50 protein-coding genes and 1 tRNA gene (1 of these 51 only partly in view) are annotated in these 57,671 nt (G+C 37.4%); 21 read left to right on the top strand and 30 right to left on the bottom strand.

The window, feature by feature from the left end; translation table 11 throughout:
• The 3 genes from oppA to DD649_RS08695 form a co-directional block, all read right to left on the bottom strand.
• On the bottom strand, positions 1 to 1,127 hold the 5' portion of the coding sequence (gene oppA, locus DD649_RS08705; protein WP_294106047.1) for an oligopeptide ABC transporter substrate-binding protein OppA. Its footprint begins 514 nt before the window's first position; the window shows 1,127 of its 1,641 coding nt (coding positions 1-1,127); the start codon lies at positions 1,125 to 1,127; its stop codon lies beyond the left edge, outside the window.
• 92 nt (positions 1,128 to 1,219) lie between these two features.
• Positions 1,220 to 2,797: an ABC transporter substrate-binding protein gene (locus DD649_RS08700; RefSeq protein WP_336430120.1), complete on the bottom strand. Its 1,578-nt coding sequence runs from the start codon at positions 2,795 to 2,797 to the stop codon at positions 1,220 to 1,222.
• 590 nt (positions 2,798 to 3,387) lie between these two features.
• Entirely contained in the window at positions 3,388 to 4,032 is a 645-nt protein-coding gene (locus tag DD649_RS08695; RefSeq protein ID WP_294106043.1) for a YchE family NAAT transporter, read from the bottom strand.
• A gap of 530 nt (positions 4,033 to 4,562) precedes the next feature.
• Between DD649_RS08695 and adhE the strand changes: the two genes are divergently transcribed.
• A complete protein-coding gene (adhE, locus tag DD649_RS08690) occupies positions 4,563 to 7,226 on the top strand; it encodes a bifunctional acetaldehyde-CoA/alcohol dehydrogenase (RefSeq protein WP_294106040.1) in 2,664 nt (887 codons plus the stop codon).
• A 206-nt stretch (positions 7,227 to 7,432) separates the two neighbouring features.
• Here adhE and DD649_RS08685 read toward each other — a convergent pair whose 3' ends face one another.
• Entirely contained in the window at positions 7,433 to 8,062 is a 630-nt protein-coding gene (locus tag DD649_RS08685; protein ID WP_294106037.1) for a thymidine kinase, read from the bottom strand.
• Positions 8,063 to 8,595: 533 nt separating this feature from the next.
• Between DD649_RS08685 and hns the strand changes: the two genes are divergently transcribed.
• Complete coding sequence (gene hns, locus DD649_RS08680) at positions 8,596 to 9,006, top strand: histone-like nucleoid-structuring protein H-NS (RefSeq protein WP_294106034.1); 411 nt, start codon at positions 8,596 to 8,598, stop codon at positions 9,004 to 9,006.
• Positions 9,007 to 9,428: 422 nt separating this feature from the next.
• Here the strand turns inward: hns and galU are convergent, their stop codons facing one another.
• Together galU and rssB are read right to left on the bottom strand one after the other, a co-directional pair.
• Positions 9,429 to 10,358: a UTP--glucose-1-phosphate uridylyltransferase GalU gene (gene galU / locus DD649_RS08675; RefSeq protein WP_294106029.1), complete on the bottom strand. Its 930-nt coding sequence runs from the start codon at positions 10,356 to 10,358 to the stop codon at positions 9,429 to 9,431.
• Positions 10,359 to 10,525: 167 nt separating this feature from the next.
• Complete coding sequence (gene rssB / locus DD649_RS08670) at positions 10,526 to 11,536, bottom strand: two-component system response regulator RssB (protein ID WP_294106193.1); 1,011 nt, start codon at positions 11,534 to 11,536, stop codon at positions 10,526 to 10,528.
• 131 nt (positions 11,537 to 11,667) lie between these two features.
• Here rssB and DD649_RS08665 point away from each other — a divergent pair, with 131 nt between their 5' ends.
• The 3 genes from DD649_RS08665 (at position 11,668) to DD649_RS08655 (ending at position 13,491) form a co-directional block, all read left to right on the top strand.
• The gene (locus DD649_RS08665) at positions 11,668 to 12,144 is read left to right on the top strand and encodes a YchJ family protein (protein ID WP_294106026.1); all 477 of its coding nucleotides are present in this window, start codon (positions 11,668 to 11,670) and stop codon (positions 12,142 to 12,144) included.
• Positions 12,145 to 12,252: 108 nt separating this feature from the next.
• Positions 12,253 to 13,101 (top strand): formyltetrahydrofolate deformylase, encoded by an 849-nt coding sequence (purU, locus tag DD649_RS08660; RefSeq protein ID WP_294106024.1) that lies wholly within the window; start codon positions 12,253 to 12,255, stop codon positions 13,099 to 13,101.
• 305 nt (positions 13,102 to 13,406) lie between these two features.
• Positions 13,407 to 13,491: transfer RNA gene (locus DD649_RS08655), tRNA-Tyr, on the top strand.
• 1 nt (position 13,492) lies between these two features.
• On the opposite strand, the gene DD649_RS08650 is transcribed toward DD649_RS08655, so the two are convergent.
• Positions 13,493 to 14,368 carry a LysR family transcriptional regulator gene (locus tag DD649_RS08650; protein ID WP_294106192.1) on the bottom strand — a complete coding sequence of 292 codons (876 nt, stop codon included), beginning with the start codon at positions 14,366 to 14,368 and terminating at the stop codon, positions 13,493 to 13,495.
• A 453-nt stretch (positions 14,369 to 14,821) separates the two neighbouring features.
• Here DD649_RS08650 and xthA point away from each other — a divergent pair, with 453 nt between their 5' ends.
• The gene (xthA, locus tag DD649_RS08645) at positions 14,822 to 15,634 is read left to right on the top strand and encodes an exodeoxyribonuclease III (protein ID WP_294106021.1); all 813 of its coding nucleotides are present in this window, start codon (positions 14,822 to 14,824) and stop codon (positions 15,632 to 15,634) included.
• A 64-nt stretch (positions 15,635 to 15,698) separates the two neighbouring features.
• Here xthA and DD649_RS08640 read toward each other — a convergent pair whose 3' ends face one another.
• Genes DD649_RS08640 through DD649_RS08630 form a run of 3 tightly spaced genes read right to left on the bottom strand, consistent with a single transcriptional unit; the run spans position 15,699 to position 19,242 of the window.
• Positions 15,699 to 17,633, bottom strand: coding sequence for a DNA topoisomerase III (locus DD649_RS08640; RefSeq protein WP_294106019.1), 1,935 nt, complete (start codon positions 17,631 to 17,633; stop codon positions 15,699 to 15,701).
• Between the two features lie 3 nt (positions 17,634 to 17,636).
• Positions 17,637 to 18,680 carry a selenide, water dikinase SelD gene (gene selD, locus DD649_RS08635; RefSeq protein ID WP_294106016.1) on the bottom strand — a complete coding sequence of 348 codons (1,044 nt, stop codon included), beginning with the start codon at positions 18,678 to 18,680 and terminating at the stop codon, positions 17,637 to 17,639.
• Positions 18,681 to 18,690: 10 nt separating this feature from the next.
• A complete protein-coding gene (locus DD649_RS08630) occupies positions 18,691 to 19,242 on the bottom strand; it encodes an NAD(P)H nitroreductase (RefSeq protein WP_294106014.1) in 552 nt (183 codons plus the stop codon).
• A 319-nt stretch (positions 19,243 to 19,561) separates the two neighbouring features.
• Here DD649_RS08630 and sppA point away from each other — a divergent pair, with 319 nt between their 5' ends.
• The 3 genes from sppA to pncA all read left to right on the top strand — a co-directional run bounded on the left by sppA (position 19,562) and on the right by pncA (position 23,284).
• On the top strand, positions 19,562 to 21,418 hold the full coding sequence (sppA, locus tag DD649_RS08625) for a signal peptide peptidase SppA (protein ID WP_294106011.1): 1,857 nt from the start codon (positions 19,562 to 19,564) through the stop codon (positions 21,416 to 21,418).
• Positions 21,419 to 21,605: 187 nt separating this feature from the next.
• On the top strand, positions 21,606 to 22,625 hold the full coding sequence (ansA, locus tag DD649_RS08620; protein ID WP_294106009.1) for an asparaginase: 1,020 nt from the start codon (positions 21,606 to 21,608) through the stop codon (positions 22,623 to 22,625).
• A gap of 32 nt (positions 22,626 to 22,657) precedes the next feature.
• Positions 22,658 to 23,284: a bifunctional nicotinamidase/pyrazinamidase gene (pncA, locus tag DD649_RS08615; RefSeq protein ID WP_294106006.1), complete on the top strand. Its 627-nt coding sequence runs from the start codon at positions 22,658 to 22,660 to the stop codon at positions 23,282 to 23,284.
• Between the two features lie 167 nt (positions 23,285 to 23,451).
• Here pncA and DD649_RS08610 read toward each other — a convergent pair whose 3' ends face one another.
• Together DD649_RS08610 and msrB are read right to left on the bottom strand one after the other, a co-directional pair.
• Positions 23,452 to 23,754: a DUF1315 family protein gene (locus tag DD649_RS08610; RefSeq protein WP_336429967.1), complete on the bottom strand. Its 303-nt coding sequence runs from the start codon at positions 23,752 to 23,754 to the stop codon at positions 23,452 to 23,454.
• A gap of 128 nt (positions 23,755 to 23,882) precedes the next feature.
• A complete protein-coding gene (gene msrB / locus DD649_RS08605; RefSeq protein WP_294106001.1) occupies positions 23,883 to 24,296 on the bottom strand; it encodes a peptide-methionine (R)-S-oxide reductase MsrB in 414 nt (137 codons plus the stop codon).
• Between the two features lie 356 nt (positions 24,297 to 24,652).
• Here msrB and gapA point away from each other — a divergent pair, with 356 nt between their 5' ends.
• Together gapA and DD649_RS08595 are read left to right on the top strand one after the other, a co-directional pair.
• A complete protein-coding gene (gapA, locus tag DD649_RS08600) occupies positions 24,653 to 25,648 on the top strand; it encodes a glyceraldehyde-3-phosphate dehydrogenase (RefSeq protein ID WP_294105998.1) in 996 nt (331 codons plus the stop codon).
• 187 nt (positions 25,649 to 25,835) lie between these two features.
• Positions 25,836 to 26,717 carry a D-hexose-6-phosphate mutarotase gene (locus DD649_RS08595; RefSeq protein WP_294105996.1) on the top strand — a complete coding sequence of 294 codons (882 nt, stop codon included), beginning with the start codon at positions 25,836 to 25,838 and terminating at the stop codon, positions 26,715 to 26,717.
• A gap of 118 nt (positions 26,718 to 26,835) precedes the next feature.
• On the opposite strand, the gene DD649_RS08590 is transcribed toward DD649_RS08595, so the two are convergent.
• The 4 genes from DD649_RS08590 to fadR all read right to left on the bottom strand — a co-directional run bounded on the left by DD649_RS08590 (position 26,836) and on the right by fadR (position 31,400).
• Positions 26,836 to 27,588, bottom strand: a complete 753-nt coding sequence (locus DD649_RS08590) for a MipA/OmpV family protein (protein ID WP_294105992.1) — start codon at positions 27,586 to 27,588, stop codon at positions 26,836 to 26,838.
• Between the two features lie 148 nt (positions 27,589 to 27,736).
• Positions 27,737 to 28,801: an alanine racemase gene (gene alr / locus DD649_RS08585; protein ID WP_294105989.1), complete on the bottom strand. Its 1,065-nt coding sequence runs from the start codon at positions 28,799 to 28,801 to the stop codon at positions 27,737 to 27,739.
• A 54-nt stretch (positions 28,802 to 28,855) separates the two neighbouring features.
• Entirely contained in the window at positions 28,856 to 30,157 is a 1,302-nt protein-coding gene (locus DD649_RS08580) for a D-amino acid dehydrogenase (RefSeq protein WP_294105986.1), read from the bottom strand.
• A 526-nt stretch (positions 30,158 to 30,683) separates the two neighbouring features.
• Positions 30,684 to 31,400 (bottom strand): fatty acid metabolism transcriptional regulator FadR, encoded by a 717-nt coding sequence (gene fadR, locus DD649_RS08575; RefSeq protein ID WP_294105983.1) that lies wholly within the window; start codon positions 31,398 to 31,400, stop codon positions 30,684 to 30,686.
• Between the two features lie 222 nt (positions 31,401 to 31,622).
• Between fadR and nhaB the strand changes: the two genes are divergently transcribed.
• Together nhaB and dsbB are read left to right on the top strand one after the other, a co-directional pair.
• The gene (gene nhaB / locus DD649_RS08570) at positions 31,623 to 33,170 is read left to right on the top strand and encodes a sodium/proton antiporter NhaB (RefSeq protein ID WP_294105980.1); all 1,548 of its coding nucleotides are present in this window, start codon (positions 31,623 to 31,625) and stop codon (positions 33,168 to 33,170) included.
• A 180-nt stretch (positions 33,171 to 33,350) separates the two neighbouring features.
• Positions 33,351 to 33,866 carry a disulfide bond formation protein DsbB gene (gene dsbB / locus DD649_RS08565; protein WP_294105977.1) on the top strand — a complete coding sequence of 172 codons (516 nt, stop codon included), beginning with the start codon at positions 33,351 to 33,353 and terminating at the stop codon, positions 33,864 to 33,866.
• Positions 33,867 to 33,960: 94 nt separating this feature from the next.
• Here the strand turns inward: dsbB and DD649_RS08560 are convergent, their stop codons facing one another.
• The 3 genes from DD649_RS08560 to DD649_RS08550 form a co-directional block, all read right to left on the bottom strand.
• Complete coding sequence (locus DD649_RS08560; RefSeq protein WP_294105974.1) at positions 33,961 to 36,240, bottom strand: FdhF/YdeP family oxidoreductase; 2,280 nt, start codon at positions 36,238 to 36,240, stop codon at positions 33,961 to 33,963.
• A gap of 486 nt (positions 36,241 to 36,726) precedes the next feature.
• The gene (locus DD649_RS08555) at positions 36,727 to 37,032 is read right to left on the bottom strand and encodes a DUF333 domain-containing protein (protein WP_294105971.1); all 306 of its coding nucleotides are present in this window, start codon (positions 37,030 to 37,032) and stop codon (positions 36,727 to 36,729) included.
• 272 nt (positions 37,033 to 37,304) lie between these two features.
• Complete coding sequence (locus DD649_RS08550) at positions 37,305 to 38,504, bottom strand: sugar transporter (RefSeq protein ID WP_294105968.1); 1,200 nt, start codon at positions 38,502 to 38,504, stop codon at positions 37,305 to 37,307.
• A gap of 481 nt (positions 38,505 to 38,985) precedes the next feature.
• Here DD649_RS08550 and DD649_RS08545 point away from each other — a divergent pair, with 481 nt between their 5' ends.
• The gene (locus DD649_RS08545; protein ID WP_294105965.1) at positions 38,986 to 39,207 is read left to right on the top strand and encodes a DUF2594 family protein; all 222 of its coding nucleotides are present in this window, start codon (positions 38,986 to 38,988) and stop codon (positions 39,205 to 39,207) included.
• Between the two features lie 453 nt (positions 39,208 to 39,660).
• Here the strand turns inward: DD649_RS08545 and htpX are convergent, their stop codons facing one another.
• The 5 genes from htpX to DD649_RS08520 all read right to left on the bottom strand — a co-directional run bounded on the left by htpX (position 39,661) and on the right by DD649_RS08520 (position 45,191).
• Entirely contained in the window at positions 39,661 to 40,542 is an 882-nt protein-coding gene (gene htpX, locus DD649_RS08540) for a protease HtpX (RefSeq protein ID WP_294105962.1), read from the bottom strand.
• A gap of 464 nt (positions 40,543 to 41,006) precedes the next feature.
• Positions 41,007 to 41,660, bottom strand: a complete 654-nt coding sequence (locus DD649_RS08535) for a cell envelope biogenesis protein TolA (protein ID WP_294105959.1) — start codon at positions 41,658 to 41,660, stop codon at positions 41,007 to 41,009.
• 186 nt (positions 41,661 to 41,846) lie between these two features.
• Positions 41,847 to 43,889 carry a carboxy terminal-processing peptidase gene (gene prc, locus DD649_RS08530; protein WP_294105956.1) on the bottom strand — a complete coding sequence of 681 codons (2,043 nt, stop codon included), beginning with the start codon at positions 43,887 to 43,889 and terminating at the stop codon, positions 41,847 to 41,849.
• Between the two features lie 19 nt (positions 43,890 to 43,908).
• Positions 43,909 to 44,598: an RNA chaperone ProQ gene (gene proQ / locus DD649_RS08525; RefSeq protein ID WP_336429955.1), complete on the bottom strand. Its 690-nt coding sequence runs from the start codon at positions 44,596 to 44,598 to the stop codon at positions 43,909 to 43,911.
• 110 nt (positions 44,599 to 44,708) lie between these two features.
• A complete protein-coding gene (locus DD649_RS08520; RefSeq protein WP_294105951.1) occupies positions 44,709 to 45,191 on the bottom strand; it encodes a GAF domain-containing protein in 483 nt (160 codons plus the stop codon).
• A 133-nt stretch (positions 45,192 to 45,324) separates the two neighbouring features.
• Here DD649_RS08520 and yebS point away from each other — a divergent pair, with 133 nt between their 5' ends.
• From yebS to DD649_RS08505, 3 genes are all read left to right on the top strand, one after another.
• Positions 45,325 to 46,551, top strand: coding sequence for a PqiA/YebS family transporter subunit (gene yebS, locus DD649_RS08515; protein WP_336429951.1), 1,227 nt, complete (start codon positions 45,325 to 45,327; stop codon positions 46,549 to 46,551).
• A complete protein-coding gene (locus DD649_RS08510) occupies positions 46,526 to 48,865 on the top strand; it encodes an MlaD family protein (RefSeq protein WP_294105948.1) in 2,340 nt (779 codons plus the stop codon). Before yebS ends, DD649_RS08510 begins: the two co-directional genes overlap by 26 nt.
• 147 nt (positions 48,866 to 49,012) lie before the next feature.
• Entirely contained in the window at positions 49,013 to 49,246 is a 234-nt protein-coding gene (locus tag DD649_RS08505; protein WP_294105946.1) for a DUF1480 family protein, read from the top strand.
• A 388-nt stretch (positions 49,247 to 49,634) separates the two neighbouring features.
• Here DD649_RS08505 and DD649_RS08500 read toward each other — a convergent pair whose 3' ends face one another.
• The 4 genes from DD649_RS08500 to ftnA form a co-directional block, all read right to left on the bottom strand.
• On the bottom strand, positions 49,635 to 49,985 hold the full coding sequence (locus DD649_RS08500; RefSeq protein ID WP_294105944.1) for a YebY family protein: 351 nt from the start codon (positions 49,983 to 49,985) through the stop codon (positions 49,635 to 49,637).
• Between the two features lie 67 nt (positions 49,986 to 50,052).
• Entirely contained in the window at positions 50,053 to 50,949 is an 897-nt protein-coding gene (copD, locus tag DD649_RS08495; protein WP_294105941.1) for a copper homeostasis membrane protein CopD, read from the bottom strand.
• Position 50,950: 1 nt separating this feature from the next.
• Complete coding sequence (gene copC, locus DD649_RS08490; RefSeq protein ID WP_294105939.1) at positions 50,951 to 51,337, bottom strand: copper homeostasis periplasmic binding protein CopC; 387 nt, start codon at positions 51,335 to 51,337, stop codon at positions 50,951 to 50,953.
• Between the two features lie 289 nt (positions 51,338 to 51,626).
• A complete protein-coding gene (gene ftnA, locus DD649_RS08485) occupies positions 51,627 to 52,130 on the bottom strand; it encodes a non-heme ferritin (protein WP_294105937.1) in 504 nt (167 codons plus the stop codon).
• Between the two features lie 295 nt (positions 52,131 to 52,425).
• On the opposite strand from ftnA, the gene DD649_RS08480 reads away from it, so the two are divergent.
• The gene (locus DD649_RS08480; RefSeq protein WP_294105935.1) at positions 52,426 to 52,656 is read left to right on the top strand and encodes a DNA polymerase III subunit theta; all 231 of its coding nucleotides are present in this window, start codon (positions 52,426 to 52,428) and stop codon (positions 52,654 to 52,656) included.
• 92 nt (positions 52,657 to 52,748) lie between these two features.
• On the opposite strand, the gene yebF is transcribed toward DD649_RS08480, so the two are convergent.
• Positions 52,749 to 53,114, bottom strand: a complete 366-nt coding sequence (gene yebF / locus DD649_RS08475; RefSeq protein ID WP_294105933.1) for a protein YebF — start codon at positions 53,112 to 53,114, stop codon at positions 52,749 to 52,751.
• A gap of 201 nt (positions 53,115 to 53,315) precedes the next feature.
• On the bottom strand, positions 53,316 to 53,579 hold the full coding sequence (locus DD649_RS08470) for a YoaH family protein (protein WP_294105931.1): 264 nt from the start codon (positions 53,577 to 53,579) through the stop codon (positions 53,316 to 53,318).
• A 154-nt stretch (positions 53,580 to 53,733) separates the two neighbouring features.
• Here DD649_RS08470 and pabB point away from each other — a divergent pair, with 154 nt between their 5' ends.
• The 3 genes from pabB to DD649_RS08455 all read left to right on the top strand — a co-directional run bounded on the left by pabB (position 53,734) and on the right by DD649_RS08455 (position 57,315).
• Complete coding sequence (gene pabB / locus DD649_RS08465; RefSeq protein ID WP_336429944.1) at positions 53,734 to 55,104, top strand: aminodeoxychorismate synthase component 1; 1,371 nt, start codon at positions 53,734 to 53,736, stop codon at positions 55,102 to 55,104.
• Positions 55,097 to 55,657: a CoA pyrophosphatase gene (locus DD649_RS08460; protein WP_294105925.1), complete on the top strand. Its 561-nt coding sequence runs from the start codon at positions 55,097 to 55,099 to the stop codon at positions 55,655 to 55,657. Before pabB ends, DD649_RS08460 begins: the two co-directional genes overlap by 8 nt.
• A 293-nt stretch (positions 55,658 to 55,950) precedes the next feature.
• Positions 55,951 to 57,315: an L-serine ammonia-lyase gene (locus DD649_RS08455; protein ID WP_294105922.1), complete on the top strand. Its 1,365-nt coding sequence runs from the start codon at positions 55,951 to 55,953 to the stop codon at positions 57,313 to 57,315.
• Positions 57,316 to 57,671 lie beyond the last annotated feature (356 nt).

Raw genomic sequence — 57,671 nt, 5'->3', positions numbered from 1 at the left:
AATTGCTTCGCTTTTTCATTACGTTGTTCCTGAGTCATATTAGTATACCACTCCGGTTTTTCTGCATTCATCCCATAAATAAAGGGAGGAGTAAATCCATATGCAGGAATATCACCTTGCGCCTTCACTTTATAAGTGATCACATCTCTATCCATTGAAAGCTTCAGCGCCTCTCTCACTTTCGGATTATTAAACGGCGGTTTTTCATTATTAATTTCATAGTAATAAGTACACAAATATGGACTTACACGTAATTCATTCGGCATATTTTCTTTTAAGCTTTTGAATTGTTCTATTGGCAAATTGCTATAAGTCATATCAATTTCACCACTACGATAGCGGTTAACATCTGTAACTTCAGAAGAGATCGGCAGGAAAGTAACCTGATCTATCACCGTATTCGCATTATCCCAATAAGTTGGGCTACGCTCTAAAACAATACGTTCATTAACGGTCCAATCTTTTAATTTATACGCACCATTTCCGACAAAATTTTGTGGTTGGGTCCATTTGGCACCGTATTTTTCAATCGTTTTTTTATTAACGGGTGACATGGATGAGTGAATTAACAATTTAGGAATATAAGGCACTGCCTCACTTAACGTAATAACCAAAGTATGGTCATCAAGCGCTTTAACGCCTAATTCTGATGGTTTTTTCTTACCGGTAATAACATCATCGACATTGAGAAAATGGGCGTACTGTAAATAGCTTGCATATGGTGATGCGGTATCTGGATCAGCTAAACGTTGCCAACTGTATACAAAATCCTGCGCAGTAACAGGGTCACCGTTTGACCATTTTGCATCTTCACGAATTTTAAATGTCCACTCAGTAAAATCTTTATTTTCCCAACTCGTTGCTGAGCCAGGTAAGATTTCACCATTTGGGCCAACAATTGTAATACCTTCTAGCAGATCTCTTGCTAATGCCGATTCAGGAACACCTTCAATTTTATGAGGATCAAGTGATTGAGGTTCTGAGCCATTATTGCGTACTAAAAGTTGTTTTTCTGCCAATTCGACACCAGCAGGGATTGTTGCTGCAAAACTACTTGCAACACTACCCGCCATGAGTCCAGCAGTAACACTTAATGCAACAAGAGTTTTATTGATTAATTTACTCATCGTATCAGCTACTCCCTTACTATTATTATGATTGTGTTGTTGATGTATTTACTTACTTAAGTTTGTAAGCACTTTTTGTAATTATTTAAATGTTATTTATCATCTTCTCTTATATATAACCGCTTAATATCCATATAATCAAGAGGGTCTTCACCTTTAAATCCACCAACTGTCGGATTTATCATTCGAGCACTAACGCGGTAATAAACAGGGACAATCGCAGAATCGGCATCTAATAGCGCTTCAGCTTGTTGATAAATTTGATTACGTTCGAGTGGGGTTGGCACTATTAAGGCTTTTTCGAGTAGTGCATCAAAGCCTTTATTCTTATAAAACGCCGTATTATTACTATTTTGCGATAACATCATATTCAAAAAAGAGGTAGGTTCATTATAATCCGCACACCAAGTTGCTCGAGCAACATCATAATTTCCTTCATGCCGACTTTGTAATGATGTTTTCCACTCCTGGTTTTGTAATATAACTTGTGCTCCAATATTTTTTTTCCACATAGAAGCTGCAACAATAGCTTGCTGTTTATTTTGATCGGACGTGTTATATAAAAGAGAGAACTTAAGCGGATTTTTTTCATTATATCCGGCTTCGGCTAGCAATAGCTTGGCTTTTTGATATCGTTGTTCTGGGCTTAATTTAACCCAACTAGGTAATGCGAAATCACCATTATTAATAAAAGTAGGTGTAAAACCGTAAGCAACAGTTTGTCCTTGCGCAATAATTTTATTTGTAATGGTTTCTCTGTCTAAGCCTAATTTAATTGCTTCCCTCACCCTTGAGTCATTAAATGGTGCTTTTTGATTGTTAATCTCATAATAGAAAGTACACAAGTATGGGCGTACATATAATTCATTTGGTCTTTCTACCTGCATTTTTTGAAATAGTGCGGGAGGAATGGCCGAGTTTGTAATATCAATTTCACCACTACGGTAACGATTAATATCACTAACTTCAGAGGAGATTGATAAAAAGGTAGCTTGGTTAATTCGACTATTTTTATTATTCCAATATTGCGGATTGCGTTTAACAACAATACGTTCATTAACAATCCATTGATCTAATAAATAAGCGCCATTTCCGACAAAATTTTGAGGTTGGGTCCACTTGTCACCATACTGTTCAATGATTTTCATGTTAACGGGTTTCATCGCAGTATGTCCTAACATGTCCACAAAATATGGAACAGGACGACTTAATGTAACTTCTAAATGATGATTATCTAACGCTTTAACACCGAGAGATTCAACTGGCATATCTCCTTTTAATATTTCAGCAGCATTTTCAATATAGGCATTTTGTAAATAACTTGAATAAGGAGAACCTGTCTTTGGATCAGCTAAACGTCGCCAACTGTAAACAAAATCTTCAGCGATAACCTGAGTCCCATCACTCCAGCGTGCATCTTCTCTTAATGTAAAAATCCAACGCGTATATTTATCATTCTCCCAATTTTTAGCGACTCCAGGTGTTAACTTTCCGTCGATATCCGTATAAACCAATCCTTCTAATAAGTTCAAAATGATATTACTTTCAGGAACACCTTCAACCTTATGCGGGTCAAGGGATACGACTTCAGAGCCATTATTAATAGTAATTATTTGCGGTGATACATTTTTAGTAAGTTCATTTGCCTTAGCCTCTAACGCTAAAAACAAAAAAGGAAGTATGCTCAAATATGTTATCGATTTTGTCACTACATCCCCCTGAAGTTGTTAATAGTATCTTATCTATTAGATAGATAACTGATAAAACGAGTCTTTAAACTAAAAATATCGCTAGTAATATCTACCTTTCAACAATTAATTTATTAACATTAACTTAACATTTAATGAAATCTTAAGTTATTCTTAAATTTCCCTCAACCATTAATTTTATAAATATAATTAAATTACAATAGGTTAGATAGACTCTTTATATAATTTCTTAATAATCATTAAAGTGAATATAAACATATCATTAACAAACACCAATTAGAATAGTGAATAATTTTACTTAGCTCACAATTCCACATTTTTTATGCCTGATTTGGCAAAAAATGCGGCATATAATGACAAAAAATATTTATTACCGAAATCACCTTTAAGTGCCTATTAAATAAGCAGTTAAAATATCCTCTTACAATATCAATAATAATAAGAGTGGCTCACTTTAATGGTAATACTTTGATTTTTTAAAAGTAAATGAGATTAGAGGTTGGATAGCCGCCTAGGTTTAGCCGGCTATTTTGAATAGAAGAATATAAAAATTAGAGTAAACCAGGAAATATCGCTTTCACACCAGTGACAATGAATTCAATACCTAATGACATAAGCAGTAAACCCATAATACGAGTCACAACGTTAATACCTGTTTGCCCAAGATAACGAACAAGTAAAGATGCTGAACGAAACAATAACCAACAACAAAAAGCAAAAAATATACTCGTAATCGCTAAACCGATAAAATTCTGCCATCCATTCCATCGAGAAGACCAGACAATACAAGAACTGATTGCACCAGGTCCTGCCATAAGTGGTAATGCCAAAGGTACCACTCCGATACTGTCGCGAACGGCGGTTTCTGTTTTTTCTTGTTTATTTTGTTTATCTTCACCTATTTTTCCGCTGATCATCGACATCGCGATCGTTACAATGAGTATTCCACCCGCAATACGAAACGAATCTATCGAAATACCAAAGAGTGCAAGTATTGAGTCACCCACTAATAAAGAAATACAAAGAATAATCGCTACTGAAGAATTAGCGACCGTATTTGTTTTATTCCTTCCCGCAATACCTTGATAGTTAGTCATACTAATAAACACCGGTAGAATTCCTACTGGGTTTACTAACGCAAATAGACCAATAAAAAACTTAATATAGCCCGATAAATCCAGTAATGTTGCGCTCACCCATTCATATCCTTACAAGATTCTCATTCGAGAGATTTCACCTATTGCTAATCTTATCATTGATACAATTAAATTCCTTGAACAAACCATGATTTCCTTTAATTTGATTATGTTACTTTTTATCTTCCTTTTAATGGTGACTTATTTTTGTAACTTAAAAATTGTAAAAAGTTTTGAAATTCACCTTCTATCCGACCATAAAGGTAAATTTATTAATAAATATTCATCATCAATTTAACTTAAGCCGAAATATTCATGCTGAAAGGTGTCAGCTTGCATTTTTTGTGATTAAGATCACTTTATTTAATTACTAATTTGCTAACCTGTTACCAACTGATAGAGACACTACCTTGCAGATAACAGATCATTTCATTCAATTTTAAACAGATTTTTAAGCCAATTAGCAGTAACGAGCTGAAATATTAATAAAACTATCTATACTTTTCTTTCCGGCTAGTCTTATTACTACAGTATTTATAGATGCATTGCTCATTGGCTTAAAAATTTAACATTTATCAGGAGTAATCTATATGTCCGTAACTAACGTTACCGAACTCAATGAACTCGTTGCTCGTGTCAAAAAAGCTCAACGTGAATTCGCAGGCTTTTCTCAAGAAAAAGTGGATAGAATTTTTCGCGCTGCTGCACTTGCTGCCGCAGATGCGCGTATCCCATTAGCGAAGCTCGCAGTCGAAGAATCAGGAATGGGTATTGTTGAAGATAAAGTGATTAAAAACCACTTCGCTTCAGAGTATATCTATAACGCATACAAAGATGAGAAAACCTGTGGCGTGCTCTCTGAAGATCCAACATTTGGCACTATTACTATTGCTGAACCTATTGGAATCATCTGTGGTATTGTCCCAACAACAAACCCAACCTCTACTGCTATCTTTAAATCACTGATTAGCTTAAAAACGCGTAATGCCATTATTTTCTCACCACATCCACGTGCTAAAAATGCAACTAATCGTGCAGCTGAAATCGTCTTAAAAGCAGCAATTGAAGCTGGGGCACCAAAAGATATTATTGGTTGGATAGATGCACCGACGGTTGAACTTTCAAATGCATTAATGCACCACACTGACATTAACCTGATCTTAGCGACAGGTGGTCCTGGAATGGTTAAAGCGGCTTACAGCTCAGGAAAACCTGCAATTGGTGTTGGTGCAGGTAATACACCAGTCGTTATCGATGAAACAGCCGATATTAAGCGCGCAGTTGCCTCTATTTTAATGTCTAAAACATTTGATAATGGCGTTATTTGTGCCTCAGAGCAATCTGTCGTTGTTGTTGATGAAATTTATAACCAAGTCCGTGAACGTTTTTCTAAACATGGCGGCTACCTACTCCAAGGTAAAGAACTTAAGGCCATTCAAGATATCATCTTAAAAAATGGCAACTTAAATGCAGCTATCGTTGGTCAGCCTGCCTATAAAATTGCAGAAATGGCTGGTATCACCGTTCCAGTGACCACTAAAATCCTAATTGGTGAAGTTAAAGTCATTGATGATTCAGAACCTTTCGCTCACGAAAAATTATCGCCTCTTTTAGCTATGTATCGCGGTAAGAATTTTGAAGATGCTGTTGAAAAAGCTGAACAATTGGTAGAAATGGGCGGTATAGGCCACACTTCATGCCTTTATACAGATCAAGACAATCAACATGCTCGCGTTAATTATTTTGGCGACAAAATGAAAACCGCTCGTATCTTAATCAATACCCCTGCATCCCAAGGTGGTATTGGTGATCTGTACAACTTTAAATTAGCACCATCTCTAACGCTAGGTTGCGGTTCTTGGGGGGGTAACTCCATCTCAGAAAACGTTGGACCAAAACACCTAATTAACACAAAAACTGTGGCGAAAAGAGCTGAAAACATGTTATGGCATAAACTTCCTAACTCAATTTACTTCCGCCGTGGTTGTTTACCTATTGCTCTTGAAGAAATTGCGACTGACGGTGCAAAACGCGTACTCATCGTAACGGATAGCTACTTGTTTAATAATGGCTATGTGGATGAAGTCGTTAACGTTCTGAAAAAACATCATATCGAAACAGATGTGTTTTTCGAAGTTGAAGCTGACCCTACTTTGTCTGTTGTCCGTAAAGGTGCAGCGCAGATGAATGCATTCCAACCCGATGTGATTATTGCATTAGGTGGTGGTTCACCAATGGATGCAGCGAAAATTATGTGGGTAATGTACGAGCATCCAGAAACTCATTTTGAAGAATTGGCATTACGCTTTATGGATATCCGTAAACGTATTCACCGTTTCCCTAAAATGGGTGTAAAAGCAAAACTAGTTGCAATCACAACGACATCAGGTACAGGTTCTGAAGTGACACCATTTGCCGTAGTGACAGATGACAAAACAGGCCAAAAATATCCACTTGCTGATTACGCATTAACACCAAACATGGCCATTGTGGATGCTAATTTAGTCATGGATATGCCTAAGTCATTGACCGCTTTCGGTGGTCTTGATGCCGTCACTCACGCACTAGAAGCTTATGTTTCTGTTTTAGCAAGTGAATTTACTGATGGGCAAGCGCTTCAAGCTTTAAGTTTATTAAAAGAATACTTGCCAGCAAGTTATCATGAAGGTGCTAAGAACCCTGTAGCAAGAGAGCGCGTACATAATGCAGCAACCCTTGCTGGTATTGCATTTGCTAACGCATTCTTAGGCGTATGCCACTCAATGGCTCATAAACTTGGTTCTGAATTCCATATTCCACATGGTTTGGCAAACGCATTGTTGATTTGTAATGTAATTCGTTTCAATGCAAATGAAAACCCAACAAAACAAACTGCATTTAGCCAATACGACCGTCCTCACGCTCATCGTCAATATGCTGAAATTGCCGATCATCTGGGATTAAGTAAATCAGGTGACCGTACTGCGGCTAAAATACAAAGACTATTAGCATGGTTAGACGAAATTAAAGCAGATTTAGGTATTCCTAAATCTATACGTGAAGCTGGTGTTACTGAAGCTGATTTCTTAGCGAAAATAGACAAGCTATCGGAAGATGCATTCGATGACCAATGTACAGGTGCAAACCCACGCTACCCGTTAATCTCGGAAATTAAACAGATCTTATTAGACTCATTCTATGGCCGTGAATTTTCAGAAGAAATTGTAGCCCCTGCTGAAGCACCAAAAGCAGAAAAGAAAAGCACTAAAAAATAGTTAATAGTTAATAAAAAAAGGCACTGCATATTATTTGCAGTGCCTTTTCTTTTGAGTAGTTTTAAACATTTATCATATTTAGATATACAACAAATAGTCTATTCTGTTTAGCTTCTATATTAATGCAGTGTTTATCACTTAAATACACTTAAAGAGAGAAGTAAGCATCAATTCATCTATTAAGCTAGTTTAGGCTTGCCCTGCTCTTAACTAAAATGAATTGGCTTTTTAGGTATTACTCCACTATTCATTAATTTGGCCTGCTCAATGGCTTCTGAGTAGTGTTTGCGACATACCGATATATACTTTTCATTTCCGCCTATATCGACCTGTGCGCCTTCATACATAGCAATACCATCACTACCAATTCTTAATACTTTATTTGCTTTACGCCCACAATAACAAACCGTTTTAAGCTCAACTAATTTATCGGCCCAAGCTAACAAATATTGACTACCCTCAAATAATAATCCTGAAAAATCTGTCCGTAATCCATAACATAAAACAGGAATATCCGTATTATCGACTATATGACATAATTCTTCTACTTGTTTTTTTGTGAGAAATTGACATTCATCAATAAGCACACAATGTACTTTTTGAATACTATTTTCATTATTGATAACATCAGCCATATTGGTTATCGGTGTATATAACAATGCTTCAGCTGATAGTCCTATACGTGATGATACTTTCCCTTTATCAAATCGATTGTCTATCTCAGCAGTAAAAATAACCGTACGCATCCCGCGTTCGTTATAGTTATACGATGATTGTAGTAATGAAGTCGATTTTCCAGCGTTCATCGCTGAATAATAAAAATATAGCTGAGCCATCAAGCTGTTTCCTTAAGAATAATATGCCTAATAATTTTATCATAAAAAGCACTATTAAATTAACAACAAGGATAACAGAGTGCCCTACTTATTGAAAATTTAACTATTTTTATGTAAACATAACATCTCTTTTTTAAAAATGTGTATCTTATAGGCAATAAAATCAATTTGATATTAACTATAAGCGGTTTAAATTAAGGCACATATAGCTAAGTAAGCTCATCATAAAAAGAAAATTTAAGTTAATTCTTCTTACTTTATTCACTAAATTCATAATGTATCGTTATGATTTTTACAGAACTAAGAGAAATATGTTCTTAGATACTTTCGTCTAATTACCTTTTTTTCAATAGTTCTGTTATTGATAATAGTTGTATATATAAACCAACGGAAACTTTATATTTCTTTTGTAAAAAAATTGCATTCTTTAAAGATAACTTTTAAACTACTAAAGTAAATTAGCTATTGCAGAATTTAAAATAGCATTCTATTATTAGCATACACATACCAACAAATAATTTGAGACCAGGAAAATGAGCGAATCTTTAAAAGCGTTAAATAACATCCGTACTCTTCGTGCTCAAGCTCGCGAAGTAACTTTAGAATCTTTAGAAGAAATGCTAGAGAAATTAACTGTCGTTGTTGAAGAACGTCGTGATGAAGAAAGCCAAGTTCGCGCTGAATTAGAAGAGCGTAACCGTAAATTAGAAAAAGTACGTGAAATGATCCTAGAGCAAGGCGTAGATTTAAATGACCTTCTGCAAACTATGGATTCAACTAAAACTACAAGTACCAGAGCTAAACGTGCTGCACGTCCAGCTAAATACAAATATATCGATGAAAATGGCGAAAGCAAAACTTGGACAGGCCAAGGCCGTACTCCAGCTGTAATCAAAGTTGCCATTGAAGAACAAGGTAAATCTTTAGATGATTTCTTAATCTAATTAGCCTAAAAATCTATTCTAAACACCCTTTTTATAAAGGGTGTTTTTGTTTAAATCCTAATATAACAATTTATATTAGCCCTTCTTAAAATTACTCATTCATACTTATAAATCTAGAATAACTCTATATTAATCATCATATTTAGGTTTTCACTGACTCCATTGAGTTACTCTAAAAAACAGGCTTATAAAATAAGTCACTCGATTAAAGTAAAGATATGTAATTTCAATCACACTTAAAAATATATTTTTAGATAACGAGTTTATGAATTTAGTCCGATTTTTCAAAAAAAAATAACCCACCTATGCTAAATAAACAATGTTAATTGCCTCATAAAAATGAGTTCATTTACTTATTCTAGATGTACAAAAAAAGGCCTTCACTTTCGTGTTGGCCTTTAATAATATAAAGAGTAGATATATTATTTCAATGTAGCGGATGTATTCAATTTATCTGCTAATTCTTTCACCCACTGAGTAAAATCTTTTCCTAGCGTATCATGTTGTATGCCATATTCGACAAATGCTTTCATGTAACCTAATTTATTACCACAGTCATGACTCTTACCACATAAGTGGTATGCTTCAACAGGCTCATTGTTTGCCATCATTAATGTAATAGCATCCGTTAATTGTATTTCATCACCAGCGCCAGGTGTTGTTTTAGATAAAGCGTCCCAAATCTTTTCAGATAAAACATAACGGCCAACAATAGATAAATTAGAGGGTGCTTCATCTTTACGAGGTTTTTCCACCATACGGACGATTGGCTTACTATCTCCAGGCTGCAATATTTCACCATTACAGTCAACAATACCATAATTAGAAACCTCGTCCTCAGGTACAGGCTCAACGAGTATTTGGCTAGCACCAGACTCTTCATAATGATCTAACATTTCTCTAAGATTGAATTTAGTTAGGTCAGTACTATAACGGTCTAAAATAACATCAGGTAAAATAACAACGAATGGCTCATCACCCACTAATGGCTTAGCACATAAAATAGCGTGACCTAATCCTTTAGCAATACCTTGGCGAGTTTGCATAATTGTCACATGCCTTGGGCAAATAGATTGCACTTCATCAAGTAGTTGACGTTTAACACGAGCCTCTAAAATCGCTTCAAGTTCAAAACTAGTATCAAAATGATTTTCAATCGAGTTTTTTGATGAATGTGTCACTAATACTATTTCATTGATGCCTGCTGCAATACACTCATTAACAACATATTGAATAAGTGGTTTGTCAACAATTGGCAACATTTCCTTTGGAATAGCCTTAGTTGCAGGAAGCATGCGAGTACCTAATCCAGCAACAGGGATTACCGCCTTACGCACTTTACGTTTTATCATTTATCGAAGCTCCAGAAATTTCCTAAGCACCTGCGCCTAATATTTCAGAAATATATAGCTGTGCATTTTCAGTGCGCGGAAGTATATCAGGAATCAACTTTGAATAAATAGCGATGAGTCTGATTAGCTGTTTTTAATGATATTTGAATAATAATGTTAAGCTTGGTTTAAGTTTGTGGGCTAAACATCAGTTTAATTTTTTGACTATTATTACGAATTAAACATTGCCACTCAGACCCCTTAATGTCGAGCTGATTTGATTGATAAAAAGTCAAAGTTCCTAAAGGAATACTTCGTGCTAAGTTAAAATTCCCTTTTTCTGTTGTCACTTCAGCTTCAAGGCCTGCACTAGCCAATATGATAGACTTGTTCTTCGTATTAAAGTAACCCAATAAAAGTGGAAATTGCCCATTAAATCCAGAGTCTTCAAGTAAATAATTTATTTGATTAATTATCTTATCAATTTTTGGCAATTTTTTATCTGGATGGCTCACAGCACTCTTTAATAAGTCATTAAACACCACGCGGATCAAAAACGCAGCCATAACCCCCTCATGAGGGGATCGTTCCGTATCTATACAATAAAAGCCGATTTGACTATCTGACAACGCAGCTAAATCGAGTAATAAACCAAATCGATTCGCTTCATTCAATTGTCGATAATTAATCCTATAATTATTTATAATCTGGCTCACTGGTGGCTGTAACTGCCTTAATACTGGCATTATATCGTACTCATCATTTTCTAATAAGCTCGATATATTTTGCAATTCCCCCTCAGCCAAAAACGCGGTATTGTATTGTTCAGGATACAATGCGCGATGGATAGTTTTCTTAACCTCATCTAGATTTTTTATTGGTTTAAGCAATGCATCTTTCGCTCCCAGACGAAACATTCTATCCAGTTGAGTGAAATCCGTGGTTGCAGAAATAACAATAACCGGGATATTTATTTCCCTATTCACGAGCTCTATCATGAACGCCTCGCCATTCATGATAGGCATATTTAAGTCACATAAAATAATATCAGGGGCGATATTATGGGCAGTCAGTAGCTCTATGGCCATTTCACCATTGTCGGCAGTATAAACCTGCGTGCCTATATTTTTAAGGTAATCCCCTAAAATGCTTCGAAAAACTTTTTCATCTTCAATTATGAGTATTTTTTTATTTATCATCATTCACCCACCTACAACTACTCAAACCTGGTTTAATTAACAATGCTATTATTCATCCAACAAAATCATTATCTACCCATTTTTAAAGTATAGTGATTTTTGCACCGTATACTTATTTTTATCGAGAAAAAATGAATCTATTACTTAAAAATATTTGCCCTTGTGGGAATCAACAAGAGTTTAGCCACTGTTGTGAACCTTTCTTGCTCGGTAATGCGATACCTGAGACACCTGAGCAATTAATGCGCTCAAGATATAGCGCTTATGTTTGCAAAAATGCAGACTACCTCATTAACACTTGGCATCCTGATTCTAAGGCTCAAAATTTTCGCAAAGAGATAATTAAGAGCTTTGAATCGACCCAATGGTTAGGCCTTCATGTTATTAGTTCTTCTTATGCTAAAAATTCAGATGAGGCATATGTCGAATTTTCGGCTTGCTTTATTGATGAAAAAGCTGATGATAAACAACTTATTCATGAACGTTCCCGTTTTCTTCGCACTAATACGCGTTGGTATTACATAGATGGCACTACACCGAAAGTAAGCCGCAATGATCCGTGTCCTTGCGGTTCAGGTAAAAAATTTAAAAAGTGCTGCGATAGTTAGTGATATGTTTTATCAAAATTCGTTAAGTGCACAGTTTGCCATTGGTCTACTATTTTTGTTTACCCATTAAATAGTTAGACTTTTGCTAGTTAAGGATTAGACAGCTTCATGCAACACAAAAATGTACAAAAAAAAATTCTCAGGACGATTTGCCCTGACGCGAAAGGACTTATCGCCAAAATTACCAATATTTGCTATAAGCACCAACTTAATATCGTTCAGAATAATGAATTTGTCGATCATCTGACCGGCCGCTTTTTCATGAGAACTGAACTTGAGGGGATCTTTAATGATGAAACCCTTCTAGCAGATCTTGACGATGCTCTACCTAAGGGTTCAATACGTGAATTGAATTCATCTGGGCGTCGCCGCATTGTCGTTATGGTGACGAAAGAAGCGCACTGTCTTGGCGATTTACTGATGAAAAGTGCTTACGATGGCTTAGACGTAGAAATTGCAGCGGTTATCGGCAACCATGAAACGTTAAAAAATTTAGTCGAGCAATTTGGTATTCCTTTCCATCATATTAGCCATGAAGGCTTAACGCGTGAACAGCACGACGAAAAAATGACGGCTCAAATTGATCAATATCAGCCTGATTATGTTGTATTAGCAAAATATATGCGCGTATTAACTCCTGAGTTTGTACAACATTATCCAAATCAAATTATCAATATTCACCATTCATTCTTACCTGCCTTTATTGGTGCTCGCCCATACCATCAAGCCTATGAGCGCGGTGTGAAAATTATTGGTGCAACGGCACATTTTGTAAATGATAGCCTTGACGAAGGCCCAATCATCACTCAAAACGTGATTAACATTGATCATACGTTTTCTGCCGATGATATGATGCGTGCAGGGCGTGATGTTGAGAAAAACGTACTCAGCCATGCCCTATCTTGGGTATTGTCTCAGCGTGTATTTGTTTATGGCAACCGGACCATTATTTTATAAATTTGTTCTTTTATAAGTTCGTTGTTTTTAAAGCCATGCTTTTATAAAGTCACATGACAATTAATAGCATGGCTTTTATCTGTCATGAGGATCTCAACAAGTCACTTTATAGAAAGTGATATTTAAATATAATCGTTTTTCATAAAACACTCATCTATAACCGTAACTGTGTTAATTTGTTGTTTTTACAAACATAAAGAATAAAAAAACAGCATTTAGATCTTTTTTTATAATTAATACTTTACAGGGGCGCGTCATTTGATATGATGCCGCCCGCTGAGAACGATTACAGCAATTCAAAATCTGGTGGGATACCCAAGCGGCCAAAGGGAGCAGACTGTAAATCTGCCGTCATCGACTTCGAAGGTTCGAATCCTTCTCCCACCACCATCTAAGATTGTTTTTTACCTAAACTGTCAACAACTCCCATAAAACGATTTAAAACACTTGAATGTGCCTTAGATTTATAGATATAGCAGTTACTTAGCTCTAACATGCGATTCAATGATAAGTAAATTAAAGATTTATCATTTAGCTCATCTTCAGGGTAATGATCAATAATCCCAATAAAATCACCATCCTGTATAAAACTCTGACAACACCCAATATTATCCATTTGCCTAATACTTGATTTACTATCTGTCGTTTCGACTTTTGCAAGTAAATCTGCCATCAAGGCGCTTTTATAAAAAGCAGGGTCACATAACCATGTACTTTTTTGTAGTAATTCAGTCACGTTAGAATTAAATTTTTCATACAGTTCTTTTCTACAATATATTCCTAGTGGTGAGTTTTCTATTTTCCGCTGTAAAGAAAAACGTTCGCTAATAACGAGCTCTGAGCTTAAAATTAGGGTGTTACCATCATAATCAATAATTTCATCCACCTCATCATAATTAAACCTTAGAATGTTAACTTGAACATTATTTTGATGAGCTGCCTGATAAAGATTAATTAAATGATTTTCCTTACCCCAGTCATAATAAATATTAGCTTCATTGACAACATATCCAGAAAAATGTTTTTTTGTTATTTCTTTTTCTTGTAAGTATAAATCCCTAAGATCGTTATAAAGCTCCTGGCCATCCTTAGTTAATGTCATTCCAAATTTTTCTCGTTTAAAAAGTCGCTTACCTAGGCTAGTTTCAAAATCTTTTATTGATTTAGCGATAGGTGGCGTCGTGCGGTTCATCACCCTTGCCGCCTTGCTTAGCGAGCCATTTTCGACAACTGCCATAAACGCCTCTAATTTTCTTGAAAAGAACATATCTATGACCCCACTATTTATTAAAATATTAACTAACATGATTATTTTTAAAACAATCATTTGTAAGTCAGTCCATAATCTTAAACATCTAATTAAAAATTAAATTTAAATTTTCATTAAATGAATAACAATATTTCTTAAAAGTATTTTTATATTTTCCAACATAGCAAAGCAATATATAATATTGTTTCATTTGATTATTTTTTATGACTCCACTATTAAATCACATTAAAATACAAATAACCAATTGACTTTAAATGAAAAAAATAATTATTAATCATAATATTAATAATTATTTTTTAATTAAGAATAAACATTTTATATTTAATCAAATTTAAATTTGTCTAATAAATTATAAATTACTCTATAAAAATATATTTGATAGTTACACTATTCTTATCCTCTGGTAGAATCAGCTAAAGTGATAACTAAAAAATAATAGGTACAATGATCATGAAATTCATCTCCTTTAACATTAATGGCCTAAGAGCTCGCCCCCACCAACTTGCTGCTATCATTGAAAAACATCAACCTGAAGTGATAGGCCTACAAGAGATTAAAGTCCATGATGATATGTTTCCTCATGAAGAAGTCGGTAAACTTGGCTACCATGTTTACCATCACGGACAAAAAGGCCATTATGGAGTCGCATTACTATTAAAAAATGAACCTATTGCCGTAAGGAAAGGCTTTCCTACCGATGATGAAGATGCTCAGCGTCGTATCATCATGGCAGATATCGAAACAAACCAAGGCTTATTGACAATTGTTAACGGTTACTTCCCTCAAGGTGAAAGTCGCGACCACCCGACTAAATTTCCAGCAAAAGAAAAATTCTATCGCGACTTACAAGACTACATTACCACTACACAAACTGAAGACTCTCAACTTCTTATTATGGGTGATTTGAATATTAGCCATACCGACCTAGATATTGGTATTGGTGAAGTCAATCGTAAACGCTGGTTAAAAACAGGGAAATGTTCATTTCTGCCAGAAGAGCGTGAATGGCTTGATAGACTCATGAATTGGGGATTAGTCGATACTTATCGCGCTAAAAACCCTAATGTATCAGATTGTTATTCATGGTTTGATTACCGCTCTAAAGGTTTTGACGATAACCGTGGCTTACGAATAGATTTACTTCTAGCGTCTAAAAAGCTTGCCGAACAGTGCACTGAAACCGGTATTGATTATGAAATTCGAGGAATGGAAAAACCGTCTGATCATGCACCAGTTTGGGCTGAGTTTAATTTAACAAAATAAGTTCATGCTTGTAGAAATACAAAAAAGGAGCCATTGGCTCCTTTTTAAATTTAATTATTCAATTTTAATCACTTTTCTTTTTACTTTTTTTATCACTTTTGACTTTAGTGACTTTTTTAGTGCCTTTGCTTGCTGCAACCGGTGGTAACTCTCTAAAAGCACGCAAATTTGTATATTGACGGGCCTGATGTATCAGTTGAATCAGTGTTTGGCTTAGTGGTTGCATAAAATCATCGTAACGGGTTTGTTTCTCACTAATTTGAGTTAGTCGAGATTCCCACTGAGCAGTCATATCTGGCAATGTCGCCATATCGGGTAGCACATGAATTAACGCTCTACCAGCAGGAGAAGAGTGAATATTTCGACCTTTTTTAAACAAAAACTGTCTTTTGAATAGTAAATCAATAATACCCGCTCGAGTCGCTTCCGTTCCCAAACCATCCGTTTCACGCAATACTTTTTTTAATGCTTTGTCTTGAACAAATCGAGCAATACCAGTCATAGCCGACAGCAATGTTGCATCAGTAAAAGGTCTAGGTGGCTGAGTTTGTCTCTCAATCACTTCCCCCTTCTCACACAATAGCTCATCACCTTTACTCACAACAGGTAATGGCATTCCATCATTTTCTGCATCGCGCTCTTTACCACCAAGTACGACTCGCCAACCCGCCTCTGCAAGAAACCGTGCTTTAGCATTAAATTTACCGTTTTCGATTTCTAAATCGATTGTGCATTTTCGATAAACGGCATCAGACATAAATTGAATAATATATTGACGAGCGACTAACTGATAAATATTAGCTTCATGTTCTGTTAGCTTCGTAGCAGATGTTTTAGCCGTAGGAATAATCGCATGGTGGGCATCGACCTTTTTGTCGTCCCAACAACGATTTTTTTTGTCTAATTCAGGTAATTCAAACTCAGTAAGCTCAGGTTGATGCACTGCAATGGCATTAAGCACAGAATGACGCCCAGCAAAATGCTCATCGGGTAAGTATCGACTATCAGAACGCGGATAGGTAATAAGCTTATGGGTTTCATATAGGCGCTGACAAATATCGAGGACTTCCTGAGCGCTTAAGCCAAATTTTTTAGCCGCTTCAATCTGCAACGCAGAAAGAGAAAATGGTAACGGCGCGATTTCAGATTCACGTTTATCTTGATATTGCGTGACAATCGCAGGTTTACCTTCAATGCGTGCAATAACATGCTCAGCTAATGGACGATGAAATAAGCGACCTTCTTCATCTTGATAGTCGAGACAAGATTCACTTGGCTGCCATGTTGCCACAAAGCGTTCATCCAATGGTGTCACTATATGCGCTTTAACTTCAAAATAATCTTTGGAAATAAAATTTTCTATTTCTTCGTCACGTCGAACGACCAGCCCCAAAATCGGAGTTTGGACACGCCCAACTGAAAGAACACCTTGATAGCCACCTCGTTGGCCTAATAATGTATAGGCTCGAGTCATATTAATACCGTAAAGCCAATCAGCACGCGCTCTAGCTAATGCTGATACACACAAAGGGATAAAGTCACGGTTTTCTCTTAATCGCTCTATTGCTCTTTCTACGGCCTGTGGATTAAGGTCATTAATCAGACAACGTTTAACTGTCTTTCTTTTTTCATCGGGTAGCTTTAAAAAATCGAGAACTTCATCTACCAGCAACTGTCCTTCTCTATCAGGGTCTCCTGCGTGGATAATGACAGTTGCTTGCTTTAATAGCACTTCAATTGTTTTCAGTTGTTTGGTTACTGAGGGCCGCGGTTTTAATAGCCATTTATCCGGGATAATTGGCAAATCTTGTAAATTCCAACGGGCGTAGCGCGGCTCATAAGCGTCCGGCTCAGCTTGCTCTAATAGATGGCCAATACACCATGTCACTGTTTGACCATCACCACATTGAATAAAACCATCGCCCCGTTTATGAGGTTTTGGTAATACATCCGCAATTGCCCTAGCAAGGCTGGGCTTTTCCGCAATAAACAAACGCATGAATTAATCTATCACTTCAATTAAAGGTCCATTGTCCCTATGGGGTAATAATTTACCGATAGACTGTAACAAAACACCCTGCTGCTGTGCAATGTCTTTAATTTTAGCTATTTCTGTAGGTTTCACTGCAATCAGTAATCCACCTGAAGTTTGTGGGTCACAAAGTAATTTACGCTGTAAATCGGTCATTGGTGCAATAAGATGACCATAACTATCAAAATTACGTTGAGTTCCGCCTGGCACACAACCCGCTTCAATATATTTTTCTACATCCGCAAGTTTAGGTACTTTACTAAATGAAATTTGTGCACGAACACCAGAGCCTTCACAAATTTCACTTAAATGACCTAATAGTCCAAATCCCGTCACGTCAGTCATCGCAGTAACACCATCAAGCGGGGCAATCACTGCACCTAATTTATTTAATTGGCACATTGTTTCAGATGCAAGGTTTTGATGTTCAGGTGATAAAACGCCTTTTTTCTCAGCGGTGGTCAGAATACCAATCCCGAGTGGTTTGGTTAAAAATAGCTCGCAATCGGCTGTAGCCGCACTATTTTTCTTCACATAAGCAGTATTCACCACGCCAGTCACAGCTAAACCAAAAATAGGTTCTGGTGCATCAATCGAATGTCCACCCGCCAATGAGATCCCTGCATCAGCACAAGCTGCGCGACCACCCTCAATCACTTCACGGGCAACTTCCGGTGGTAACTTCGCAATTGGCCAACCTAAAATGGCAATCGCCATAATCGGTTTACCACCCATTGCAAAAATATCACTAATTGCATTTGTTGCCGCAATACGACCAAATTCAAAAGGTGAATCAACAATCGGCATAAAAAAGTCAGTCGTACTGATGATACCAATCCCATTACCTAAATCATAAACTGCAGCATCATCTTTTGTTTCATTGCCCACTAACAAATGTGGATCATGAAATTTGGCTTGCTCTGTATGTAGAATTTGTTCAAGCACTTTTGGCGCAATTTTACATCCACAACCAGCACCATGGCTGTATTGCGTTAATCTAATTTTTTCAGTCATTTTAATCTCTTTAAAAATGCGTTACAAAACCTGTCATATCAGGACGTTGAACTTTAACTGGTGCTTTTAGTTCAGGTGTTCCTAAATACAGAAAACCCACAATATGGTCATTTTCTTCACAACCCAAACCTTCGCGAACAACAGTATCCTCAGTCCATGAGCCAGAACGCCAAATACCACCAAATCCTTGAGCAACAGCAGCCATTTGCATAGCTTGTACCGCGCAGCTTGCTGCCACTATTTGTTCCCATTGCGGTACTTTAGGATGATCTTGAACTTTAGCAATAACTGTTATAATTAGCGGTGCACGAAAAGGTGCATTACGTGCTTTTTCTTCCACTTCAGCACCTAATTTCCCGTCTATTGCAGCTTTTTCAAGGAGTTGACTAAATTTTGCGATCCCTTCATTTTGCATCACTATAAAATGCCACGGTCGCAATGAACCATGATCAGGGGCTCTCATCCCCGCCGCGAGTATATTTTCTAGTTCTTCACCTTGTGGGGCTGGTGTTGTCAGCCTTGAAGCTGAACGGCGATTCAACAAAAGGGTTAAAGCATCCATTTTCGTCTCCGATTAAGCGTAAACTGATATGATAGTCGTTTAAACGAGGAATCATACTCACTTTATATATTTGTTATTTGTTGCTGTCCGTGAAACTTAATCCATCTGATATCATTGACTAAGTGGCTCGTATCAGCAAAAGTGTGTACCAATTACTTTATTAATTCATTGAATTGTATCATTTGTATGTATTGAAAAATATAATCATCACATTGTACCTCTCTCATAACCGTTTTGTTATGAATAATAATGTGTTTGATTTACGTACAACTGTATTATTAAACATACAAAACTGTATCGATTACGTTCTGGAGAAGTTATGCGCCAAATATGGGAAATTATCGCCACCGTCTTTAAATTTAGCTGGCGAATACTGAATTTTATTAGGGAACTCGTATTCAACACTATTTTTATTGTGTTGTTCTTTGTGGTAATAGGTTCAGTTGTATTATATCAATCTGATTCTAAACCCGAAAAAAATTATTTTGGTGCACTTTACGTCGATCTTCAAGGTGTTATTGTTGATCAAGTTTCAGCGCCCGACCCTTTTGGGCGAATGAGTAGAGAACTTCTTGGCACATCAAATAGTCGTATGCAGGAAAATTCACTATTTGATATTGTAGATGCCATACGTAATGCAGAAACTGACGACAGGATCACTGGTATGGTACTGCGTTTAGATAACTTAGTCAGTGCAGATCAACCATCTCTTGCTTATATTGGCAAAGCGATTAAAGAATTCAAAGCCTCGGGTAAACCTGTTTACGCCATCGGTGATAATTTTAGCCAACCTCAATATTATTTAGCCAGTTTTGCTGATGATATTTATCTATCACCTCAAGGTTCTGTGAGTGTCTTGGGCTTTTCTACCAACAGTATTTATTATAAATCGCTACTAGAAACCTTAAAAGTTAGCAGTCATATTTTTCGTGTTGGCACATATAAATCAGCCGTTGAGCCTATGATGCGTGACAATATGTCACCTGAAGCACGTGAAGCAAACCAACAGTGGTTAAATGCATTATGGAACAATTATCTTTCGGCCTTAGCAACCAACAGGAATACAACGGATAAACAAATTTTTCCGGGTGCCGATGAGATACTGAATCAGTTACGTGCCAATAAAGGTAGTAGTGCACAATATGCACTAAAACAAAAATTAGTAGATAAAATTTACACCCATGAAGAATCTGAAAATATTTTGACTAAACACTTTGGTTGGAATAAAGAGGATAAGCAATTTAACAGCATTAGTATCTATGATTATTCGGTTCAAACGGCTGATACTTCAACAAATAAAACGGGTAATATTGCCGTTATTGTTGTACAAGGTGCCATTATGGATGGGCCTCAAACAGCTGGGATCGCAGGCGGCGATACTATTGCTTCACAAATTCGTGATGCTCGACTTGATGACAACATTAAAGCCATTATTTTACGTGTAAATAGCCCAGGCGGAAGTGTCAGTGCCTCAGATTTAATCCGCAGTGAATTAGCCTCTGTCCGCGCAGCAGGTAAACCTATAGTTGTGTCTATGGGAGGAATGGCTGCATCTGGAGGCTATTGGGTATCAACCCCTGCCAATTACATTATTGCTAGCCCAAGCACACTTACCGGCTCTATTGGGATCTTTGGTGTGATCAACACATTCGAAAATACCTTAGAAACTATCGGTGTCTATACTGATGGTGTATCAACTTCACCACTCGCAGACCTTTCACTAACAAAAGGTATCACTCCTCAGTTTTCAGACATGATGCAATTAACTATCGAAAATGGCTATGAAACATTTATTGGCTTAGTGGCTAAATCTCGTCATAAAACACCAGCGGAAATAGATAAAATTGCACAAGGTCGTGTATGGGTTGGTCAAGATGCTTTAAAAAATGGTTTAGTTGATGAACTCGGAGACTTTGATGATGCTGTATCAAAAGCCGCTGAGCTTGCCAAACTTGATTCCGTTGAACTCGATTGGATGTCGCCTGAGCTTTCATTTATGGATCAACTCCTCCTTGAGCTAACCACAAATGTACAGGCCGTGATGCCCGATATGTTGCAAGCGTTCTTGCCTCCTGCCGTTGCAACTGATATCCGCCAACAAGCACAATTCTTTTTAAAAATGAATGATCCACAAAATCGATATGCATTTTGCCTGAACTGCGCTGACATTAACTAAATATTGCCCCCTCAATCAAATGAGGGGGATTTATCTAGAGTTACAGCACCGTATCTGTATATCAATCTATAAAATATTATTTTATCCGTAGATAATCCCAATTAAATAAGTCAAAATCCCTGACATCCAGTTCATGATTTATTTGAACTTATCTGTACATGACTTAGGTAAAAGATTAGGTAAAAAGATGCAGAAGAAATCGATTTATGTTGTCTACACTGGCGGCACCATCGGAATGAGCCACTCAGCTCAAGGCTACATCCCCGTTTCTGGCCATTTACAAGCCCAATTAGCTAAAATGCCTGAATTCCATCGCAGTGAAATGCCTGAGTTTACGATCCGAGAACTTCAGCCACTAATCGATTCATCCGATATTACCCCTGAAGATTGGCAATATATTGCTGATGATATTAGTCATAACTATCACCAATATGATGGCTTCGTGATCCTACACGGTACTGATACTATGGCATTTACGGCTTCTGCTCTGTCTTTTATGTTTGAAAACTTAAAGAAGCCGATTATTGTGACAGGGTCACAAATACCATTAGAAGCATTACGCTCCGACGGTCAAACTAACCTATTAAATGCGCTATATTTAGCCGCGAATTATCCAGTCAATGAAGTCGGATTATTTTTTAATAATAAGCTTTATCGTGGAAACCGAACCGTAAAAGCGCATGCGGATGGTTTCGATGCATTTAGTTCTCCTAACTGCACACCACTAATGGAAGCAGGTATTCATATTCGCTCATACAATACGTGCCCGGCACCTATTGGTATCGGTGAATTGAAAACGCACCGCATCACCCCACAACCGATAGGCGTTGTTACACTTTACCCAGGCTTATCGATAGATATCGTCCGAAACATATTACAACAGCCAGTAAAAGCATTGATTTTGCGCTCATATGGTATCGGTAATGCACCACAACAGCCTGAGCTATTGCGCATCTTACGTGAAGCCACTAATCGCGGTATTATCGTGGTGAATTTGACCCAGTGTATTTCTGGCAGAGTTAATATGGAAGGCTACGCAACTGGTCATGCCCTTGCAGAAGCTGGTGTAATTAGCGGCTATGACATGACATTTGAGGCCGCATTAAGTAAATTACATTATTTACTTAGCCAAGATTATACCTCATCACATATCCGTGAATTAATGCAAAATAATTTACGCGGTGAGCTAAGCTATGCAGATGAATAGCACTATAAATCAATATAGGAACTGAGAGCGTAATGAAATCAGCCTTATTATTAGTCGATTTACAGAATGATTTTTGTTCAGGCGGCGCATTAGCTGTTCAAGAGAGCGAAAAAGTCATCGATACCGCCAATAAGGCGATTGATATCTGCCTAAAAAATAATATCAAAATTATTGCAAGCCAAGATTGGCACCCCGCGACACATTTAAGTTTTGCCGATAATTCAGGTACTCAAATTGGCGATATTGGTGACTTAAATGGTATTCCACAAGTTTGGTGGCCGGTTCATTGTGTGCAAGGCGAAATAGGCTCAGACTTTCATCCTGAGTTAAACATACAAGCCATTGATGAAATTTTTACTAAAGGTGAAAATCATCAAGTTGATAGCTATAGTGCCTTTTTTGATAATGACCAAGTCACTCAAACACGTTTACATCAATGGCTACAACAGCAGCAAATCACACACTTAATCGTAATGGGCATTGCGACAGATTATTGCGTTAAATTTACAGTGCTTGATGCCCTAACATTGGGTTATCTGGTTGATGTGCTAACCGATGGCTGTCGTGGTGTGAATTTATCAGCGCAAGATAGCCAGAATGCCTTACTCGAAATGCAAAAATCAGGTGCTAAATTAATTACTCTCAATACGTTAAGTTAAATTCAAACTGCGCCTTGCTTTCATGCTCGGCGCATTTAGCGCTTATTTACTATCTCAATAAATCAGAATGCGCATCACTCACATTCAGTGACAACGTCACTTTTTTATTATCTTAATCTTAAGAAGCAAAGCATTTCTCAGCGTTAAGCGCCATTTTTAGTTTAAAATCAATCATGATTTTGTGGTTTCAGTGTTGCTAACATATCACCTTGAAAAATGGATTTTAATTCTTGTTTACTTTTCATGGTAATTTGTCCATCAGTCCCGACAGTCATGTGATCTGGATTATGGTTATTGCGAGATTGCCATAATAATACCATTTGTAAGCTATGTTCTTTTTGATCAGGCGTTAATACTACCCCATCTGGCCATTTACCAAGCTCTACCGCTGTTACCAAACGCTGGTATATTTCAGGTGTCATCACCGCAAGCAACTGTTCAATATGTTCTGCATCTATTTCTACGCTCACAAGAGTGCTCCTTAAATAAATCTTACAAAACTGAGTGTTTAAATAATTCTTTTTCCATTTATTTTGCTGAATCGATATTGCTGTTTTATCTTTATGGTGTTCAGCAAGCTTCAGCATCATGAAATACACTAACCTAAGGTTTTTTCACCATTATCATCATCCAAAAAACTTAACGATGCTGAATTTATACAGTAACGTTGCCCTGTTGGCTGTGGTCCATCAGGAAAAACATGCCCTAAATGCGCATTACAGTTTTGGCAACGAACTTCAATTCGATGCATACCATGAGAGACATCTTCAATATATTTTATCGCCCCTTCCTTGATTGGTTCATAGAAACTTGGCCAACCACATCCGGCATCAAATTTAGTCTCAGAAAGGAAAAGTGGCGTACCGCAGCACAAGCATTCATACACACCATCTTTACGGTTATGTAATAATTGACCGCTAAAAGGAGGCTCTGTTCCTGCCTGCTGCGTAACATAGAGCTGCATTTCATTTAAATCAGATAAATCAATAGGTTGTTTGACTTTATTTGACATGTATTACCCATGTATTTAAATTAAAAGATGGTATTAACACAATCATACACTAATTCTAAAACAACAAAAATTTAACAACATTTTTTGTAAAACTATTCTAGACTAATAAGCAGCACACTTTCCCATTTGATTTGTGAGCAGCATCACATATATCACTGATGGATGGTTTCATTATGCTGCACAACCCCGATAATACGTGCGGCGATATTTGCCTCTAAAGTGGCTAACAAATAAGCAGTTAGTGGTATCAGAATTGATTTTTTTCAATAATTGACACGATTCCGCTTGACGACTGGCAAGGTTTTGGTAACTTTAACTGTAACTTAATTCACGAATAAATAGCTGGTGGAAATACTATGACTATCAAAGTAGGTATTAATGGTTTTGGTCGTATTGGCCGTATCGTTTTCCGTGCTGCACAAGAGCGTTCAGATATCGAAATCGTTGCTATCAACGATTTGCTTGATGCAGACTACATGGCGTACATGTTGAAATATGACTCAACTCATGGCCGTTTCAACGGTACTGTTGAAGTTAAAGATGGTCACTTAGTCGTTAACGGTAAAAAAATCCGTGTTACTGCAGAAAGAGATCCTGCGAACCTGAAATGGCAAGAAGTGGGTGTTGATGTTGTTGCAGAAGCTACAGGTCTATTCCTGACTGACGAAACTGCTCGCAAACACATCCAAGCTGGCGCGAAAAAAGTTGTTCTGACTGGCCCTTCTAAAGATGACACTCCAATGTTCGTTATGGGTGTTAACCATAAGAACTATGCAGGTCAAGAAATCGTTTCTAATGCTTCTTGTACAACTAACTGCTTGGCGCCTTTGGCTAAAGTTATCAATGATAACTTCGGTATCGTTGAAGCCTTGATGACAACAGTTCACGCAACAACTGCAACACAAAAAACAGTTGATGGTCCTTCTCATAAAGACTGGCGTGGTGGTCGTGGTGCTTCTCAAAACATCATCCCATCTTCAACTGGTGCTGCAAAAGCTGTTGGTAAAGTTATCCCTGAGTTAAACGGCAAACTGACTGGTATGGCATTCCGTGTACCAACACCTAACGTTTCTGTTGTTGACTTGACTGCTCGTATTGAAAAGCCTGCTACTTACGCTCAAATTTGCAAAGCTATCAAAGACGCATCTGAAGGCGAACTGAAAGGCGTTCTGGGTTATACCGAAGATGAAGTTGTATCAACTGACTTCAACGGCGAAAAACTGACTTCAGTATTTGATGCTAAAGCTGGTATCGCTCTGAGCGACAACTTTGTAAAACTAGTTGCTTGGTATGACAACGAAACTGGTTATTCAAACAAAGTATTAGACCTAATTTCACATATCTCTAAATAAGAGCTATTACGTTATTAGTGTTTACGGAGCCGCCTTATGGCGGCTCTTTTGTATCGCATCAAATGGTTATATATCACTTCTTTTTTTCAATCTCTTGTCTTATCATTCTTTATTCATTTGAAGCGCTATAATACTTTCACCACCTAATAAACTGCTGTCTCTGTCCCATCAAAACAGGCGGAATATCATGCACGATAAATTATTTGCATTACCAGTCATTAAACAGGTCTCTGCATACATTACTCAACGCCAATTGGATGAACTTCCTCTTATTGTGGTTTCTCACCCAAAAGTTCGAGGCGTCGTAAGCCTTCAAGGGGCTCAGTTAATTGATTGGCAACCAGCAGGACAAAAACCCTGTTTATGGCTCAGCGCGGAGAGCGCATTTAAAGAAGGCACTGCAATCCGTGGGGGTATTCCCATCTGTTGGCCTTGGTTTGGTCCTGTAAACAGCCCTAGCCACGGTTTCGCTCGTATTTTGCCTTGGAAATTTACTGCTCATAACGAACATGAAGACGGCGTAATTCTCACTTTCACGTTAACGGATACAGAATACAGTCGTAAATTGTGGCCTCATGAATTCACATTAATCTTACGAATGAAATTAGGTGAAACTTGTGAGCTTGAATTAGAAAGTTATGGTGATTTTGAAGCGACTGCCGCTTTACATTCCTATTTCAATATAAGTGACATTCAAAAAGCGACAGTTTATGGCCTTGGCGATCACTATTTAGATACCGTTGCTGATAAAGAAGTTTATATTTCAGAACCGCTCAAATTTAATAAATTGACTGACCGTGTTTATACCGAACCTGAAGAATACAGTTTATTACGCGATGATGGTTGGGCTCGTACCATTGAAATCCACCATTATCACCATAGCGATGTCGTTTGCTGGAATCCATGGGCTGAATTATCTTGCAGTATGAAAGATATGCCAAATAATGGTTATAAGCAGATGGTCTGCGTCGAAACAGCCCGAATTAATAAACCGATGATAAGTGAAGCCCAGCACCCTGCTCGTTTATCATTAGTCATGGTTTGTCGAGATAACAAACCTCAAGCCTAGTGCATAAAAATATAGATAAAATAATAGAAAAAACAAAACCCCAAAAGTATCTACCTTTGGGGTTTTTTATATTAACTTTGATAAGTCTGTAATAGAACACTTATCCGAGGTTCATCACTTAGAAAGTATAAGTGAAGCCCGTCCATACAATAGCCGACACTGATTTATTCACCATCGGGCTATCTTTGACTTCACTAGACATATGGTCAACACGACCCGCAGCGAATGCTGTCCAGTTTTCATCAAAGCGATAATTACCTGATAATTCTAAGAATGGCGTCCAGCTAGAGCCTGGCTGGTAACGTTTTAATCCACTATTGCGAGACTCTTTTGAAGAGATACCATATTCGTATCTGTTTTGGTTTTCACTGTCCCACTTAATACCGATACCTGGTGTCAATGTCCATTTGTCAGCTTGGAAACTATAGAGATATGCCGTTTCAGCACGTAAACCATTACTAATCCCCAACATATCACCAGAACCAATAAATCTTAATGTACCCCAATCAGCTTTATGTTTATAAGTAAAACCGCCCATTACGGTATCACGGCGACGATCTAACTCACGCATCGCGTTATCGTCATTATCTTTAGGCTTGAAAAATTGAGGATAGTAATAAGCATCCAGTGACAGTTGGTCAACACCATCATTCCACAGGTAGTAACCTGCTGCTAAAGTATGAAAATAGAAATTCTCACCTTCATAGTTAATGACAGGGACTGGCGTTACATAGTCTCGTGATTTGATGCCTTTATAGGGAGTAGATTGAGCCAAAACTGACGCACCTACTGACCACGTTCCTGCAACTGCAGCACTTGATAACATACCTAATGCGACAGCTAGTGTTGTTAATTTAATTGTTTTAGACATACAAAATCCAAGAGTAAATGAAAATGAATTAGAGGATATGTTAACGCAATATAGAACATTTCCCAATATTAGCCTAATAAATCACATTTAAAGCTAAATTGGTAAACTTATCTATATTGAATGATTACCTGTATTATATACAAATATATTAATAGCTCACAGGAACTCTTTTGGCTAGTGCACACATTAATTGATAACCAATCGTTCCAGCCATCTGAGCAACATCATCGATAGGGATATTTTCTCCCCAAAGCTCCACAGATGAGCCAATATTCGCATCAGGACAATTAGTAACATCAATCGTTAGCATATCCATCGACACCGCACCTAACAGCGCATGTTTAGCGCCATGGCACCAGACAGGCGTACCCGTTGGCGCATGTCGTGGATAGCCATCTGCGTAGCCACAAGCCACTGTTGCAATACGCATCGATTTTGTTGCAGTAAACTTACTACCATAACCAATAGATTGCCCGGCTTTAATCTTATGAATAGCGATGATTTCTGATTTTAACGTCATCGCAGCTTTAAGATTTAAATCAACCACATCAGCCCATTTACCACTAGGCGAAGCGCCATAAAGTATTATTCCTGTACGAACCCAATCATAATGTGTCCCACTGTGCCAAAGTGCAGCACCTGAGTTAGCTATGCAAGTTGGTAAAGACAAATGGTCAAATTGCCTAATTTGTTGCAACGGAGTCTTTATACCCGTTTTAATGTCAGAATTTGCAAAGTGGCTCATTAGCGTAATTTCACCCACATTTGCCATCGCATTTAACTGACTAATGACATTCATATATTCATCTTGGGAAAAACCTAATCGGTTCATTCCACTGTTTAGCTTAATATACACCGATATTGGCGTTTTCAATGGTGCTTTTGCTATCGCGGCTAGCTGCCATTGACTATGAATACTTGTCGCAAGCTGATATTGCTCAATCACAAGTAAATCTTGTGCTTGAAAAAAGCCTTCAAGCAATAATATTGGGCCTTTCCAGCCTTCCTCTCGTAATAAAATAGCTTCATTAAGATCTAAAACAGCAAAACCATCCGTTTCTTGTAAAGCACGCCAAATTTGTTTTATACCATGACCATAACCATCAGCCTTCATCACTGACCAAATTTTGGCTTGCCCAATGTGTTTGCGCACGACGGATAAGTTATGCGTTAAATTTTGTAAATGAATAACCGCACTGATTGGGCGTGGCATATTAATTCCTTTATTATCGAGGATAATCATCCTCACTGTTTTTTAGCCGCCCATTTAACGTACTGGCGATAAATGTCCACTAGATACCAATTTTGTATTAAAGCCATCTACATATCGAAATACTGACAAATCATCGAATTTGATATCCGGCTTATTGCCAGAAATCAAATCTGCAAGTAGTTTTGCAGAACCGCAAGCCATGGTCCAACCCAATGTACCGTGGCCAGTATTAAGATAAAGATTACTATAAACAGTTGCACCCACAATTGGCGTACCATCTGGCGTCATCGGACGCAACCCCGCCCAGAATTGAGCTTGATTTATATCACCGCCACCTTGATACAGATCTTGCACAACCATCTTTAATGTTTCACAACGCTGTTTCAAGACATCTAAATTAAATCCCACAACTTCAGCCATACCACCAACGCGAATGCGGTCATCAAAACGAGTCACAGCTATTTTATAAGTCTCATCAAGCACTGTCGATACCGGAGCTCGTTGTGTATCTAAAATAGGCATCGTCAATGAATAACCTTTTAATGGATACACGGGTATTTTAACTAATTGCTGTAATATCGCGGTTGAATAAGACCCCATAGCGACAACATATTGATCAGCCTTAACCACTTCACCATCAATTTTTACGCCACTGATTTTATTACCATCCGTTAAAATTTGTTCAACTTTAGCGCCAAATTTAAATATCACACCTGCGGCTTGAGCCATTTTAGCCAGCTTTTTAGTAAATTGCTGACAATCACCAGTCTCATCATTGGGCAATCGCAATCCGCCAGTAAGCTTATCTTTTACATATTCAAGAGCAGGCTCAACTTTGATTAGCTCATTTGCTGTTAACAATTCGTAAGCAACGCCCTCTTGCTTTAGAACAGCGATATCATTAGCCGCATTATCAAATTGTTTTTCTGTTCTAAACAACTGCAAAGTGCCCGCTTGACGACCTTCATAATTAATACCAGTATCCGTTCTTAATTGCCGAATACAATCACGGCTATACTCCGCGATGCGCACCATACGACTTTTATTCATGGAGTAATGTTGAATATCGCAATTTTTTAACATCTGCCACATCCAACGTAATTGGAATAATGACCCATCAGGTTTAATGGCTAAAGGTGCATGCTTTTCAAACATCCATTTTATTGCTTTTATTGGAATACCTGGTGCCCCCCAAGGCGTTGCATAGCCAGGTGAAATTTGTCCTGCATTCGCTGCGCTCGTTTCTTCTGCAACATCGAGTTGTCTATCAACAACGATCACTTCATGCCCTTGCTTGGCTAAATACCATGCGGTTGTAACACCGATAACACCTGCGCCTAAGACCATAACTTTCATATACCCACCTTACGCATGACTATAATTTACTCAATAGAATAATATTCTAGTTTTCATTTTCCAATACAGTTGATTAACATTTTTAACAATAAAGTCGAATATTCCATTAAAAATCAGATTCCCTCGATTCAATCATATATTCTGCTAACGACATTAATTACATGAAAAAAATTATTTAAATATATCAATATCATATAGAATTAATTAAATTAATTTTTATAATATGAATAGAAAGATACAGACTTTTATACTTATCAAGCGAGATTTTATATTGATACACTATTTATCGTTAAATTCTAGACGCCGAATACCCACGGTTTATTATGCTTATATTTTTTAATTTAACGGAATTTAACACTCACTAAGTCGTTTTATTACTGTGTTATCAGCAAAACATGAAGATGAAAAGTACGCTAAACCTATTTGGAATAACTATATGAGGATATTGCGAAGATACAGCGGAGATAAAAAAACCAGTTACGAATATTGAACTGGTTAATTATAGGATTTTCTTTACTCAATATTTCTAACGAATAAGCGCTAAATCTGAGGGCATATTACCTTGCATACTATGCCAAATTAGTCCACTTTCCTTACCATAATTCCTGACACATTCCATAATACGGTCATACGCTTGTTCGCGACATAAATTAGATAATTGCTGGTAAAAATTCAAAGCAAGGCGTCTAGCTTCTGGGTTCGAGAAATAATAGCGTCCCACTCGGGTATACAGCCCTCTCAAGCCATTAATAATTAATCCATAAATTGGATTACCGGATGCAAAAGCGAGGCCACGGAAAATATTGTAGTCTAAATCACTAAAAGCATCGGAATTATCTTCAACTTTGTCTTTTCCAGATAAAACTTCAAGAGATTTTTCTGGATTATTACGAAAAGCGGTACGAATAAAAATAGCCGCAATGTTTGTTCTTACCGCTAGCAAATTATCAACCAGTTGCGGAACTCGGTCATGGTCTAATCTTGCGAGAGTTTCAAGAATATTTAAACCTGACGTTTCCCAATAATTATTCACTTTTGTTGGTTTACCATGCTGAATGGTTAACCAGCCATCACGCGCTAATCGTTGTAATACTTCGCGAAGTGTTGTTCTTGTCACGCCAATAAGTTCAGAAAGCTCGCGCTCGGCGGGTAGAATTGTTCCCGGTGCGAATCGATTGTTCCAAATACTTTCAATTATATATTCTTCCGCGAAGCCTGCCGGACTTTGAGCTCGAATTACCATATTTTTATTATTCCAAACATTTTTAGACGGATTTAGACGAAAGCATATCAGATTGCCACAAAATGAGATAGTTAGACTCACAATAAACAATGCGGTTAATCATAAAAATTCCATATAATTCATATATTATCTATTAGCAAAAGGACTTAAATAATACAAAAGATAAGCGTACTATGTAGGGCAACATCACACAACATCCCCAAAAGAGGATAACAAATCATAATGGATTTTAGTTTAAAAAGAGCCTTTTTGAAAAATTTTCTAGGCAATTCACCGGATTGGTACAAGTTAGCAATTATTTTATTTTTAATTATTAACCCAATTATTTTTTATTATGTTAGCCCTTTCGTTGCTGGTTGGCTTTTAGTTATTGAGTTTATATTCACATTAGCAATGGCATTAAAGTGTTACCCACTACAGCCTGGTGGCCTGCTCGCCATTGAAGCCGTTATCATGGGAATGACAACACCCGCACAAATTTCCCACGAAATTAGTAATAACCTAGAGGTTGTTCTTTTACTAATTTTTATGGTGGCAGGCATCTATTTCATGAAACAGCTATTGCTGTTTGTTTTCACGAAACTACTAATAAACGTCCGTTCTAAACGAATTCTATCGTTATCATTTTGCTTAGCAAGTGCGTTTTTATCTGCCTTTTTAGATGCACTTACTGTGATAGCTGTCGTTATTAGTGTCTCTATTGGTTTTTATTCTATTTATCATCAATACGCATCCAGTCATCACAATAATACCGATCTACAAAATGATAATTTCATTGATACCGTAGAGAAAAAACAAACCCTTGAACAGTTCCGTGCTTTTTTACGTAGCATAATGATGCATGCTGGCATTGGTACTGCCTTAGGGGGTGTAATGACGATGGTTGGTGAACCACAAAACCTCATTATTGCCAAACATGTTAATTGGGATTTCATTACCTTCTATCTACGTATGGCGCCAGTCACTGTTCCTGTTTTTATTTGTGGTTTATTAGTTTGTTATCTTGTCGAGAAATTCAAATTATTTGGTTACGGAACAGAATTACCCTCAACAGTGCGCCAGATATTAACTGAACATGATAAAAAAATGAGCGCCAAGCGTACTAAAAAAGAGTTGGCTCAGTTAATTGTTCAAGGCTTAATCGGTGTATGGCTTATTCTAGCCCTCGCATTTCACCTTGCTGAAGTAGGACTTATCGGCCTTTCTGTCATTATTTTAACGACCACTTTTTGCGGGATCACAGAAGAGCATGCATTAGGTAAAGCATTTGAAGAAGCTCTTCCCTTTACTGCACTATTAACTGTTTTTTTCAGTGTTGTCGCCGTTATTATTGATCAACAATTATTTACACCATTTATTCAGTATGTTCTGCAATCCTCCGAATCCTCTCAATTATCACTATTTTATTTATTTAACGGATTACTCTCCGCAGTTTCAGATAATGTATTTGTTGGTACGGTATATATTACGGAAGCATTAAAAGCCGCTAATGAAGGGCTTGTTTCACAACACCAATATGAATTACTCGCGGTGGCAATTAACACGGGAACCAACTTACCTTCCGTTGCAACACCAAATGGTCAAGCTGCTTTCTTGTTCCTGTTAACCTCCGCGTTATCACCACTGATTCGTTTGTCATATGGTCGTATGGTATGGATGGCATTGCCTTATACTATCGTAATGACTATTGTAGGATTACTTGGTGTCGAATTATGGTTAATCCCTATAACTAACTGGATGGAAAGCATTGGTTGGGTTTCACTACCTTAGTTTTCGGATATAATGCGCATTAACTTAACGATATCAATCTTTATAAGCCGCGATTTTATGCGGCTTATTTTGTAATGTTAGGTAAAGCCTACTCAAAAAACCTTTAATTTGATTTTTGACGCTTTTTTTATCAGTCGGTTAGAGGCAAAATGGCACATCACTAATTTAGGGAATCTAAGTATGTTCAGATTTTTTAACTACTGCTCACAAGGACGAGGCGCATGGCTATTAATGGCCTTTACGGCGTTTATGCTGGAATGTGCTGCGCTGTATTTTCAGCACGTAATGAAGCTACAACCTTGCGTTATGTGCATTTATGAACGTGTCGCTTTGCTCGGTGTTATAGCCGCAGGCTTAATGGGAGCCATTGCGCCAAGAAACATAGTAATCCGCTGGATTGCCATCATCATTTGGATTTATGCTGCATGGCGAGGCTTAGAACTTGCATGGGAACATACCATGCTACAGCTCTACCCATCACCTTTCGCATCTTGTGATTTCTTTGTCAATTTCCCAGATTGGCTGCCATTACAAGAATGGGTCCCTGCTGTATTTGAAGCTTCTGGTGACTGTGCAGTAAGACAATGGGCATTTTTAGGTTTAGATATGCCACAATGGCTAATTGGTATTTTTGCTGCTTATTTACTTATTGCTATCATTGTTTTAATAAGCCAATTTTTCCCATCCAAAAAATAGTCTTAAAAAATACCCCATAGTTAATGATTAAACATATGGGGTATTTTAATTAGTCAGCCAGCAAAGATTAACTGTCTCAAATCCGAATCAGCAATTACATAACAATTTCCAATTTTACAGGAATATTTTTGTATGCCGGAATACCACATTGTGGGTCAAAATTATCTAACGTAATCAAATTGTTTGCTTCTGGAAAATAAGTCGCAACTGAACGATCTGCCATATCGTAAATCACAACCGTCAAATTATCTAAGCGACGTTTTGTCGGTTTTTGATTGCTATCTAATGCAATAATATTAACCTTATCACCCGCTTTCAATTTCTGTTTTTTCGCTTCACCTTCACTGATAAAGACGACATCTCGCTGACCAAATACGCCGCGATAACGATCATTCATTCCATAAATGGTGGTGTTATATTGATCATGACTACGTAGTGTCGCAAGTATCAACTCACTATTAACCGCAGATTTTGGATCTTCAATTACACCTTCTGTAGGCACAAAGTTAGCTTTACCTGATTGAGTTAACCAACGACGCTCTGAAGCTGCATTGGTAAGATGAAAACCACCCGGAATTTTAATTCGTGCATTGTAATTATCAAAGTCAGGTAAAATCACTTCCATCGCATCGCGGATAAGATCATAGTTATCAATGAAGTTATCCCATTCAACTTTAGTTGCGGGTATTGTAGCTTTAGCAATACCCGCTACAATTGCACATTCCGATTTTAAATACGGACTGACGGGTTTTAATAATCCTTTAGAAGCGTGCACCATAGACATAGAGTCTTCCACTGTAATGCACTGTGCGCCACTCGCCTGCCTATCAATTTCACTACGTCCTAACACCGGCAATAAAAAAGTATTTTTAGCTGTCAGTAAATGGGAACGATTGAGTTTAGTTGCAGTATGTACAGCTAAATCGAGTTTTTTCATACCTGCGTAACAAGCTTCTTTATCTGGCATAGCAACTGCTAAATTTCCACCCATACAGATTAATGCGTTAGCACTACCCGCAGAGATAGCTTGCATACTCGCCACTGCGGCATGACCAAATTCACTTGGAGGCTGAAAACCAAAACGTTGTGCTATCTTATCCAAAAAATGCTTGCTTGGTTTTTCTGTGATCCCAACAGTACGATCCCCTTGCACATTAGAATGACCACGCAACGGGCAAATTCCAGCACCTTCACGACCGATATTACCTTTTAATAGCAACAAATTAACCAGTTGCTGAACATTTTGCGTACCATGCTGGTGCTGAGTTATTCCCATGCCATAACAAATAATGGTATTTTTTGCTTCACTATAAAGGTCGGCAATTTCCTCAATCGCTTCACGGGATAGTCCTGAAACGCGTAAAATATCTTTCCACCCTGTGGTTAACACATCATTTTTTAAGGCATCATAACCGTGAGTGTGGGTTGAAATAAAATCGGTATCAAGAATAGGTGGCTGACCTGCTTCAAGCGCAGTTTGATGACGCTCAATGAGTACTTTCATCACGCCTTTAATCAAAGCAGTATCACCACCAATTCGTACTTTATAATAATGCCCAGCCAAAGGTGTTGATTCTAATGTAAGCATTTCAACGACATCTTGTGGATATGCAAAACGCTCAAGACCTCGTTCTCGCAACGGATTAATAGCAATTATTTTAGCGCCGCGTTTAGAAACCTCACGCAATGAACTCAACATACGAGGGTGGTTGGTACCCGGATTATGCCCAATACAAATCACTAAATCCGCTTTATCAAAATCTTCCAATAATACCGTTGCTTTACCTACTCCAATGGATGCAGCTAGCCCAACACTCGTAGGTTCGTGACACATGTTAGAACAGTCAGGAAAGTTATTAGTTCCATATTCACGAGCCAATAACTGATACAAAAAAGCAGCTTCATTGGATGTACGGCCAGAAGTATAAAACTCAACAGTATTAGGGTCTGAATAGTTTTGCAGTTTTTCACCTATCTGCTTAAATGCCTCATCCCACTCAATTGGCTCATATTTATCTATTTGCGGATTATATTTCATCGGATGTGTTAAGCGCCCTTCGTCTTCCAAATGAAAATCATCCCAACTGAGTAATTCCGTCACTGTATGCTTAGCAAAAAATTCAGGTGTAGTACGTTTTGATGTAGCTTCCCACGCAATGGCTTTAGCGCCATTTTCACAGATATCAAATGATGCAGTATGCTTAGGATCTGGCCATGCGCAACCGGGGCAATCAAAACCATCGACTTTATTCATATCAAACATTGCAATCACATCATGGCCTATTTCCATTTGTCCACGCAACGCTTGAGCAACAGCTTTAACGGCACCCCAACCTGCGGCTGGGCCAGTATACTCCTCAATTTTCTTTTTCATTTTTCATTACTCTTCATTGAATTGAAAATAAATAGTTATAATTGTTAATATACTTTTTTATAATTTTAATTATGACCTTACAATGAAGGTTAATAACTTTTCAAATGAAGATCAATTATTTATTTAGAATAAAAAACTGCCAGTCGAAATAAGATAATCTATTACGTACAATAATATAATTATCCTACACCTTATTATCGTAATATAAAAAAACAATAAACGCTTTAATGGCAAAATAAACCAAATAATTTTATTTTAATAAAAAACAACACGTTAGGGTATTTTTGCATTTAAGAAAGAGTATAGTTTAAATTTGAAAGAGGACTAATGATTAATTAAACACTTAAAGGTGTAATGTTAATAATAATGATATTTATTTAAATAACCCCTATATTTTTAAATAAATATGGGGGTTAGTATATTAAAATATTTTTCGCAGTAATATACATCACGATATACATGAAATAATGCGTGGGAAATCGCTTATTAAATACAGCTACCACTTTGAATGATATCAGCCGCACAACGCTTTCCATTAGCAAATTGGCAAACTGCTGTTTGGTTACCATTCAATTCTAATGTCATCGCAGGTAATCCACCAGCAGAGACACAAGCCTCTTGCGCCCCATAGCCTAAATTAACAACTTGTTGGGCATACTGTGCATCCGAATTTTCCGCTCGTGTCATCTTACTTGATTCAGAATTACTGCAAGCAGTAAGCATGAAAGAAAAAGTACTAATTAAACTTATTGAAATAACCGGTTTTAACAGAGCACTGATTTTACACTTCATCACATTCTCCAATAATATCAGCTTCTGTTCCCTCTAATCAGTGGTACTGCTTCTTGAAAACAGATTAATGGCAACATATTAACTATCTATTAAGCAGCATACCAATAATTGTGGATAAATCGAGCTTTTGGTTGTAAATATTAATCATCGCCATAGTTAGCTACACTATGCTTAGCTACAACCATATTGAATAGACAATATACGCGTGTTATTTAATTATATAGTCAAAATATACTGCCTATAAAATAATACTTTCATGACAATAAAATTAATTAGTGAATGCTTGATTGAGGTAATTTATCCTTAAATGATTCTTTATAGCGTTTAAAAATATAAATACACCAAATCAATGAGATAATACCAAATGCTGCACCAACATAGCCAATATACGTCATACCCATATGGATGATAACTTGATTACCAAGTAATGCCCCACCACCAATCCCAAGATTAAAAATGCCAGAATAAATTGCCATAGATAGATCGGTCGCGTCGGGCGATAAGTCAATGACTTTGACCTGCATTCCTAAGCCAATACACATAATCGCTATTCCCCAAAATATCGACAGAGGAATAAGGGACCCTATATCCCCGCCTAGCGGCATCAATAATAGTAAGCAGACAGTTAATACACCAATTGCAGTAGGTAAAAAAGTTAATGCATATTTGCTACTATAACGACTAAAAATAACACTGCCGACAATACCTGCGGCACCGAAAATAAGTAGCAATATCGTGGCAAAATTTTGACTTTGTAAAGCAACATCTCGTACAAATGGTTCAATATAGCTATATGCAGCAAAATGTGCAGTAACAACGACAACTGTCAATACGAATATACCCACCAGTGCGGGGCGCTTGAATATGATAGGCAAACTTTTTAAAGATCCCGAATGCTCACTTGGTAAGTGAGGCAAAAAGCGTATAAGTGCAATCATTGTGACAGCAGCAATCGCACCTATAGATAAGAACGTCATGCGCCAACCTAAAAATTGTCCAATTACTCGACCAATAGGTAAACCCAATACTGTTGCTAATGCTGTGCCCGTTGCCAATAATCCTAACGCCTGCGCTTTTTTACCTGCTGGTGCAACTCGGATAGCAAGCGATGCTGTAATTGACCAAAATACAGCATGTGATAATGCGACACCAACTCGAGCGCCTATAAGCGCGTCAAAACTCCATGCAAAGCCCGAAATAATATGGCTAATAATAAAGACAATAAACAAGAATACTAACAACTTACGCCGTTCAATTTTACTGGTTAGTAGCATCAGCGGTAATGACATTATTGCCACTACCCAAGCATAAATTGTGATCATCAGCCCCGTATGGGCCACTGTCATATCAAAACCTTCAGCAATATCACTTAACAATGCCACAGGCACAAATTCTGTTGTATTAAAGACAAAAGCAGCTACTGCTAATATCACAACTCTTATCCATGCTGTTTTTCTAGAAACCTGAGTCATTGTCTAATACCAAGCCTTATTTTTCCATGCGTTAATCTGCACAAAAAATACAATACCATTGCGCAAAACAACAAAAAGGGAGATTAAGATAAAAGCAACTTTAACGATGACTAAAATGTATCGAGGCACAATTTTACGTGTTGCCGTCGCTACATGTTTATTTTCGCCTTGTGTATGCTATAGAGAATTATGTGAATCATATCACACTATGAGGCATTTTTTAAAGATGCTCTAACTAAGAATGTCAATACAAGACAATCAATATTCAATCTTATTACTTTTCAATAAATACAGCTGAACATTCAGATTAAATTGCCCACTTATGCTTTTAATAACAAAAATAAGACAATCTTGTTGATACTATCCTCATGCACAGCCATTTCTACCACATTATCATTAATACCACTTATGTTAGAACACATCGGGATTTTTTCTGTGCTACAATCTGCGAATTACTGTTTATTATTAAAGGAATCTCTAAATGAAAACCCATTTCCCTACCGAGCCTGATGTTAATACCCTTGCGGATGAGATCACTTGTTTAAAAAATTTAGTCACACATATGCTTAAAGCGATTGGCCAAGCAGATGCTGGTAAAATTTTAATTAAAATGCAAAGAGAAGTCGCATTAATTGAAGATGAAAAACAAGCAGAAACATATAAAAATACACTAGAGCAGATTAAAGCAGGCTATCGCCAATAGAACATTTAGCGATAAATGCTATTTATAGCATATAACCGTATAAAAGCGGTTTATACTGCACAAATAACTAAGTTTCATTTATCGAAATAGCCTATCTTTGTTCATGAATTAAACCATTCTTTATTCATTTAGCTCCCCCTTCAGAACCCTATGAAGGGGGCTTTTTTTATCAAAAAATTAAAGTCAGCTGATCAATATCGCTCTATTTAGCTAGCACTCCACGTTCATCACTAGATAAATATACTTAGCTCTATTTTCTAATTAAAACAGACATTTCATATATATTTATAATTCAGTACTAAAAGTTAGTATTTCTAGTCCATAACCTTTGAATAAAAGCTTCTATACCAAAAATTAAATACCTTTGAACATAAAAAAGCCACTCAATAAATTTTGAGTGGCTTTTACTTCATTCAAATTATTATTTAACTTGTCATTTGATCTATGCAAATACTATTTTAAATACTGTCCTGAGCGCAACGCTTCAATACGCTTGTCTAACGGTGGATGTGATAAAAATAACTCACTAAATGCTTTACCGCGACCATTAATACAAAATGCCATTAAACGCCCTTCTTCTTGTGGCTCATAGCTAGTTTTTAATCGTTGAAGCGCAGCTATCATTTTTTCTCTACCCACTAACTGAGCAGAACCCGCATCGGCATGAAACTCGCGGTGACGAGAGAACCACATCGTAATAATGCTAGCAAGTATCCCAAATACAATTTCTAATACCATTGAAACTGCAAAATAAACCATGGGATTGCCGTTGCTACTTTCATTTTCATTATTATTGTTTGACATAAACCCAGCAACAAGCTGTGCAATAATACGAGAAATAAAGATAACAAAGGTATTCACAACACCTTGAAGCAACGTCATTGTCACCATATCACCATTAGCAATATGACTAATCTCATGCGCAATAACCGCTTCTGCCTCATCTCGGCTCATGTTTTCTAACAAGCCCGTGCTAACAGCAACAAGAGATGCGTCACGGCGAGCTCCCGTTGCAAATGCATTTATATCAGGCGCATGATAAATCGCAACCTGAGGCATTTGAATACCTACCTGTTGTGCTTGACGCCCTACAGTGTTTATTAGCCATCTCTCTACATCATTACGAGGTGACTCAATAACTTCACCACCAACGGATTTAAGTGCCATCCATTTAGACATCAATAGAGAAATGAATGCACCGCCAAAACCAAACAGCCCAGCCATGATCAACAAACCTTGAGCACTACTGCCTTGAATGCCCGTTAAACTTAAGATTATCCCAAACACAAACATAACCGCTAAGTTTGTGAGCAAGAATAAAACAATTCTCATCATTTTTATGTATTCCTTGGTAAAAACAGATATCACGTAGAATTTACTTTATAAATAAGGTTTTTTCACACTATTTCAAGTCAATTAACATTAAAAAAGCAAAAAACGACATAACTTTACATATAATATGAATAGATGCCTCAAAAAAGATTGTTTTCTTGCAATATTATATAAAATGATACTGATAACTCACTGTTTTTAAAAGTACAAAAATAATCATTCATTTTCTAGATTATTAACTTTTAAAATTCAAGGCTTGATATCAACAGCATACATATGAGTAACCCTCTAGTTTCCGCCATCTTATACACAACATGAGACTAGAGACACATATTTAACTTTTTATTTATCAAATTTAATTCATTCTTACTATCTCTATTAGTATGCAATGACGACAATAAAATACCATCTCACGTCAAATGAGATGGCATTTATTCAAAATAATGATAAATGTCGATAGGTTAAAGTTAATTAGTCGTATTTTTTGGCGCTTTTTCTTTGGTATCTTTTACGGTTTTCTCTTTTGCAACTTTAGTTTTTTCTTTATCAGCGGCTTTGGTCACTTTTTCTTTTGTGGCTTTAGTCGTATCTGTACCAGTCGCCTTAGCAGCTTTATCCTTTACCACTTTAGTCGTGTCTTTATCAGTATCTTTGGTCGCTTTTTCTTTTGTTGCTTTAGTAGATTCTTTATCAATATCCTTAGGTATTTTTTCCTTTGTCGCTTTTAGTGGCTCTTTATCTACTTTCTTCGTGGTCGTACTTTTTACGTCTTTAATTTTATCAGCAGTGTCATCTGATGCTTTGCCAATTTTTTCACTGGTCTTCTTATTTGCTTTTTCACTCGTCGTTTTAATTGATTCTGTTACAGAAGGCTTGCTTGATGGCTTTGAAACACTCGCGCCAGCTACACCCGCTTTACTGTTAATTGAATTTTTTAAGTCTACAGTACAGACCTGTTCAGAGCGGCTCGTTGAGCCATCATTACAAATAAATTGGCCGCCATCACAACGATCAATTCCACCCTTACTGCCTGAACAAGGATAATTCCTTGCATTAGCGGTACCTAATGATGAAATCACTATAACGATAACCGCAATCAATCCTAAAAATAATTTATTCATTGGCATTACCTCATTAATAAGGAACATACCCTAAAAGTTTAGGATAAATTAAGCAAAGGTAAAGAAATCTATAACTAATTGAAGTTGAGAGTTTTAAATATTGCCAGTGAACTAATAATGTAAATGTAATACACACAAAAAAGCCAGCTTTCGCTGGCTTATTGAATAATCTATAGCCGAATAAATTTATTTTTGGTTAGATAGCATCTTGGTATTCTGCTTAGCCAGATCTATTGCCATTTTAACCGTTTCATCCAAATACGGATCTGGACCTTCGTAATCCTTAGGTAAGTCCTCAAGTGACTTAAGTAATGGTTTACCTGCTTTGGAATTACGTTCATTTATGCGTTTTAGCTTAGTCGCTTCAATTTCATTATCTTCTTTTTCTCGCTCCGCATAATTAAGTGATATCAGATTCTTACTCTCTTTATTCACCTTATAACGTGCAATATCTTCATCAATATAATTAAATTCAGGGTCTTTGCTAATACGATCTAAATGCTTGGTTTTTATGACAGATAAATCCCCAGCAACATTACCGGCCTTAGTATAGTTTGCAGGCGGAATACTATCCCAAGGAAGCGCGTTATCCTCAAAGCTCTCACCTGTTTCCGCAGGATCTTGCCCTGTTGGCATGACAACATCAGGTGTTACACCTTCACGTTGTGTACTACCCCCGTTAACACGATAAAACTTCTGAATGGTATATTGTACTGAGCCTAACGACGGCCATTCTGGTTTTAACATTTGATCATAAACACGGCTCAAGCTTCTGTGTTGCTGAACGGTACCTTTACCAAAAGTTGGCTCACCTACAATTAACGCTCTGCCATAATCTTGCATTGCTGCTGCAAAAATTTCTGATGCAGATGCGCTAAAACGATCAACAAGCACGACTAATGGGCCTTTGTAATAAACAACATCGTCATCATCTATGTCTTGGCGAACTTGTCCGTTGTTATCTCTAACTTGGACAACTGGACCTTTAGGAATAAACAAACCAGATAAAGAAACCGCTTCTGTTAATGCACCACCACCATTACCTCGAAGATCAATAATCAAGGCTGATACATTATCTTTTGCCATATTTTGCAGTTGAGTTTTAACATCATTAGTTAACCCAACATAAAAACCTGGAATGTCTAATACAGCAACTTTATCTTTACCTTGTTGCTTAATTGTCAGTTTTACAGCTCGATCTTCCAGTCGGATCTGCTCCCTTACTATAGTGACTATATGTGGCTTAGCCCCTTTAGTATCAGAAACAACCTCTAGCCGTACTTGACTACCTTTAGGGCCTTTAATTAGCGCGACAACATCATCAAGACGCCAACCAACGACATCAACAATTGGCTTACCAGTTTGGCCGACCCCAATAATTTTATCACCTACTTTCAGCTCTTTACTTTTAGATGCAGGACCGCCCGCAACTAATGAGTTAATGACTGTGTTTTCGTCATCTTGCTGTAATACTGCGCCAATCCCTTCGAGTGATAAGCTCATCTCAGAATTAAATTGCTCAGTATTACGCGGAGAAAGATAACTGGTGTGAGGGTCTATTTCACGAGCAAAAGAATTAATAATGAGTTGAAATACATCCTCACTTTGCGCCTGAGCCAAACGCCTTAAAGCAAAATTATAACGTTTAGTCAGCTTTTCTTTTATCTCTTTGTCATCTTTGCCAGCGAGTTTTAGATTTAGCCAATCATATCGTACTTTTTGATCCCAAAGCTTATCAAGTTCTTGATTATCTTTAGGCCAAGGCGCTTTCGAACGATCAACTTCTATTGAATCATGTGCATCAAGATTCATTGGCTGATCGAGACGAGCAAGGGCATATTTAAATCGTTCAAAACGCCTTTGTTGCGAAAGGTTATACAGGTCATAAAATTTATCTAACTTGCCATCTTCAAGCCACTGGCCAACTTTTGCTTTATCTTTAGCATATTGGTCTACATCGGATTGAAGTAAAACATTATGTCCGAAATCTAACATATTCAGATAGCGGTCAAATATTTTCCCAGAAAACTCTTCATCTAAATCAAACTGACGATAATGGGAACGAGTGAATCTTGAACTCACTCTTTCACTCACTGTGCCATGTTGTACATTCTGTTTTAAAACAGGTAACTGGGAAGCAGTGACTGGCGTCACTGCTTGAGTATTAGCAATTGCACTGCCGAAAGTCGCTAAACTAACAACAAGTGCTATTTTAAGAAGCTTGTTCATGACCTGATGGACCTCCGTATCAGAACTTTAAATGTTCCGCGCGCACAATCATTGCCAGTCCACTTGGCAATTGAACCCTAACACCGTCTTTAGCAATTTCCATTACAGAGGCATCCATTACACTCGACCCAACTTTAACTTTTAAAGATTGGCCAATTTGTAATGCATTGATATCAGTTACTGATTTCAATGTTTGTTCTGGTGCAACGTTATTACGACGTGGGGTTTTTGCAGGCGTGTTTTGCGGGCGTTCTTTATTGTCTGACGGACGGCGGCGAGGCGCATTTTCTTTTGCAGCTTCAGGGCTACGAGCGGTTTTTTCACTCGGCTTTTTAGCGGCAGGACGTTTTTGCGCTTTTTGCTCAGCACGTTGTGCTTGAACTCTTGCTTTCGCTTCAGTTAATTGCTGACGTGCATGTGCAATGTGCTCTGCGTCTAATTCGCCACAGTCATCGCCATTCAAATCAACACGTTTAGCTCCCTCTTTAACACCGTAAAGATAACGCCAGCTAGAGGTATACATGCGCAACGCAGAACGTAGCTGCGTTTTACTAATACCATCTTCTTCGGTCAGACATCCTACGATATCTTGAAAAATTCCGACTTTTAACGGACGAGCTTCGCCTTCAGCGATAAAACAACGTGGAAAACGCTGCGCTAAAAATGCGATTACTTCTTTACTACTTTTCAACTTAGGTTGATTTTCCATGAAATTTCCTGATAACAACAATTTTGCCAACCTCACGGGCATGAACAAGCCGACATTATAATCGTGTTGCTGACAATTGCCACGTTACTATTAATTTAACATACCAATATTTAGTAATATTTTGGCGTAGAACACATTCCCAGGTGTTGACACAACTGGTTTACAATGTGTTGCAACCCATCCTCATCTTCTTGGTCGAACTGGTCGAAATTTGGGCTATCAATATCTAAAACACCGATAATTCGCCCATTTACCGCTAAAGGAAAGACTATTTCAGCGTTACTTGCCGCATCACAAGCTATGTGACCTGGGAAAGCATGAACATCTGCCACACGTTGAACTAGATTGTGACTAAAAGCGGTTCCGCAAACACCTTTGCCAAACGCTATCCTGACACAAGCCACCTTTCCTTGAAATGGCCCTAGCACCAACTCTTGTTCATTACTCAAATAAAACCCAACCCAGTTCACACCATCTAGACGTTCAAATAGCAACGCACTGGTATTCGCCAAACTTGCAATTAAATCATATTCTCCTGCCAGTAAGCTAGATAGATTAGCTGAAAGTTCGAGATAATACTTCTTTTTATCCATAGTTATTTCTTGTATTTATCAAGTAATTAAAAAAATCATCAATAAGAGTAGCGTTAAGGTTACCAATTTGTGACTTTGTCGTAAATTTTTTTACACTAGATTACATCATAGTTAACCCATACAATAAGCGCATATGAATCAAAGTAATCATACTGACATGATTTTGCAACGCTGTTGCTACTGCAACCAAAAAATACATTTACCTAACTTTAGTGTACGACAAGTCATTGTTTGTCCACAATGTTTAACTCAACTCGATGATGGCCGCTCGTGGTCATTAAATCGCTTATTGATACTTGCAATCACCCTATTAATGCTTGCTCCAATCGCTTTTTGGCAGCCATTGATATCGATTAATTTGCTGGGAGCACAGATTAACGCCAATGTTATCGAAGGAATAAGGTTAATAAATCAACAAGGCGACCCTTTTACCGCTAGTATTGTGGCTTTTTGTGCGATCGTTGCACCATTATTATTACCGACCTGCATTATTTATCTATTTATTGGTCAACGCTTAAATTTAAATCTACGTCCGATTTTATTAATTCTTCGCCACCTAAAAGAGTGGGTGATGCTCGACGTATATCTTATTGCACTTGGAATTGCGTCCATAAAAATGCAAGACTATGCCACGGTATATATCAATAACGGCTTAATTGCTTTTATTACAATGTCAATTGTCAGTTTATTAATCATCATTCACATGAATATTGATCGGCTTTGGCAATATTTTTATGTAGTAGAAGATGCACCTAAAACTGAAAACACGTTGACTTGTACTGCTTGCCATTATACTGGGGTTCCTAATTCACAGGGGAAATGCCAACGTTGCCATCGCCCTTTACATTACAGAGAACCACTCAGCCTCCAAAAAACGTGGGCAGCTTTACTTGCCGCAATAGTATTACTCGTTCCTGCAAACTTATTACCTATATCAATTTTTTATCTTAACGGAAAACGTATAGAAGATACCATTTACTCAGGCGTTGTTTCATTAATCGACTCAGGAAATTGGCCTATTGCCATTATTGTATTCATTGCCAGTATTCTGGTGCCATTTATTAAAATTATCATCATGATATTGCTACTATTTTCAATTCAGTTCAACAGTAAAACTGATCCTGTGTTACGCATGAAACTGCTTAAAATTGTTTCATGGATAGGCCGCTGGTCCATGCTTGATCTATTCGTGATTGCATTAATGATGACACTCGTCAATCGTGACCAGTTAATGTCATTTACTATGGGGCCTGCGGCCTTATACTTTGGTACAGCTGTTATTTTGACCATACTGGCTGTTGAATGGTTAGATAGTCGTCTTATTTGGGATTCTTATGGAAAATCAAAATCAACAAAATGACCCTTCTGAACCCGTAGAAGATGTCATCTTACGCAAAAGAGTCAGTATCTCACCATTTTGGCTACTCCCTCTTGTTGCAGTATTTATTGCGGGTTGGCTTTTATTTCAGCATTGGGTAGAGAAAGGAACTGAAATCACTATAGAGTTCTCATCTGCTCCCGGTGTTGTGGCAAATAGAACACCCATCCGATACCAAGGTGTCGAAGTTGGCCTTGTCCAGTCTGTGACTATCAGTAAAGACATGAAAAGCATTATCGTGACGGCAAGCGTCAATAAAGATATGCGTTCAGCACTCACATCAGGGACGAAGTTTTGGTTGGTCACACCGAAAGCCTCCCTTGCAGGCGTTTCAGGATTGGATGCTTTAGTTGGGGGTAACTATATTGGTATGTTACCCAATGCAGGAGATGAACAATATCAATTTGTTGCGCAAGATAGTCCCCCTCAGCTCAATATTGATGACGGTGAATTGCTCATTTATTTGACAGCTAAAGATCTTGGTTCACTCAATGAAAATTCGGCTATTTATTTCCGCAAAGTCCCTGTCGGTTATATCTCTGATTACTCTATTTTACCGGATGATAAAGGCGTTTCTATTGCCGCCGTCATTGAGAAACGCTATGCCAATTTAGTTCGAGAAAATAGCCAATTTTGGAATGTATCCGGTGTTGAGGGTGAGATTAATTTAAACTCCGGTGTAAATGTAAAAATGGAAAGCCTTTCCGCTGTAATTAACGGCGCGGTTTCATTTGATTCGCCATCAGGGAGTAAACCTGCACAAGAAGGCCAACAATTTGTATTGCAAGCCAATAAACAAGATGTAAAACAGCACCAACAACAAGAGAAAGATAACCTTCGCCTTTCTTTATGGGCTCAAGATACCTATGGCGTCAATGATGGGCAACCCATTGTTTATCGCGGTATCAAGATAGGCGAAGTGTTACAACGTCACTTATCTGATGAAAAAGTGAGTTTTAATATCACTATTTTTGATGAGTATCGTCATCTTGTAAAAAATGACAGCAAATTTGTGGCTAACAGCCGCATTGATATGCAATTAGGCCTTAATGGCATACAATTCCAAGGCGCTGCACCTCAAGAATGGATTGAAGGTGGTATTCATTTACTTCCCGGCAAGGGGAAAGAACCACTTCCTGATGAGTTCCCATTATACCGCAGTGACGACAATGCCAAAGCGGGTATCCTCGGGTCTGCACCTCCAACCACAATAACATTGAATGCATCGAGCCTTCCTGATATTCAAACAGGTTCTGTCGTACTATATCGTCAGTTTGCGGTCGGAAAAATTATTGCCATTAAACCGACCGATAGCAGCTTTGATGTCAAAATTCACATATCAAGTCAATATCGGCATTTATTAACACATAAAAGTGTATTTTGGGCTGAAGGCGGTGCAAAGGTTCAGCTCAATGCAAATGGTTTAACCGTTCAAGCAGCCCCTCTTAGCCGCGCAATAAGCGGAGCGATCAGTTTTGATAATATACAAACGGGCTCACTCGACTCCGTTCGCCAGCATACACTTTATTCGACAGAAACTGCGGCAAGAGCAATTGGAAGTGCTGTCACATTAACCACATATGATGCATCAAAATTATCTGAAGGTATGCCAATACGTTACTTAGGGATCAATATTGGTCAGATTGAATCGCTCAAACTATCTGCTGATAATCATGAGGTCAGAGCTAAGGCCATCCTCTACCCCGAATATGTGCAAGCGTTTACTAAACTCGGCAGCCGCTTTGCGATAGTAACCCCTGAGTTATCACCTGCTGGATTTAATAATTTAGACTCCCTGCTACAGCCTTATATTAGTGCTGAGCCGGGTAGAGATAATAGAAATCGTTACCAATTTGAATTACAGACTGCCAATATTACTGACTCTCGTTATTTGGATGGTCTGACTATCTATCTTGATGCTAGTGAAGCAGGTTCAGTACAAGTTGGCACTCCAATCTTATTTAGGGGCTTAGAAATAGGAACTGTCACCAGTTTATATTTGGGAGAGCTTTCCGATCGTGTTTATGTGGTAACGCGTATTGGCAAAGAGTATCAATATTTGATCCGTGACAATACCCAATTCTGGTTATCTTCAGGGTATAACCTGACCTTCGGCCTAACGGGCGGCGTAGTGAGAAGTGGGACATTCAAGCAATTTGTCCGTGGTGGTATTTCTTTAGCAACACCGCCTACTATACCACTTGCACCTAAAGCCAAAGGTGAACAACATTTCATTCTAAAATTAGAGCCACCTGCAGATTGGTTAGACTGGGGAACCGCTATTCCTAAGAAATAATCCCTATCGAGGTGCATGCTTGCAATGCATTGCACCTCCCTTACTTTTCAAGTAAAAAAATATTTTGGAAATCACTTCCAATTATACTATGCTTAATTCTGTTGGCCTGAGTTTTTCAACCTTAAAATTGACGATAGAGGTATAGCTATGAGCATAGTGACATTGAAAATATCATCCTATGAAATAAATGATGCCATCATGTCGAGTCAAAAAAGCGACACGATAAGTATTCCTTGTGATTCCGATACGGATTTTTGTATGCAATTAGATGGTTGGGATGAACATACCAGTATTCCCGCGACTATTGATGAGAAGCCTGTACTACTCTATCGCCATCACTACGATAAAGATAACCACCATTGGATAATGAAGTTAGCTTAATGACACCATGTCATAATGATGAGTTATTTTTATGCAAGATATGATGAGCAGCAAACTAATAGGCAAAAAAAGAGGCCTGGTAGATTCCGATTACCTGGCCTTGGGAAATGGCTCTGGCAGAGCCGTGCGCTAAAATTGCCATTGAGACGTAACAAAGTACAATTTAATACTAGCCTTCAACTCACGTTCTTACCACTTTAATTAGCCATTATTTTACATATTATTAACACAATTTATTGCTTAATTTTCTAAGATTGAACTATTTGTTTAATAGGTTATACCTATATGTTTAATTACTCAAACCTTTCAACCTTATAACCAATTAATAAATAACAGAAAAAATCCAATTAAGTTGTATTTAAAATAATTTGAAATGGATTTATAACTACTATTTATTATCACACAGCTTTTGAGCTTCAATTTGCAATGGCTTAATTCGCTCTGCCGTTGTCTTATCTGTATCCTTTGGTGCCAATAAGATATCAATCGGTTGTGCTTTTATTTCTTTTTTCTCCATGAGGGATGTTGCAATATCATTCAAAGGATACTGCATCAAAGTTGCTGGATTAATAACAACCATGGCACCATTACTGCGACATTCCAACATCACTTCTTCTCGTGTAAACGGCCATTCATCACCAAACTGTTTTTTACTCACAGTTGTCAGCGGTGCAGCAATAGCAGAACCCATCATTATTCCGCTGAGTAATAACGAACAAATAATTAATTTATATTTCATTAAAATGACCTTGTAAAAATGATAAAGCAGCTATTATCAGCCTGTTATACTCGATTTAAATAACAAATTAAGCAGGCTGATACGTTGCAAATATAGAAACTACTAATATAGCCATTGTACCAAGCAATAATTCAACCCAGCTATTAATAATCAAATAATTTACACGTCCCTTCTGTTTGATACTTGGTACGACGATATATCGATTGACCAAAGCCAGTAACACCATCACGCTGACTAAAACTATTTTTAACCATAGTAATGATTGATACTCAGTAGCTGAATAAACAAAAGGCCAATCAGGTAACAACGTCATTGAACTAATCACGCCAGTGATCAGTACTAACCCAACCGCAATGTGCCCTATTCGCGAAAAACGCGTCATAGTGCATATGATTTGTTTATCAATTCCTGCCACCAATTCTTTTTTATGGCGTAAAAATTGTATACAGATTAAAAATGGCCATAAGCCACCAAACCAATATGCAGCACTAATAAGATGAATAAATTGATTAAATCGATGAAGTGTTCCAGTTAGGCCATCGTACATTGCCGCATGACCAATAAATGCATGCAAACCTAACATCACAATAGAAAGTATAAGAACGAGGTGTAATCGAATTTTCATTGGACGAATAAATATTACGCCAAATAAAATAACTGAACACAATAATTCCCAGCGCCAAACCTGGCCGAAATTTGTACCCAGTACACCCTGCCAAACGCTCCAATCGAGGGTATCTTGCCATCCATCACCCATTAATCCCGCTTGTGCAAACATCCAAGCAAATGCGGTTATTGATGAAAGTGCCGCACTAAATATAATACTTTTATTTAGATAGCGGTTTAGCAAGTAACTAAACTGGCCATAACTAAGCATAGCCGCAAAAATTGACATTCCACACATCAACATTGCAGCTATAAAATGAACAAAGCGAATGAGCGTATAAAAAGCTTCCAGTGACATATTATTTCACAGTGAAACTATATGTTCCTTTAGTTTTATGACCATCCACAGAAACAACACTCCAGTTGACATCGTATTTACCGATCGCAAGCTTATCTTCAATAGGAACAATCACTTTTGTATCATTAGCTGGATCAAGAGTAGCTTTACCAGTTTTAATATTTTGACTTTCAGGGCCAACAATATCCACCTTAGTAAAGTTAATTTCTATTCCTTCAGAGAAATTCAGAGTAATGGATTCAGGTACTTGCTCTACCGCGGCGCCTTCTGCCGGTAGCTGATCTTTTAGATGAGCATGGGCAAAAGCTTGTTGGAATGACATGCCTAAGAATAGAACAGCAATAGCACTCAGTTGACGCCATGAAGATTTAATATGGTTAATTGGCATTATAACCCCTTAATTTGCAGGTGAATTTAGATTTATTGCCAATCATTATACGGAAAAAAAGCAGTTTTACCGCTTAAAAGAGAGATTTAAAGACCTAGCATGTGAGTTTTAACACAAAATGAAAATAAAAAAGCTTATCCTTCATACCTCAAGCGGCTTAACTACAGATTTATATAACAACTCGGGGCACATAAATAACTATGTGCCCCGAGTTAATTTATCTTATCACCCAGGTTCCCTAGCAATGATAGGAAACTAATTGAGTGTTAACCGACTTTATCTATAGTAACTAGATATGCGCAGCTGTTGACATGTTCTTGAGATCTTTATCCAGCAAGAATAGTGATTTACCTGATTCTCCCACCATGTCCAGTTTATCAAGAACAGATTTAAACAATTTTTCTTCTTCGTGCTGTTCTGAAACATACCACTGCAAGAAGTTAAATGTTGAATAATCTTGAGTACTCATCGCCAAATGCGCTAATTTGTTGATCTCAGCCGTAATAAGCTTTTCATGCTCATAAGTTTGGGCAAATACATCACCAATTGATTTAAAATCAACTGGCGGCTCATTAATTTGACCTAGGCGTGGCAAAGCACCCGTATCACTAAGGTAATCAAATAAGCGTTGCATATGCTCCATTTCTTCTTGAGAGTGTGCTTTCAAAAATGCAGCTGCGCCTTCGTAGCCTTTATCACTACACCATGCACTCATTTGCAAATAAAGATTTGCAGAATAAAACTCAAGATTTAATTGCTCATTTAATTTTTTAATCATGTCAGTAGTTAACATATTTATACCTTATTGGTTAATAACTCATGGTGCTATTATGCACAGTATTAAAATAATTAAAACCCCAAAACAATATTAAAACAAAAAAATACAAATTACTGATTATTAATAACATTTAGTAAGAAAAATAATAATCAATCTCATTATCTTTCATCATTTTTTAATCTATATAATCAACATAATAATAGGTTAAATATAGGCGATTTAATCTATTATTTAAAATAAATGTATTGAGATTTTTTCTCATTTAATTGCTAAACTCTCCTGAGATTATATTTAATTGCAGAGATCCGACATGAGCCATAACCTAGCTTTGCTACCTAAAGATGAAATGGACAAAATCAATACCGACCTATTAGCTTCAGGAGTCGCATTTAAAGAACGCTATAATGTACCGATCATTCCTGAGGCCGTTGAGCGTGAACAGCCAGAGCATCTTAGAGAGTATTTTAGAGAACGTTTAGTTTATTATCGTCAATTATCTCAGCATTTTGCTCGTCTTCCCTATGAGCCAAGAAATCGCTAGAATCACACATTATATTTACAGATTAACGTTATAAATGTGCATAAAAAAGGAGAACCTAATGATTCTCCTTTTTATTAATGCATTGTAAAACCCTAATTAAGGGTATTATATGTAATAGTATCTTGCTCACAATCAACTACAACTCGATATTGTAAATCTGATTTTGAACCTCTTACCGTTAGCGGTATTGTGTAACCCGAGTCAGTTTTAGTGACGTCATTATCATTAACCCACGCGATCGCTTTTTTACCTAATATCGCTTTCTCATCAGCCCAACGCGGTAACCGGTTATTAATAAAATCTTTTTTTACCTGTGCCGCAATTTGTGGTTCGGTTAGATTTTGACAACTGACAAACGCAGCCGCTTTACCTTCGTCCTTATTAACACTCATAGCAACAGAACTAAAAATCAGAGCACAACCACCTAAAATAACAGCTATTTTTCTATTAACTTCCATACTATTCTCCGACACCCATGCTACATAGGCTAAAGTTTAATTAGTTTTACTACTCATTTATGGATTAGTGATATTTTTATATCCCTATTTTTAAGACACCTTTAATTTATTCTTTAAAGTATTTCTTATGAGCAGAATGCGTTAACTAATCTTAAACTTATCAGATTTACATATAAATGTTAATAGGATGTTTATTTTGTATTAATTTTCGTATTCACCGTCATCTTCATCTGAATCGTCGTTTTCATCTGTATTTTCATATTCGTTCGCATTATTATCTTCGTTTGCATCTTGTTCTTCAAAGATAGCGTGAACTTGTTCTCTTCCTTTATGGCTCTCTCTAATTTCCTGTGCAATAATTGCGATGGCTTCACCACTACTCATTCCATCGGCTATGAGTTGATGAATTTTGTCGACGGCTTCTTGCTGTTCTTCATGGTTTAGTACTGGGATGCCTGAAAGCATGTTAAAACCTCATTAATTAAAGATTAAAATTAATTGTACAGAAGTGAATTGTGCAAATTTTTAATTAAATTTTAACAGTTCTTGCCTTATTAAGATAAGATTATATGTTAATCTCACACTATCCACTTACGAAACCTAATTTTAGTTCACCATAATGGTCATCAATAAAATTCAATTACCCTACAGCCCTGATGTGGCAATCGATTTATTTACTCCCTTAGCGCACCAGCCCTGGGCTATGCTCTTACATTCAGGTAATGCGCAACATTCACATAATCAATACGATATTATTGTTGCCGACCCTGTAGCTACCATTATAACAAGTGGCGGACAAACAACAGTAAATGAAAGAAACGAAAACGCTTATATCCATGATGATGCGCCGTTTGAAGTCCTTCAACAACTTATTGATAAATATAAAGTACCCAAATTAATTGATACAACACTTCCTTTTAATGGCGGTGCCATGGGAATTTGGAGTTATGATTTAGGCCGTTATATTGAAAAAATTCCAGAAAGTGCAGGCACTGATATACAATTTCCTGATATGGCCGTTGGTATTTATTTATGGGCAGTAATCATTGATCACCACAATAAAACGGTGACATTAATTAGTTATGATGATGCAGACTCCCGATTAACTTGGTTAAAAAAGCAAAAAGCACCGCGTAAAAACACCTTCAAATTGAGTACAGCTTGGCAATCGAATATGCCAAAAGCGCTTTATCATCATAATATTATGCAGATCCATGAATATTTACGTAATGGTGATTGCTACCAAATCAATTTAGCTCAAAGATTTAAAGCTAAATATAAAGGTAACGAATGGGATGCATTTTTAACTTTAATAGAAAGTAATCGTGCACCTTTTTCTTCTTTTATACGACTCCCCGACAATGCTGTCATCAGCATTTCACCCGAGCGTTTCATTTTATTAAAAAACGGTGAAATTCAAACTCGCCCTATCAAAGGGACATTACCCCGATTAGATGATGCAGAGGCTGATATCGCTCAAGCTGAGAAACTGGCTAACTCGCCGAAAGATCGCGCTGAAAACTTGATGATAGTAGACTTACTACGCAATGATATTGGCCGTGTTGCCACTCCAGGTACAGTCAAAGTTCCTGAATTATTTGTCGTTGAAGCATTCCCTGCGGTGCATCATTTAGTCAGTACCATTACCGCAACACTGAGTCCCCAATACACAGCAACGGATTTATTACGCGTTTGTTTCCCGGGCGGTTCGATTACAGGCGCCCCTAAAATCCGAGCGATGCAAATCATAGAAGAGCTTGAACCTCATCGCCGTCATGGCTATTGTGGCGCTATAGGCTATATTAGTTTCTGTGGCAATATGGATACCAACATCACTATCCGCACATTATTGACTTATAAAAAACACATTTTTTGTTGGGCGGGTGGTGGTATTGTTGCAGATAGCCAAGCGGATAAAGAGTATCAAGAAACGTTTGATAAACTGTCTCTTATTTTGCCTTTACTGGGAGAACTAAACCTCGATGACTGAACTGAATGATTTTATTAATCGCTTTCAGTTTACATTACCACTTGCCCGTCAACCAATTAAACAGACGGGTAAGTCTGCTGCCGTTTTATTGCCAATTATTAACAAAGCCAATCCAACGTTACTACTAACGCAACGCTCCCCTCTACTACGCTCACATGCCGGGCAAGTTGCCTTTCCTGGTGGGATGAGTGATCCAGAAGATAGCACTATAATAGCAACAGCCCTACGAGAGGCCTATGAAGAGGTTGCTATTCCACCAGAAAAGGTACAAGTTCTTGGTCAACTCGCGCCAATGCAAAGTTATGGTGGATATCAAGTCACTCCGGTTATTGGTTTATTACCGGATAATCTCACTTATCAAGCTAACCCTAGCGAAGTATCTTCTATCTTTGAAGTTCCTTTATTTGATGCGTTATCTATCCAACGATATAAGTACATAGATATCAAACGCGCTGGTCGTCCAAACCGAATATTCTTCTATTGGTACAATGGACACCTCGTTTGGGGTCTCACCGCCGCAATTATCCATCAATTAGCATTACAACTTAACTAAACACCCTCGTTTTACTGTTCTGATATATTTACCATAATAATCAGAAATACTTAGCATAAACGTCTGGGTGGCATTTTTGTCTAAATTATTTTTTCATAGACAATAATTCTTGTTTCAACGCTTTTTAAACTTAATAAAATACAATTTGTGCTATTAATGACCAATTCACCTAACGAAACTACCTTATTTTAAAAAATACTTTAAACTTACTGGTTAACACTACTAAATAACAGTAAAGTAGCGCCTTTTAAAATAAATCACTATATATTCATCTTTTTTTTAAGGAGTCCTGCGTGATAAGCGTTTTCGACATGTTTAAAGTGGGCATAGGCCCTTCAAGCTCTCATACTGTTGGTCCAATGAAAGCTGGGAAAGAATTTGTCGATGATTTAGTAAGCAAAAAACTATTATCAGCCGTCACTCGCATCTCTGTTGATGTGTATGGCTCATTATCGCTTACTGGAAAAGGGCACCATACTGACATCGCAATTATTATGGGGCTAGCGGGTAATTTACCTGCCACTGTCGATATTGAATCTATCCCTGCCTTTATTGCTAATGTAGAAAATACTCAGAAACTGTTGCTGGCAAATGGCACACACTCTGTCGATTTTCCTCATGAAGGCGGTATGAATTTTCGCCAAGATAATCTTTCATTACATGAAAATGGCATGACTATTCATGCTTTTGCTGGCGATAAAGAAATTTACACCAAAACTTACTATTCTATCGGTGGTGGTTTTATCGTTGACGAAGAACATTTCGGTCAATCGACTACAGATAGCAAACCCGTATCTTATCCTTTTAAATCAGCGGAAGAGTTATTACTTAACTGCAAAAAATCAGGTTTATCGATTTCTAGCTTAATGATGAAAAATGAGCTGGATTTGCATGCTAAAGATGAGATATATGCCTATTTTGGCGATGTGTGGCACACCATGCAATCTTGTATCGAACGCGGTTTAAATACTGAAGGTATTTTACCTGGACCTCTAAGAGTTCCACGTCGTGCCCCTGCGCTTAACCGACTCGTTACATCGTCGAGCAATCTTTCAAATGATCCGATGAATGTGATCGACTTGATCAATATGTTCGCTTTAGCCGTTAACGAAGAAAACGCTGCTGGTGGTCGTGTTGTCACAGCCCCAACTAATGGTGCTTGTGGTATCGTTCCAGCAGTATTAGCTTATTATAATCACTGTATTGAGCCTGTTACCCCTGAATTATATCTACGCTATTTCCTTGCATCAGGGGCGATTGGTATTTTGTATAAAATGAATGCCTCTATCTCTGGCGCTGAAGTTGGCTGCCAAGGCGAAGTTGGTGTTGCATGCTCTATGGCAGCAGCAGGCTTGACAGAATTGTTTGGCGGTAGCCCAGAACAAGTCTGTATTGCCGCTGAAATTGGTATGGAGCATAATTTAGGATTAACTTGCGACCCAGTAGCTGGACAAGTTCAAGTTCCTTGTATCGAACGTAATGCCATTGCCTCTGTAAAAGCCGTCAACGCTTCGCGTATGGCATTGCGCAGAACCAGTGAGCCCCGCGTTTCACTCGATAAAGTTATTGAAACTATGTATGAAACAGGCAAAGACATGAATGCTAAATATCGTGAAACATCTCGCGGTGGTTTGGCAATCAAAGTTCAATGTGACTAAGTTTCTTAATGATTTTTGCTACTGGTATGATCAAAGCAACATTAACTTAAGCTAGACTTATTTTCCAATACATAAACCTTCTCAACTATTTTCATACAAGAAAAACATAGTTGAGGAGGTTTTTTATTCTAATCATTAAAAACTCTTTTTTAGATTCGATAAAAAAGAATTCTCAAATCATCTCGTCATTTAAAAATAGTTTAATTCACAAGCTATATTTATCAATTTCACGCATGTCATCGGTTGATTTTTAACCTTAAATACAACATTTTGATTAACTTGAAAATATTACTCAATATTATTTTATTCTAAAAACCGTAGTTTTAGTGCGTATAGATTATGTACGAAATCAGTTA

Origin of the sequence: Providencia sp., from assembly GCF_003533305.1 — a bacterium.
Classification (GTDB): Bacteria; Pseudomonadota; Gammaproteobacteria; order Enterobacterales; family Enterobacteriaceae; genus Providencia.
This window is presented reverse-complemented; position numbering and strand designations above follow the sequence as displayed.

Coding starts and splice junctions, on each gene's coding strand:
- adhE (WP_294106040.1), top strand. CDS start 4,563: ATGTCCGTAACTAACGTTACCGAACTCAATGAACTCGTTGCTCGTGTC.
- DD649_RS08535 (WP_294105959.1), bottom strand. CDS start 41,660: ATGAATAAATTATTTTTAGGATTGATTGCGGTTATCGTTATAGTGATT.
- alr (WP_294105989.1), bottom strand. CDS start 28,801: ATGCCACGCCCAATCAGTGCGGTTATTCATTTACAAAATTTAACGCAT.
- DD649_RS08500 (WP_294105944.1), bottom strand. CDS start 49,985: ATGAAATATAAATTAATTATTTGTTCGTTATTACTCAGCGGAATAATG.
- DD649_RS08470 (WP_294105931.1), bottom strand. CDS start 53,579: ATGCTTTCAGGCATCCCAGTACTAAACCATGAAGAACAGCAAGAAGCC.
- DD649_RS08650 (WP_294106192.1), bottom strand. CDS start 14,368: ATGTTCTTTTCAAGAAAATTAGAGGCGTTTATGGCAGTTGTCGAAAAT.
- DD649_RS08590 (WP_294105992.1), bottom strand. CDS start 27,588: ATGTCTAAAACAATTAAATTAACAACACTAGCTGTCGCATTAGGTATG.
- DD649_RS08630 (WP_294106014.1), bottom strand. CDS start 19,242: ATGGATGCTTTAACCCTTTTGTTGAATCGCCGTTCAGCTTCAAGGCTG.
- DD649_RS08580 (WP_294105986.1), bottom strand. CDS start 30,157: ATGAAAGTTATGGTCTTAGGCGCAGGTGTTATCGGTGTTACAACCGCA.
- DD649_RS08510 (WP_294105948.1), top strand. CDS start 46,526: ATGGAAAATCAAAATCAACAAAATGACCCTTCTGAACCCGTAGAAGAT.
- pabB (WP_336429944.1), top strand. CDS start 53,734: ATGGTCATCAATAAAATTCAATTACCCTACAGCCCTGATGTGGCAATC.
- pncA (WP_294106006.1), top strand. CDS start 22,658: ATGAAATCAGCCTTATTATTAGTCGATTTACAGAATGATTTTTGTTCA.
- DD649_RS08685 (WP_294106037.1), bottom strand. CDS start 8,062: ATGGCTCAGCTATATTTTTATTATTCAGCGATGAACGCTGGAAAATCG.
- copD (WP_294105941.1), bottom strand. CDS start 50,949: ATGTCACTGGAAGCTTTTTATACGCTCATTCGCTTTGTTCATTTTATA.
- gapA (WP_294105998.1), top strand. CDS start 24,653: ATGACTATCAAAGTAGGTATTAATGGTTTTGGTCGTATTGGCCGTATC.
- xthA (WP_294106021.1), top strand. CDS start 14,822: ATGAAATTCATCTCCTTTAACATTAATGGCCTAAGAGCTCGCCCCCAC.
- proQ (WP_336429955.1), bottom strand. CDS start 44,598: ATGGAAAATCAACCTAAGTTGAAAAGTAGTAAAGAAGTAATCGCATTT.
- copC (WP_294105939.1), bottom strand. CDS start 51,337: ATGCCAATTAACCATATTAAATCTTCATGGCGTCAACTGAGTGCTATT.
- DD649_RS08665 (WP_294106026.1), top strand. CDS start 11,668: ATGAATCTATTACTTAAAAATATTTGCCCTTGTGGGAATCAACAAGAG.
- DD649_RS08560 (WP_294105974.1), bottom strand. CDS start 36,240: ATGAAAAAGAAAATTGAGGAGTATACTGGCCCAGCCGCAGGTTGGGGT.
- sppA (WP_294106011.1), top strand. CDS start 19,562: ATGCGCCAAATATGGGAAATTATCGCCACCGTCTTTAAATTTAGCTGG.
- rssB (WP_294106193.1), bottom strand. CDS start 11,536: ATGATAAATAAAAAAATACTCATAATTGAAGATGAAAAAGTTTTTCGA.
- fadR (WP_294105983.1), bottom strand. CDS start 31,400: ATGGTAATTCGAGCTCAAAGTCCGGCAGGCTTCGCGGAAGAATATATA.
- DD649_RS08480 (WP_294105935.1), top strand. CDS start 52,426: ATGAGCCATAACCTAGCTTTGCTACCTAAAGATGAAATGGACAAAATC.
- DD649_RS08520 (WP_294105951.1), bottom strand. CDS start 45,191: ATGGATAAAAAGAAGTATTATCTCGAACTTTCAGCTAATCTATCTAGC.
- prc (WP_294105956.1), bottom strand. CDS start 43,889: ATGAACAAGCTTCTTAAAATAGCACTTGTTGTTAGTTTAGCGACTTTC.
- yebF (WP_294105933.1), bottom strand. CDS start 53,114: ATGGAAGTTAATAGAAAAATAGCTGTTATTTTAGGTGGTTGTGCTCTG.
- purU (WP_294106024.1), top strand. CDS start 12,253: ATGCAACACAAAAATGTACAAAAAAAAATTCTCAGGACGATTTGCCCT.
- DD649_RS08505 (WP_294105946.1), top strand. CDS start 49,013: ATGAGCATAGTGACATTGAAAATATCATCCTATGAAATAAATGATGCC.
- hns (WP_294106034.1), top strand. CDS start 8,596: ATGAGCGAATCTTTAAAAGCGTTAAATAACATCCGTACTCTTCGTGCT.
- galU (WP_294106029.1), bottom strand. CDS start 10,358: ATGATAAAACGTAAAGTGCGTAAGGCGGTAATCCCTGTTGCTGGATTA.
- htpX (WP_294105962.1), bottom strand. CDS start 40,542: ATGATGAGAATTGTTTTATTCTTGCTCACAAACTTAGCGGTTATGTTT.
- DD649_RS08550 (WP_294105968.1), bottom strand. CDS start 38,504: ATGACTCAGGTTTCTAGAAAAACAGCATGGATAAGAGTTGTGATATTA.
- DD649_RS08555 (WP_294105971.1), bottom strand. CDS start 37,032: ATGAAGTGTAAAATCAGTGCTCTGTTAAAACCGGTTATTTCAATAAGT.
- ftnA (WP_294105937.1), bottom strand. CDS start 52,130: ATGTTAACTACTGACATGATTAAAAAATTAAATGAGCAATTAAATCTT.
- nhaB (WP_294105980.1), top strand. CDS start 31,623: ATGGATTTTAGTTTAAAAAGAGCCTTTTTGAAAAATTTTCTAGGCAAT.
- DD649_RS08460 (WP_294105925.1), top strand. CDS start 55,097: ATGACTGAACTGAATGATTTTATTAATCGCTTTCAGTTTACATTACCA.
- msrB (WP_294106001.1), bottom strand. CDS start 24,296: ATGTCAAATAAAGTCAAACAACCTATTGATTTATCTGATTTAAATGAA.
- yebS (WP_336429951.1), top strand. CDS start 45,325: ATGAATCAAAGTAATCATACTGACATGATTTTGCAACGCTGTTGCTAC.
- DD649_RS08545 (WP_294105965.1), top strand. CDS start 38,986: ATGAAAACCCATTTCCCTACCGAGCCTGATGTTAATACCCTTGCGGAT.
- DD649_RS08640 (WP_294106019.1), bottom strand. CDS start 17,633: ATGCGTTTGTTTATTGCGGAAAAGCCCAGCCTTGCTAGGGCAATTGCG.
- dsbB (WP_294105977.1), top strand. CDS start 33,351: ATGTTCAGATTTTTTAACTACTGCTCACAAGGACGAGGCGCATGGCTA.
- ansA (WP_294106009.1), top strand. CDS start 21,606: ATGCAGAAGAAATCGATTTATGTTGTCTACACTGGCGGCACCATCGGA.
- DD649_RS08595 (WP_294105996.1), top strand. CDS start 25,836: ATGCACGATAAATTATTTGCATTACCAGTCATTAAACAGGTCTCTGCA.
- selD (WP_294106016.1), bottom strand. CDS start 18,680: ATGACTGAAAAAATTAGATTAACGCAATACAGCCATGGTGCTGGTTGT.